This is a genomic window from Nostoc sp. (assembly GCF_036917615.1).
Lineage (GTDB): Bacteria > Cyanobacteriota > Cyanobacteriia > Cyanobacteriales > Nostocaceae > Nostoc.
Genome location: NZ_JBALCZ010000079.1, coordinates 1 through 57,671, shown reverse-complemented (window position 1 = coordinate 57,671; position 57,671 = coordinate 1). Strand labels below are relative to the sequence as shown.

The window sequence follows — 57,671 nt, the reverse complement described above, 5'->3', positions numbered from 1 at the left end:
AGAAGCAATTTCCTTTTCAAATAAGGTAAAATCTGTGTAACTTCGGCCATTGGGACGCGCCAACCGGGCTGAATCATTCACGCCTACGGATAAAATAATCAAGTCGGGAACACGATTTCGCAGTTCACCCCGGTGGCGAAATTCAACTTCTAGCCTTTGTGCTACTTGTTGCGTGCGATCGCCTCTTACCCCTAAATTATAAAGAACATGACCGGCACTATCCGGCAACATCCACCATCGCCGTAGTTGCTCTATCCAGCCTCCTTTTTCTGGGTCGCCGAATCCATAAATTAAGCTGTCCCCCAGTGCGACAATCTTCATTGGCTGAAAGTGATTTGGTGGTATAGACACCTGCATTGAGGAAGAAGCTAGAAATGTGTGCATTTAACAACTATATTTTATATCTTTACAAGATTCTATACATTTCTATACCATAGATGACTATCTTTAGTGTGCAAGCATCTATGGGGTTTCTACTTGTTGATATGGTTGCAAGATGTTAATATAGCGCTTCTCGGTTGAGTTCAATACAGACTTAACCCCCAGCCCCTTCCCTACAAGGGAAGGGGGGTAAGATTCAAAGCCTCTCTCCTTTTAGGAGAGAGGTTTGGAGAGAGGTCAAAGTGTATTGCATACAAACGAGAAACTATTGCCGCAGTTGAGCCTTTGAGGTCGAATGTTGAGCCTTTGAGGGTGAATGTTGAGCCTTTGAGGGTGAATGTTGAGCCTCTGAGGGTGAAACTTGCGGTTTAAAAGCTCAAGTTTGGGATTTGGTACTGAAAATGGCTATGCGATGTCTACGACGGGCTATGCCTACGCACCATGTTTCATTTTATTTTAGGTATGAGTGAGTGATGTCTCTTAGAGGATGTCTGAGAAGTTTCTGATAGGTGATTTGGATCACGCAAGTTGCTTGAGCATTAAACGAATCATGGCAATATAAATGAATGTTTCTGTCGTCTCAGGTAAGATTTCATAATCTTTACTTAATCGTCGGCACCAATTAAACCAACCAAAAGTTCTCTCAACAAGCCAACGTTTAGGTAAAACTACAAAACCTTTTTGTTCCTCATGGCGTGTCACAACACTCCAGAGCCAGCGATAAACATCAATGACCCAGTGCGTAAAATCCTTTCCACGATATCCCCCATCAACCCAAATTTTAATCAACCGATTCATGCGATGCCTACGGCGGGCTGCGCCTACGCGTACTTGATTAAGTTTAAATAAAACTTGTTTCGCGCCAGCTTGTTCACTTACATTTGCAGCAGTGATTACGACAACTATAAGCAAGCCCAAGGTATCAATAAGTATGTGCCGCTTACGTCCCTTGATCTTTTTCCCTGAGTCATAGCCGACTTCCTTGGACACCATTGTTGCCGTTTCGACCGATTGACTGTCCATAATTACTTCAGACGGTGATGCTTCTCGGTTTTGGCTAACACGTACCCATAAACGTAAGCGTTCATGAATTTGTTGCCATGTGCCGTCTTTGCGCCACTGCCGGAAATAATGGTAAACGGTTTTCCAGTTTGGGAAATCGTGGGGGAGCATACGCCACGCACAACCTGCACACAAGATGTAAAAGATTGCATTCACTACTGCTTCCATGTCAACACTGCGTTTTCTACCGCCTTTTTTCGATGCTGGAATTAGCCCTGATAGCAGTTTCCACTGCTCCGAAGTCAAGTTACTTGGGTACGATGGACTCATGGCTCTCGTAACGCTGTCATACTTAAGTATTTTTTCTAATGACAGGATACCGTTACGTGGGCTTTCTTACTTTTCAGACATCCTCTGAGAACATGACAGAGGGATAAGGGGAGAAATAATTTCATCTGCCAAAGATTTCGTTGACAGTAATATTAACATCAGGGAAGGCTTGAATTGATAAAGTTTGACCGCTAGTGAACTTTTGCATCAGCTGATATCCTGCGGCTGTTGGCTGTTGATAAACTTCGACAATTTGCTCGTTAATATCTACTAACCAAACTTCAATAATGTTTGCTTGTGCATATAAAGGAATTTTCTCTTCCCGGTCATACATCACAGTCGAATCAGATACTTCAATTAGTGAAAAAATATCCTGGGGTTGGGGGTGTGCAGTAGCATAGAAATCATCACGGGGTTTAAGTAATCCCACATCTGGCTGAGGTTCTGAGTTATTGTTCAACGCAACCGGATTTTGAGCAGCAAGTATAACGCGTTTACCCAACAGCTGCACCAACAAATTAACAAGTCGATTTACACAAGCAGCGTGTTTTGTCCCAATAGGCGACATTTCAATAATCTCTCCCCGAATCAATTCCACTCGGTCATCCTCTTTGAGAATCCCCGACTCAACCATTTTGTGATATTGCTCAACTGTGAATTTCCGTCTTAGCAATTGTACAGACATCACCACCTCCACTGTTGCCTTATCTTTTAATTATTCTTCAAAATCATGAATTCACCACCTAGACCACCCATTACCAATCATCTCAGAGGACATTCCACGGAGTTTGAGGAAATCCTTCAAGAAAAAAGCCACAACTTTGTCGGTCGTGAATTTGTCCTCACGGCTATTAACAACTTTCTTCACCGCCATAACCAGGGTTACTTCACCATCATCGGCGTACCCGGTAGCGGTAAAAGTGCCATCCTCGCCAAATATGTAGACAAACAATCCTCAAGTTATTTATTACAATGCCGAACTTGAGGGTAAAAATCGTGCTGACGAATTTCTCAGAAATATCTGCACGCAATTCATTAACTGGAGTAAACTCCAGCTACAAGTGACGGGGAAAAATCTCTCATCCCAGACACTTTAAGCGATTACGCAAAAGCTGAGGCGCTCTCAAAAAGCCTTGTCTGGTAAACAAAAAGAGTCAAACATCCTCCCCAGCCTAAAAGGCTGGGGAGGATGTCAACCAAAATCTTAAACTACCTAGTTGACACTGTACCGTCTGGACGGTATTATTATTTTATAAACCGTCCAGACGGTATACCAATAGTAAATACTTGAATCCAATCTATATCAATCTTGGATTGAGAAAGTTATGTTTACCATTGCAAATCCCTTTTTTCATCAAACTGCTTTGGGTTCCTATAGCAATTCGCTGCTGTCTCAAAATCCGCAGGTTCGACATGCTACGGATTTGTTGGATGAAACTTTACACTGTATGATTTCATCCCACCGATTTTCAAAGAGAGCAAGTTTACCCAATAAATCTAATCCTAGCCTTGCTGCCCCACAGACGAAGCAATGAGAAAAGATATTAACAATCTCGTTGCCAGATAAACTGTGTTAACCGAACAAATTATCTAGTTCCATCATTCAAGCTCTATGATTACTAGCAAAAAAACAAAATCTACGTCTGTCACCTATAATGCATTGCTAGAAGCAGCGGCGCGAGTGATGGTAGCTCATGGTTCAAAAGCATTGACGTTGGAGGCAGTTGCCCGCGAAGCAGGTGTCAGTAAAGGTGGGTTACTTTACCACTTTCCCAACAAAGAAGCCTTGATTGCTGGGATGTTGCAACAGCTAATCGATCAAAAGACAGCATCAGTAAAGCATGAATTAGAGCAAGATGATGCACCGAATACACCAGGACATTGGCTTAGAGCCTATATCCGGTCATTTGAAAATCATAATACTCACTTTAGTCCAATGCAATCCGCTTTACTAGCAGCGGTTGCTGAAAATCCAGAATTACTTAAGCCCTGGCAAGAAAAATTTGCTGATTGGCAACGGCTAATTGAAGCAAGTGGACTCGATCCGGCGATCGCGACTTTGATTCGTCTAGCACTCAATGGTCTATCTTTCACCTACCTCTTTGGTTTAGGAGTCCCGCAGGAATCTTTGCACAAGCAGGTAATTGAAACTCTGCTGAAACTAGCACGAGAGTAATTTTTAATTGAGACGGTCTTAAAAAGGCTTAATTTGGACGCTTTCCTAATTTGATGTCTGCGTCTAGAGATTTTGTCATACCTGTGTTGATACATCTGGATTCAGCGCGACTCCGTAATTCCACGACAGATTTCTCTCTCGTAGATGATATAGCAGTGGACAAAGCCGTTAGGACAAGTTGGCGGTAGATGCTTTCAACAAGCGTACATTGTGAATTGATTTTTGTCCTAAGCTTCCTGTCCGTTGCTATATGTCAGATAGTGCCAGCATCTGACTCAGTTTGACCTGCAATTTTTGACACAAGGAGATTTATCATGACTAGCGATTTACAATTTCTACCGACCGATCCACAATTCCTGCTCAATCCTTATCCCTGGCTGGCTAAAATGCGTCAAGAAGCGCCTGCTTTCTATGACGCAGAGCAACAAGCTTGGATGGTGTTTCGCTATGACGATGTGCAACGAGTATTAAGCGAATGGAAAACCTTTTCATCTAAATCGCCCCAACCCCTCAGCCGAGAAGATTTTACCCAGAGTTTGCCCCAGACCGATCCGCCGAAACATCAGTCACTACGCGCAATCGTACAAAAGGTGTTTACTCCGCATCGAGTCGAAACTATGGAATCTCGGATTACCGAACTGACTCACGAGTTGGTGGAGCAAATGAAGCAACACAAACAGGTCGATTTAATCCAAGCTTTCTCCTCACCTTTGCCGATCATCGTGATTGGAGAAATTCTCGGTGTACCCCTTGATGAGCGGGAAGACTTGAAGCGCTGGTCAGACGGGGTATTAGCTAGCGATCCAACAGCGATAAAAAACATGGCTGACTATTTCCGCCAATTACTGGAAAAGCGGCAATCCCATCCAGGCCAAGACCTGATCAGCGATTTAATTGCGGCTTATGAAGAGGGAGAAAAGTTGACCGGACAGGAAGTTGTGGATTTTTGCATCCTACTGTTGACAGCAGGGAATGAGACTACAACTAACTTAATTACTAATACGATTTGGTGTCTGCATGAGCATCCCGATGAAAACCAACGGTTACGGAATAATTTGTCTCTCTTACCGAGTGCAATTGAAGAAGTCCTGCGTTACTATTCCCCGATTACTTTTTTGAATCGATTCACGCAAGTCGAAACCCAAATTGGAGACCAGACAATTCCTCAAGGGCAACTTGTGCACCCGTGGCTAGCTTCTGCCAATCGAGATGGACTTCACTTTGAAAATGCCGATCGCTTCATCATTGATCGAGAACCGAATAAACATTTTGCCTTTGGTAATGGGATTCATTTCTGTTTGGGCGCACCTTTAACTCGACTAGAGGCCAAGATTGGGCTTAAAGCTTTACTCTCAGAATTTCCTAACCTCCGCGTTGACTCTACTGAGCCTCTCAAACTAATTCCCAACATCAGAGTACATGGACTCGAAAGCTTGAGTGTTTTGTTATAGAAAACGAATCAGCCCTGCTCTGAAAGTGGGGAGATCGTTTCAGTAGACCAACCCCCGATTTGTGCCGTTGGCGTTGAAACGCTAGAAAATTTGATGGTGCATTGGGGGTCACCGAAAAGGCAGAGGGGAAGGGGGCTCTTAGCTGGGGGAGCAAGCCCATCTCCTGAAGCGCAAAGCGATATGCGGAGCACGGGTACGTTCGCGGAGCGTCTCAAAGAGAAGCCCCGCCCATAAGAGAGCGCTTGGACGCTTGGCAAAGTTACAAGCTCTGTCTGGTGTCTTCCCCCTTGCTCCCTCCTCCCCTGCTTCTTTTGACATCGACCACATAACTTTGAAAGAAAAAAAGGAACATCAACATGTCTACACAGTACACAGTAAACTCGTATTTGTTGGATCGTCTCAAGGAATTGGGCCTTGGTCACATCTTCGGCGTGCCGGGAGATTTTGCTTTCCCGTTGCTGGATTGCATTGAGATGACTGAGGATATCTCGTGGGTTGGTACCTGTAATGAACTCAACGCAGCTTACGCTGCCGATGGTTACGCACGCATTCAGGGTATTGGTGCGTTTGTGGTGACTGCTGGAGTCGGAGAATTGAGTGCGGCTTGCGGTGTCGGGGGTGCATACGCCGAACGGATTCCGGTGGTGGCGATTGCTGGTCATCCTGCTACACAGGCATTGAAGAACGGACAGTCTACACACCACAGCCTGCACGGGGATTTTAGTGTCTTTCCCAGGATCTACAAAGAAATCACGGTGGCTCAGGCGCTCCTGACACCAGAGAATGCTTGTCAAGAAATTGATCGCGTCCTTGAGGCATGTTGGTCCGAGAAGCTGCCAGTTTATATTCAGCTGCCCAACGATGTCGGAGATCTGCCCGCAGAAGCGCCCACAGAAAAGCTAGCATTGTCTGAACTGAAGAGCGATCAAACGCAACTCGCGGCCTTGCTTTCGAGCTTGCTGCCATTGCTGAGTGCCGCACAGTGCCCCGCCATGCTAATTGATTCTCCAGTGGGTTCTTATCATTTGACAGAACTGGTTGAGTCCTTCGCCAACAAAAGTGGCATTCCTTTCGCGGCATGCTTTACAGGCAAGTCGGCTTTCCTGGACGAAACCCACCCGCAGTATCTTGGGACGTACCAGGCAGGGATCGAAGGTAGTGCTGTCAATCAACTGATCGAATCAGCCGATCTGCTGCTGCGCCTGGGTATTCAGCACGACGAAACGAATAAAGGATGTGCCGCCTTCGATTTGCAATCGCCTCACGTCGTGGATCTCCAGATCAACAGCGCTGCGATTGCAGGGTCTAACTATCCGAATGTGACCCTGCGTGACCTGCTAATGCAGTTAAGCGAGCAAGTTCCCCACCGCCAGTTCGCTTTTAGTTCCCAACAGGCTCGCACCAACTCTGTGCCCTTTGAGCCACAACACGATACCCCAATCAAGCAAGATCGCTTGTGGCAGCGCTTCGGTCATTTCCTTCAGTCAGATGATGTCCTCGTCGTCGATCTGGGTACGTGTAATGTGGCTACGATGATTCAGATGCCAGCACGCACCAGGGTCGTGACTCAGAGGACGTGGGAGGCGATTGGCTATTCTGTGCCAGCTGTCCTTGGGGCACAACTGGCAGACCAGAGCCGCCGCCACCTGCTTGTGGTTGGAGATGGCGCTTTTCAGATGACTGCACAGGAACTCTCGACCATCTTACGCCAAGGAATAGCCCCCATCATCTTTTTGCTCCATAATAACCACTATGAGGTTGAGAACGCGCTTCAAAAAGGTGGTTTCAGGGAGATGCACTATAACGAACTTCAGTCTTGGAACTATCATCAACTAGGGATGGTCTTCGCACAGATGCAGAAGCTATTGGGTCTGAGGGTTACTACTGAGTCAGAGTTAGAGACGGCCCTCACCGAGGCGGTCCAGGCTCAGACCGAAGGAAGATGTGTGCTGATTGAGGTGATGCTGGCTCCCAAGGATATTCCTTCCCAGATAACCAAGACCTTGAATCTGCTATAGCAGGCACAAAAGTAGAACTTGTAGCCTATACCATACTATAAGCCTTTTTAAGAGGATGGTCGGGGGCGATAGCTTCGCAGCAGCATAGCGGCTGATCGCGTATCCGGCGTATCCCGCAGATGGGACCGAACTGAGTCCCTCATTAGAGATAGGGAGGCGATCGGTGCGAGAACCAGCGAAAGTCAGTGCAGCGGATTGACCGAGATGCTTTCTGCTATCTGGTAATCTCCAACCACTGACTTTCGCTATTAGCGTTTAGATGAATCTAATTGAAACACAGGAGTATGACAATGACGGACACAAGCATGGACAAACCGACAGGGGTCAGGGTCGAGGCGCGGGTCGTGCCCTTCCCGCGCTCAATCAGCGCCGAGGCGCGTGCCGCCCTCGCCAAATTCGTCAAGCCAGACAGCACCCTGCGTCCTCTGCTGTCAAACCCAGCGCCGGACGACAAGGCGGGCTGGGCTACTGTGCGGGCGGAGAATGAGAAGATGATGATGGGGATGATGGCCGATCGCTTTGCCCACCTCACCGCAGGCGTGGAGACGGTCGAGATCGCCGGTGTGACCGTCCATGTCGGCACCCCCGCCACGCTGCCCGCTGATACCAGCAAACGCGCCTATATCGACATCCACGGCGGCGCGCTGGTTTTTGGCAATGGCGTGCCGTGCCGCGCGGGAGCGCAGGTCGCCGCGCAGCGTCATGGTGTCACCGTCTATGCGGTTGACTACCGGATGCCGCCCGAGCACCCCTATCCTGCCGCGCTCGACGACTGTTTAGCGGTGTACCAAGCAGTTCTCGAACACCACGCTGCCGCCGACGTGATCATTGGCGGCGCGTCGGCGGGCGGCAATCTCGCCGCAGCGCTGATGCTGCGTGCGCGAGACAAGGGGCTGCCGCTCCCTGCTGCGGTTGTACTCATAACACCCGAACTCGACCTGACTGAATCGGGTGACAGCTTCGAGGTGAACCGCACTGTAGACGTGGTGCTGCAGGGCAGCCTCGCAGACAGCAATGCGCTCTACGCTGCCGGATGCAACCTCGCCGACCCGTACCTGTCGCCCCTGTTCGGCGATTTCACGCGCGGCTTCCCAGCAACTTTTCTTCAGGCCGGCACGCGCGACCTGTTTCTCTCCAACGCCGTCCGGATGCACCGCGCGCTACGCAAGGCGAACGTGCCAGTGGAATTGCATATCTTCGAGGGCATGCCGCACGGCGGCTTCCAGGGAGCGCCCGAAGATGCCGAGTTAGCGGCCGAGGTAGACCGCTTCGTCGCGGCGCACTGGGGCTGCAAAACGGCATCTTGATGACGCTTTGAGAATGCCGATCGCTTGATGATTGATCGAGAACCGAATAAACATTTTGCCTTTGGGAATAGAATTCATTTCTGTTTGGGCGCACCTTTAACTCGACTAGAGGCCAAGATTGGGCTTAAAGCTTTATTCTCAGAATTTCCTAACCTCCACATTGACTCAACCCAACCTTTGAAACCACTTCCCAACCCCAGAGTACATGGACTCGAAAGCTTGAGTATTTTGTTATACAAAACGAATCAGCCCTGTTGGGAAAGTGGGTAGATCGTTTCAGTAGACCAACTCCGGGTTTGTGCCGTTGGTGTTGAAACGCTAGAAAATTTGATGGTGCATTAGGATCACATCGACCACATAACTGTAAGTAGAACCATAACTTTGCCGCCGCTGGAACCATAACTTTGCCGTTAGGAAAGCTGTGATTATTATTCTACCGTTAGGCGATCGCATTCATATTTTAGGTATTGGAAGCATAACTTTGCCGGAAGCCAAAATTGGAAGCATAAGCTTGCCGCAAGTCACACTCACTATAGAGGGTGGCATCACCAACAAGTAGTTTATACAAGACAATGGTTTCTAACATTTGGTTGTTTAGAGGGTGTTTATAAATAAAAAATAAAGAGCACCATAGTCATTCCCTAAGACAGGTATTTTAGAAGAGACAGTCATAGTATTTGAATTAGGTGCAATGAGTCGAAAAGCTTATTCCACACACGTTTCTGATGTCGAATGGGATTTGATAAAATCAATGATTCCAGCAGAACGTAAGCGAAAGCGTGGAAAAAAGCGTGAAGTAGATATGCGGGAAGTAGTAAATACAATCTTTTACATATTGCGTGCAGGTTGCTCGTGGCGAATGATGCCTCACGATTTACCTGCATGGCAAACTGTATACTCATATTTTCGACGTTGAGAGCGTAAAGGGGTATGGCAAAAAATTCATACCGTATTGCGATCGCAACTGCGTAAAATGGAAGGACCAGAGGTAGAACCATCTGCTGGAATTATAGACTCTCAAACGGTTAAAACAACTGAAAAAGGAGGGATTGATGGTTATGATGCCGGAAAAAAGATTAATGGTCGTAAACGCCATATTCTTGTTGATACGATGGGTTTACTTTTAATCGTTGTTGTACATGCTGCTTCAATTCAAGACCGTGACGGAGCAAAGCTTGTACTAAATAAAATTCGATATTCTTTCCCCAAGTTACATTTAATTTGGGCGGATGGTGGATATGCAGGAAAACTAGTCGATTGGGTCAGATATTTTATTGGTTGTGTAATCGAGATCGTCAAACGCTCTGATGACGCTTCAGGTTTTAAAGTATTGCCTCGACGTTGGGTTGTAGAGCGTACACTTGCATGGCTTGGTCGCTATCGTCGTCTAAGTAAAGATTACGAATATCATCCTCAAACAAGCGAAACCATGATATACGCCGCGATGACGCATCTAATGTTACGTCGATTAGCCCACAATCATCGTTGCTCAACTGCTTAAGATTTATTTTATAAACACCCTCTTAGAGGTCAGAAATTTAACAATTCCTTTAACCTCCCAAAATTTACATAAGTAAAAATGAATACATTACTTCTTCAGGCTCAAACTACACTCCTCCATTTATTTTTGTTATGCAGCGAAAGCGAAGTCAAAGAAATTGAACTCATTCCGCCACCAGCAGCCACAATGTCGGAAAAGCGAGGACTTGCATTACACAAAAAGTTCGGCGGTGGTAAAAATTTGACCTTAGCTGAAGCGATCGCAGAAGAAAAACCTCTGACCCTTGAAGATATTAATACAATGGGGGATTTTTTTGAGAGATTCAAACCAGATATGGACGACCCAGGCTGGTACAACCCTGAAAAACCGTCTTTAGCTTGGATTGGCTGGTCTCTCATGGGAGATCAGTGTGGTAAAAATTGGTCAATAGACACCAAAAAAATGGTTGAAGAAGGTTTGAAAGATAAATCTATAAAAATAAAGGCACTGGAATAAATATACAGCAGGAGAAATACTAAAGCTTCCAGTTTTTATAAGTAGCTCTATTTAGCGATCGCAGTTGCGAACACTAGTGCCACTACAGTTTTAATTCATCATTGAGCAGTTTTCGCAGCACTTCCAGCGCCAGGTTCTTTTGCGGAATACCTCGCACTTCTTCTAAGAACTCGTCGCAAAGGATAGAAAGTTCGGGTTTTTCGAGTCCGGCGGTACTGAAGATATCAATTACTTGATCGGAGGCAACTGCACGGGAGACAATTTGACGCATAGCAGTGTCGAGATCGGCTTTGCTCTTTCTTGCCACCTTCGACTTCAAGAGAAATTGAAATTCAAAATATACACCATTTGGGCATAGTAGCAGGGATTATAGACTCTGTAGGCTTGGTAGAAATTATTAATGAATTAATTGGGCAAGAGCCAGGAGAAAAAATCAGTCCAGGACATGTAGTCAAAGCAATGATCTTAAATGGATTGGGTTTTGTCAGCAGTCCGTTAGAGGATGTTTTCAGAGTTTTTTCCAGATAAACCTTGTGAGCATTTAATAGGAAAAGGAGTAAAAGCCAAATATTTAAATGATGATAAATTGGGGAGAGTCATGGATAAATTATTTATGAAAGGTTTAACGAAGATATTTTTAGCTATTAGCAGTCAGGTGATAAAAGAATTCAATATAAGTTTAAAATCTTCTCACTTAGATTCAACTTCATTGCACTTACATAGTGAATATAATACTAGCGGAATGTGGGCTAAAAGCAATACTAATGAGTAGCGAGTCTCCACCACCATCAATGGAAGAGGTGGCTAGGCGTCTCAATTACGACAGAAGGACGATTATACAAGCACTTTCGACATTTGTGTGCTGCTATTTCTGCCAGATACGTAAATTATAGGAAAACTTGCTATCTACAAACAATAGAGGAATGCTGCAAAGAAATACGAGAAATTACGGTTAGGCTTCATAATCAGGACGAATATCCGACTGAGGCTCGTGTTTCAGAACTGATGTCTAGACCAGGTTTATTCCGGTATAAAAAAGTGTGTACAGATCTAAGCCAAATAAGGCAAGAACTTGGTCTTTAGAATTAAGAGGTAGAATCTGAGCAAAATCCATTGTGTTTCTCTACCTATCTTCTGTTTCAACCGAGTCGGAAAGGAAGCAGAAAAACTGGAAGCATAACTTTGTCGAATTAAATTGGAAGCATAAATTTGCCGTTGCGGCAAATTTATGCTTCCACTATCAACCATTAACAGATAAGATTCGGGTGTTAAAAATGGAGCTAAGCGGATTCGAACCGCTGACCCCCTCAATGCCATTGAGGTGCGCTACCAACTGCGCTATAACCCCTTAAAATCCATTATACATAATCGCTTAATTATTACTACTTTGTCAAGCTTTTTGTGGAAACTAAATTTTAAATATCTCCTCAACCACTCAACACTCACAACGACACTCGCAACAAATAGGTCATACAGTGCCCCATTAAAAAATAAACTACTAACATGGCAGCAGCAGCCAGAGCAACCAATGTACCAGCCAACATTAGAGAAAATTCTTTACTCTCGTAGGCTCTTTCCATTAAGTGCAGCGACCACGCCACCAGTGCTACATCAAAAAGTAAAATAGGAAGCAACATATTTTTAATATTTGTTAATACTTGTAAAATAATATTAACACCCTTTTAAGGAACTGTGTCTAACCTAAGATAGATGTGATTGATTAAAAAATAAGCACTTAGCAAAACAAGCGGACTGGCACGTTGCGATCGCGCAAATAATTTTTGATTTCTGCGACGCTTAATTGACCGTAATGTAACAGGGATGCCAGTAATGCTGCTTCAGCTTTGCCTTCAGTTAGGGCAGTGTAGATATGTTCACAATTACCTGCACCACCAGAAGCAATGACTGGAATTTCTACAGCATCGGCAATTGCCCGTGTTATCTCAATATCATACCCGGTTTGGGTTCCATCAGCATCCATACTTGTGACTAGCAGTTCTCCGGCCCCCCGTTTTTCAACTTCTTGTGCCCAAAGTAGGGCATCTAAGCCTGTATTTTCCCTGCCACCCCGCACATACACATCCCAACCTGGATTCTCCGCGTTATTTCTGCGTCTGGCATCAATAGCAACAACTATACACTGATTACCAAAGCGATCGCTTGCCCGATTAATCAAGTCTGGATCACGCACCGCCGCAGAATTAATACTAACCTTATCTGCGCCGGCTCGTAACAAAGCTTTAACATTTTCTAAGGATTGAATGCCACCACCGACAGTCAATGGAATAAAGACCTGTTCAGCAGTCCGGTAGACCACATCTAAAATAGTAGCTCGGTCTTCATGAGTAGCTGTAATATCCAGAAATACTAACTCATCCGCACCGGCTTCGTTGTAAACCTTGGCTAGCTCTACCGGATCGCCTGCATCTTGGAGATTGACAAAGTTAACTCCTTTTACAACCCGTCCCGCCTTCACATCCAAGCACGGTAAGATTCTTTTAGATAACATAATAACTTTTGTACTTCTGGGTAATTGACCGGAATTTAAATTTTAAATTGGCGCGGGTATTTCCAAACGAAAATTTTCACACCCCTTGTTTTAAGCACGTATTGCAAAATGGGGCATTAAGCATTGGGGATGGGGCATGGGCCAAACAGGGCATTGGAGATTGGTTATTCTTTCTCCTCCTGCCTCCCCTGCTCCCCCTGCTCCCCCTGCTCTCCCTGCCTCCCCCACCACTCCCCACTCCCTAGTCCCTTAAAAGTAGATAGCTGAATTATGGCGATAATCTCCTCAAAAAAACAGCCTCCAGAACCTAACGGAGAACCAAAGCAGCGTCGAGAGTCGGCGAGGACACCTTCGGCAGACAATATTTTGCAACCTGAAGCTGCTATTGATGAACAAGAACAGCAAGAAGAAGGTATTCGGCCGCATCGATTTGCCGATTATATTGGGCAAAAAGACTTAAAGGATGTGCTAGATATTGCCATCAAAGCAGCCAAGTCTCGTGGTGAGGTGCTGGATCACTTGCTGCTGTATGGGCCGCCGGGATTGGGCAAAACCACAATGGCAATGATTTTAGCATCGGAAATGGGGGTAAATTACAAAATTACTAGTGCGCCAGCCCTAGAACGTCCACGGGATATTGTCGGGTTATTGGTGAACATGAAGCCAGGGGATATTTTATTTGTGGATGAAATTCATCGCCTCTCGCGGATGACAGAGGAAATTCTCTATCCGGCAATGGAAGATTATCGCTTAGATATTACTATTGGTAAGGGTTCCAGCGCTCGGATCAGAAGTTTGCCGCTGTCAAAGTTTACCCTAGTGGGAGCTACAACGCGTGTAGGTGCTTTAACTTCACCACTGCGCGATCGCTTCGGTTTAATTCAAAAACTCCGATTTTACGAAGTTGACGAACTGACTAAAATTGTACTGCGAACCGCTCAATTACTCAAAACCCCTGTTACAGAAGATGGTGCCACAGAAATTGCCCGTCGTTCACGTGGAACGCCACGGATTGCCAACAGGTTACTTAAACGGGTGCGTGATTATGCGGAGGTAAAGTTATCGGGTGAGATTAATGAAAGCGTTGCATCAGAAGCATTGCAACTATTTCAAGTAGATCCTTGCGGTTTAGATTGGACAGACCGCCAGATGCTGAGTGTGATAATTGAACAATTTAACGGTGGGCCAGTGGGGTTGGAAACAATGGCAGCAGCGACGGGTGAAGATACCCAAACAATTGAAGAGGTGTATGAACCTTACCTCATGCAGATTGGATATTTAACTCGGACTCATCGGGGGAGGATGGCGACAAAGGCAGCATATAAGCATTTGGGATTCACGCCGCCTAATGAACAGTTGTCATTATTGTAATTACGGGCATTGGGCATGGGGCATAGGGGATTGATTACTCGTAAATGAGTTTTTGAACTCCTTTAATGAGCCTTTGAACTCCTTTAATGAGCCTTTGAACTCCTTTAATGAGCCTTTGAACTCCTTTAATGAGTCTTTGAACTCCTTTAATGAGTCTTTGAACTCCTTTAATGAGTCTTTGAACTCCTTTAATGAGCCTTTGAACTCCTTTAATGAGCCTTTGAACTCCTTTAATGATAGGACTTACGCACACTCTACGAATTCTTGGCGCTCTTGGCGTCTTGGCGGTTCGATAAATTAAGCTTTTTGGCAATTTTTGCGTAAGTCCTAAATGAGTCTGCCCCATGCTCAATTACAAATGACAAAGCGCAAAGTCTGAACGGAGGTTTCCTCGGATCAGAACTTTGTAAGAGAGGACAAATGACAAATGACAAATTAAGTAGACCTAGATGATTAAGTTGATTAGTATTTTTCTCAGTCTGTTACTTGTGTTTGGCTGGGGTACTCCAGTCATGGCACAATCTCAACCGCCCATCACTCAAGAACAGTTAAAACAAGGCGATGAGTGGGCAAATCAAGCGTTTACAGCAACGAATCAAGGTGATTTTGCCACAGCTGAAACTTACTGGACAAAGATTATTGAGCAATTTCCTACCAATGCAGGGGCGTGGAGTAACCGAGGAAATTCGCGGGTGAGTCAGAATAAATTACAAGAAGCGATCGCAGATTATAACAAAGCCATAGAACTAGCGCCGAATGTCACCGATCCATATTTGAATCGGGGGGCGGCTTTAGAAGGGATGGGAAAATGGGATTCGGCGATCGCAGATTATAATCATGTTCTAGAACTCGATCCTAAAGATGCGATGGCATATAACAATCGCGGAAATGCCAAAACAGGTTTGGGTAAGTGGGAAGATGCGATCGCAGACTACAAAAAATCTAATGAGATAGCTCCAAATTTTGCCTTCGCCCGTGCTAACTACGCCCTCGCTCTTTATGAAACTGGTCAAAAAGACCAAGCAATCCGTGAAATGCGGAATATTGTCCGTAAATATCCTAAGTTTGCTGATGTGCGTGCCGCCCTCACAGCTGCCTACTGGGTAAATGGAGAACAAGGCGAAGCCGAAAGTAACTGGGTAGCAGCTTATGGACTGGATAGCCGTTATAAGGACATCAACTGGGTAACAAATATCCGCCGTTGGCCGCCCAGTATGATATCAGCTTTAGATAAGTTCTTGAAACTTCAGTAGGCAAGTTCAACTCAACAAAAATTATTTTCTTTGTTCCTATGTACCTGTTTTCTGGTATACATCATTGTAAATAAATAGAAGCAAGAACTATGACTCATTTTGGGCTGATTTGTCCGGCAGCAACTGGTCATCTCAACACTATGCTTCCCTTAGGAAAAGAACTGCAAAATCGGGGTCATCAAGTTACCCTATTCGGCTTTTCCGATGCTCAACCGAAGACACTAGCCGCAGGATTAGAATTTAGGGCGATTGGCGAATTTCAGTTTCCTTCTGGGGTGACGGCAGAATCCTTGGCTAAGTTGGGGAAGTTGAGTGGACTTGCTGCATTGCAATATACCATCAATCTACTCAAGGAAGGGGCTGATATTATGCTCAGGGATGCACCACCAGCAATCAAAGAAGCAGGTGTGGATGCACTTTTAGTAGATCAGGTGATGCCAGAGGGCGGAACTGTTGCAGAATTTTTAGGACTTCCCTTTATTACCGTTTGCAGTGCTGTAGTACTTAATCGAGAAGAGAGTGTTCCCCCAGTTATCACAAACTGGGACTATAACCTAGCTTGGTGGGCACAACTGCGTAACAGAGTGGGTTATGGGTTGTTGGATCGCATCGCCAAACCAATTAGAGAGGTAATAGCTGACTATCGCCGAGAGTGGAAGTTACCCCCACACTTCAGTGCCAATGAAGACTATTCCCTACTAGCTCAAATTAGTCAACAGCCTGCCCAATTGGAATTTCCCAGGCAATATTTGCCCCAGTGGTTCCATTTCACGGGCCCTTATCATAGTCCAATTGGTCGGGAAATTCCTGATTTCCCGTTAGAAAAGTTAACTGGGCAACCCTTAATTTACGCTTCAATGGGGACTGTCCAAAATCGCCTATTGGGAGTTTTCAAATCTATTGCTGAAGCTTGTAATGATTTGGATGCCCAATTAGTGATTTCGTTAGGTGGTTCCGCAGATCCAGAGTCTCTGGGGAGTTTGCCGGGAAATCCGCTGGTTGTTGGTTATGCACCCCAATTGGAATTGCTGCAAAAAGCGACTCTCACCATTACCCACGCGGGTATGAATACCACTTTAGAATCACTTAATAATGGTGTGCCAATGGTTGCCATTCCCGTTGCTAATGATCAACCAGGAATAGCAGCGCGTGTAGCTTGGGCTGGTGCTGCTGAAGCTGTACCCCTGAGTCGTGTGAATGTTCCAAAGCTACGATCCGCTATCCAAAAGGTGTTGACAGAAGATTCTTATAAACAGAATGCTTTGAAACTACAAGAGGCGATTCAGAAAGCAGGGGGTGTAAGTCGAGCCATTGATATTGTGGAACAGGTTGTATCTACAGGGAAGCCTGTATTGGCTTAAACAAAGTAATCAACTGTACTAATAGTGAACAAATCAAATAATATGGACTGGGACAATAACTCGATTGTATTTTATTCCAATTTTCCCTTTCATGTGGAAGATTGGGCACCTCCTTCTATAAAAAATGGTATTGGGGGCAGCGAAGAAGCTATCATTTACTTAAGTCAAGAACTAGTGAAATTAGGTTATCAAGTCACAGTATTTAATAGATGCGGTGACATGGAGGGGGAATATAATGGTGTAGTTTATCAGTCTGTTGATAAATTTAATCCTCAAGACAACTTTAATGCCTTAATCTTTCATCGCGCTTGGACGCAACCGATGATGATGAAAGTAAAGTCAAAAAAAACTGCTATTTGGATGCAGGATAACCCTAAATTATTTCCTCCACTAGAAGATTCTCAGCAATCAGAATTTTTAGCAAGTTTTGACAAGCTGTTTATGCTGTCAAACTTCCATAAATCTATGCTACCAAACTGGATTCCTGAAGAAAAAATATTTCTAACAACTAATGGTATTAATCTAGAAGATTTTCATTTAACAGGAATTTCTAGAAATCCTAAAAGATTAATTTCCATTAGTGACTATACAAGAGGCATTGAAAATTTACTTACTCAATGGGGCAAGATTATCCAAGAAGTACATGATGTTGAATTGCATATTTTCTATGGCTGGCAAGGAATTGATGCGCTGATTAATTCACCTTACATTACTAAATTTCCACAATTACCAGATAAAAAGAAGCAAATTTTGCAACTTTTTGATCAAAAAAACGTTTATGAATATGGCAGAATTGGGTACAAGCAGTTAATTGAAGAATTATTTAAATCTGGAATCTGGGTTTATCCTTGCCATACTGACGTTGAGACTTTCTGTATTAGTGCTTGGAAAGCTCAAGCGGCTGGTTGTGTTCCTGTAGTAACAACTTATGCCGGCTTAGATGAGAGTGTTAAATCTGGTGTCAGAATTAAGGGGCCTGCTGGAGATGAACAGACAAATAATGCTTTTATTGAAGCTGTAATTGACTTGTTGAAAAATCCAGAGAAACAAGAAAGCTTGAGAAAGGAAGCATTATCTCTAAAAGATTCCTTTGGTTGGGATAAAGTTGCTAAACAGTGGCACGAGGAATTTTTCTCAGTTTAAATAAAATCCAGGGTTATGCGTCATCGAACAGCCCGTCGTAGACATCGCTCCCACCTTATCCCATCGCATTCAAAAACGATTCACAATAAACTAGAGCTAGTCTCCCGAACTGCCTGATTTTGCTCACGCTTTCCCTTCACCACCATCTGCACACCACCTGCGGGGCTAAGTAGGAAACCCTTACGTGCTGGCTGCACTGGTTGACTCTGGGCCAATTCCATTTGCCAGCGAGATAGCACTGTAGCCAAAACTACCTTCATCTCAAGTAGGGCAAATGCCATCCCGATACAGCGACGATTCCCGCCACCAAAGGGCAAATACTCAGATGGGGTAAACTGCCGTTCCAGAAAACGCTCTGGTTTAAATTGCTTCGGCTGGGGATATAAATCTTCTCGATGATGGGTCAGATAAATGCAAGGAATCACCAAATTACCAGCATTTAACTGATAACCCATGATTTCTAGGGGGGATTTTACCAAACGATTTAATGCCAACATTACCACTGGATAGAGGCGCAGAGTTTCTGAACAAACAGCACTCAAATAGGGCGATCGCAAAATAGCATTTGGATCAGGGTTTTCACCCAGGCTATCTAGTTCTTGCAGTAGTTTTTCACGCACCTGTGGCAAATGGTGAATCCAGTAGAAAGCCCATGCTAACGAATTCGCCGTAGTCTCGTGACCTGCCGCCAACAGGGTAATTAACTCATCGCGTAACTCTACATCAGTCATCGACTGCCCCTGTTCATCACGAGCTGCCATCATCAAAGATAGGATATCAGTCCGAGATGGGTCAGGTTGCTCTTTGCGTTCCTGAATTTCAGCATAGATGAGTTCATCAACTTGCTGCCGTAAACGCAGGAATATTCCCCAAGGACTCCAAGAACCTAAATCTCGTTGCAGTGATGGGAAAAGAAGCATCATTCCTGTAACAAAAGGTTGGTTTGGATTCAGAATTTTCAGCAGCATTTCCTTGAGTTTTTCATAACGTGGCCCATCTACTAGACCAAATACAGCTTTCAAAATCACCTCTAAGGAGATTGCTTGCATAGATGGCAACACTGAAAAGGATTCCCCAACTGTCCATTGACTAATCACTTGCTCTGTGATGTCACGGGTTAACTGACCATAAGCCAGCATTCTTTCTCCATGAAAAGGGGGTGTCAACAACTTTCGTTGGCGCTGGTGAGGCTTACCTTCTAGAGCTAGTAATGATTGCCGTCCTAATAAAGGCGATTTAATACCCGCCGACTCACCAGAATCCAACTGTTTTGGATCTGTGATAAAAATCTGCTGAATCGCCTGAGGATTACTAATGAATACTTGAGGAGTAAAAACTGGGCCAATCCGGAGAGTAAAGATATCACCATAGCGTTTAGCACAATCTTCCATGTATTCTAAGGGATTAGTAAGCCACTGATACGTCTGTACCCAAGGGTGAGTTTGAGGACCGTTAGGCAGTTTAAGTGCAGACATTTTTATTAATCTCCCAATTATTCGAGCAAGGTTGTTATCAGCCAGTCATTCATACACCCATAGCTTGATTTATCTTAGTACAACATTTTATTAATTCGTAGCAAATTAAATTTGGCAATATTTTGCAATGCCAATGCGTCGGCTACATTGTTAATGCGTCCCGATACAATGCTAATGTGTCGGTCGCAATGTTAATGCGTCCCGATACAATGCCAATGCGTCGGTCGCAATGTTAATGCGTCCCGACACAATGCCAATGCATCGGTCGCAGTGTTAATGCGTCCCGATACAATGCCAATGCGTCGGTCGCAATGTTAATGCGTCTCGATACAATGCCAATGCATCGGTCGCAGTGTTAATGCGTTTCTCTGGATTATAAAACGCCACGATTTTACGCAAAGCTGTATTTAGAACGCAGATCAGGCAAATGAACTTACCAATTCCTGAATCTGCTTTGGAGTTAATTCTTGCACATTACTTAAAACTACCACTGCTCCTGCTGCTAGCAGTGTCTCAGCATAGGCATTACTACGCGCTGATGTTTCCTGGACATGGGCCGGTAAAACCCCTACACCAATCCAAGTGCGAGAAGAATCTAAAGCCTGTGCTTTCTCGATAGTATACATATCTGCTACCGTATCTCCCACATACACGATCACTGATGTTTGCTCAATTCCATTCTCTAGTAAGCGAACTGTGGCGAAAAGTCCAGTGGGGTCAGGTTTACCTGGTGCATCTTCCATCGCAATCAACACAGGAGATTGTAAGCCCAGGCGTTTTTCTAAGACATAGTTAGCGGAAGTACGAGTCGCACCGCTAAAAAATCCCCAAGCAATCCCCGCTTGGGTAAGTTGCTCTAAATAGCTAGGTTGCAATAATAAAGGTTCATTACAGATATACCCCGTTAAATTGTTGGGGTCTGGACCTCGGTAACGCGATTGAAAAAAAGCAACGATCGCATTGTAATCTAGTTGCAGTTGCTCGCGGGTCTGTTCTTGGGTTTCAAAGTAGCGGTAAATTAATTCCTCCGATGCTTCCCAATCGTTATTCCATACGCCTTCGGACTTTAGTTGGTCAATATCGAGTGGGGTTGGACGATATGCTTGGGTAGTAAAATATTCTACAGTATCTGCGATCGCTCGCCGATAAGAACCGCTAACATCGCGCACAACGCCATCAATATCGAAAACAACAATTGCTTTTGCAGAAGTTTGTTGAGTCATGGGTAGGGAGCAAAAGAGTTTTATATCTGATTCTAGTCAAAATTTAAAGCCTCTCCCCGTTGGCGTCAGCCTGCCGTTAGGCAAGCAAAGAGAGGTTTAAAGAGGGGTCAAAGGGATATTTTCGGATAAACACATCTTCTAAGAGCGATCGCATCCCCATTGCTCTCAAGCAGTTAAGTAGGGGCATCTCCCTGAGACTTGACGACTGTTACTTGAGCCTTTCCATTACAAAGAGGCTAAATCCCTAGATGGAGTAGATTCAGACGATTGGGGTGGCTTGGGAGGTTTACCTTTAAAGGCAAACTCTGTGAGGTTTTTGACCACCACATAAAGGACGGGTACCAGTAGCAGGCTCATGATGACGGAGACCAATAAGCCGCCAAACACCGCCGTACCGAGCGACACCCGGCTGGCTGCACCAGCCCCGGATGACAGTACTAGAGGAAGGAAGCCGACGAGGGAAGCGATCGTGGTCATTAAAATGGGGCGGAGTCGCTGTTGAACTGCATGGAGTGCAGCTTGGGCGATCGTCATTCCTTGCTCCCGCGATTGGTTGGCAAATTCTACAATCAAAATCGCGTTCTTACTTGCCAAACCAATCAACATCACCAATGCCACTTGACAGTATAAATCGTTGACCAACCCGCGCACTGAGACGAATAACAGAGCGCCTAAAATTGCAAACGGTACCGTCAGTAGGATAATGATTGGGTCGATGTAATTTTCGTACTGCGCCGCCAAGATTAGAAACACAGTCAGAAGACCAAGACCAAAGAGCAGAATCGTTTGTCCACCAGACTTGGTTTCTTCTCTGGAAAGCCCTGTCCAGTCGTAACCCAAACCGGGTTGCTCAATCTCCTTAAACGTCTGCTGCATCGCCGCAATTGCTTGCCCAGAACTGTAACCTGGGGCAGCACTGCCTTGAATCTTGATCGAGCGGAATAAGTTGAAGTGGCTGATTGTTTGCGGGCCTGTAATCGGAGTCACTTTTGCGACTTCATTTAATAGCACCAGATTACCACCTCTGGAACGGACATTAATTTGACCAATATTGTCTGGAGAGTTGCGAAACTGTTCATCTGCTTGGATGTATACCCGGTAGCTGCGCTGGGAGAAGGTAAAATCGTTGACATACTGCCCACCCATGTAAGCACCCAGAGTATTCATTGCCTGACTAAAATCGACATCGAGGGCTTCTAAGCGATCGCGGTCAATGTTAATCTCGTACTGAGGAGTGCTGGCGGTAAATTGAGTGTACACTTGGCGTAAGGCGGGGTTATGATTAGCTTTTGCAATCAACTGTTGCGCGATCGCCAAAAATTGATCGATACTCAGTTGTCCGTTGGTGCGGTCTTGAAGCTGAAATTCAAAGCCGCCTGTCACGCCATAGCCAGAGACGGCGGGCAAGTTGGAGGCGAAGATCATCGCATCCTGATTTTGGCTGAAAATACCATTCAGCCGTTGTACGATCGCCTTAACCGAATGTTCTTCACCCTGGCGCTCTTTCCACTCTTTCAGGTTAAAGAAAAACGTCCCCTGATTCGGTCCATTGCCGTTTAGACCAAAGCCGCCAATGACGAGAGACGCTTCCATCTCAGGCACTTCTTTTTGCAGGGTTTGATACACAGTGTTAACCACTTTTTCGGTGGAGGCGAGGGAGACACCATCAGGAGCCTGAATCAGACCGACGATGATGCCTTGATCCTCATCTGGCACAAATCCACTGGGGACGGAAATATAGATAAACACCGTTACCGCAAGTCCGAGGATAAATAGCCCCACTACGAACATGCGGATGCGGAGCAGGAACTTGGTCAGACGCTCGTATTGCTCCAGCACCCAGCTAAAGCCCCGGTTAAACTGATGAAAGAACCAGCCTAGTGGCCCTCGCCCTTCCCCCTCGGCATGATGCAGGAAGATTGCAGACATACTGGGTGTGAAACTCAGGGCATTGAATAAAGAAATCCCGATGGAAAAGATAATGATTAGTGCGAACTGCCGATACATGATGCCGATCGCGCCCGGAAAAAAGGACACCGGGATAAATACTGCTATCAACACCAAGGAGGTGGCAATCACCGCGCCTGAAAGCTCCCCCATCGCCTCAAAAGCAGCTTGCCGTCGGTCTAAGCCTTGTTCCATCTTGGCAGCAATCCCCTCTACGACGATGATCGCATCGTCTACCACCAGACCCGTTGCCAGTACCAATCCAAACATGGTCAACGTGTTGAGTGAGAAGCCCAGGACATAGGCAAAGGCCAATGCACCAATCAAGGATACAGGAACAGCGATCGCCGGAATGATCGTAGCCCGCCAATCTTGCAAAAAGATGAAAATCACCAGCACCACTAGGGCGATCGCTTCTATCAGCGTCTTGACTACTTCTTCAATTGAGACTTCCACAAACTTGGTGGTGTCGTAGCAAATGACGGCTTTCAAACCGGGGGGAAAGTTTTTCTCTAACTCTGCAATCTGGGCTTCTACAGCTTTGGCAGTATCCAGCGCATTGCTGCCCGGAAGTTGATAGATCAATATGGCAGCGCCGGGTTTGCCTTGTACCAGTGCCGAAGTTGTATAGTCCTGTGCTCCTAACTCGGCTCGTCCCACATCCTTGAGTTTAACCAGCGTCCCGTCGGTTTGGGACTTAATCACCAGGTTCTCGAATTCCTTGACATCTTTTAATCTACTATTGATGCGTAGCGGGAAATTCGAGTTCTGATTTGCCTGCGTGGGCGCTTGACCGATCGACCCTGCCCCCACCTGAACATTCTGAGAAGTTAGCGCACTGCTAACATCCGTTGCCGTCAAGCCCCGACTGGCTAAAGCGTTTGGGTCAAGCCACAGCCGCATTGCATATTGGCGTTCCCCAACCAGTCTGGTATCTCCCACACCAGGAACGCGCTTGATGGCATCAGTGATGTACAGGTCAACATAGTTACTCAAAAAGATGTTGTCGTACTCGCTATTTTCAGCATAGAAGCCATAGACTAGGAGAATGCTGTTAGAACGTGCTACGGTGGTCAGTCCAGTTTGCCGTACAGACTCAGGTAAGGTCGGTTGGGCGATCGCAGCTCGATTCTGCACGTTAACTTGGTTAATGTTACGGTTACTCGTTGGGTCAAACAGAGTTGAAATCGTGCCGGAGCCGTCGTTACCACTGGTTGAAGTCATGTACTGCATCCCCTCAACCCCGTTCACTTGCCGCTCAATCACGGTTGATACGGTATCTTCAACAGTTTGGGCATCTGCGCCAATATAGACGCTGGAGGTTTGCACCTGAATCGGCGCAATTTCTGGTAGGTTGTTAATCGGCAGCAAGGGAATACAGATGCCACCAATCAGCAAGATTAGCAGGGTGCAAACTGTTGATAAGACAGGTCGCTTGATAAAATTGTCTGCGATCGACATGATAATTATACTATTTTGGATTTTAGATTGAGAAAGTCCTACCCAGAATGACTTTCACCTAACTATGTGTCACATTCTTTTTGAAAATTGGTATTAACTTCTAAGGTTGTGGTTGGATGGGTGCGCCATCACGCAGTTTGAGAATGTTAGACACCGCTACGCGATCGCCTGGTTTAATTCCCTCTAAAATGGGATAGCGATCGCTTTGCACCTCACCTAACTTCACAGGTTTTTGATGCACGACGAATTGCGGCTTTTTCTTTGACTTGTCTTCTCCCACCACAAAAACAAAACTCTGTCCACCAATGCGAGTCACTACTTGAGTCGGAATCAAAATTCCCGGCTGCTGGTTCCAGATAATCCGGGCGCGAACATATTGCCCATCCCGCAATTTGCCATTTAAATTAGTAAATCGAGCTTTCACTAAGATAGATTGGGCAGATGTATTCACTTGCGGCGAAATAAAGTTAATACTGCCGGTGGTTAAACGCTTACCTGTGTTGGCATCCAGTAGCTCTACAGATAATCCCCGACGCAATTGGGCAGCATTGTTGGACGGTATCAAAATTCGCATATCCAAGAGATCGTTTTTGGTAATTGTGGTCAAGTTGCCGCCAATATTCACATAATCGCCCACTTTCACGGAGAAATCGCCAACGATACCATCAAACGGTGCAACTATCTGCTTCTGGTTCTGATTCACTTGACTTGAGGCAACTTGAGCCTGGGCTTGCTGCACGTTCGATAGTGCCTGATTGACACTTGCTTGCCCTGCATTTACCTGCTTTTGGGCAGCCGCTAGGGTGGCGATCGCTGCATCTAGTTTGTTTTTAGCAATATCGAGTTCTTGTCGCGCCTGTGCGCCTTCAGTTACAAGCACCTTGGTTCGCTGGAACTGCACTTGCTGTAATTTCACATCTGCCGCTGCTTTAACTTGATCGGCTCGTTTCCCTTCCAGCTGTTCCTGGGCGGTTGTTACAGCCGCACGATTCGAGTTAACCGTAGCAATGGCGCTCTTAACGTTGGCTGTAGTCTGATCCAAACTTAGAGACAGAATCGGCGTTCCTTGGGTGACGCGATCGCCACTGGATACAAATATGCGTTCGATTCGCCCCTGAATTTGCGGCTGAAGCGAAACGCGCTGCTGGGCTTCTAGGATGCCGACAAACTCAGAGGTCGATTGAACTTGACTCGATTCAACAGTCTGCACCTTAACCGGGAGAGGCGGTGGCGCTTGTGATGGCGGGGCTTCTCGCTTGCCTAATAATTGCCAAGCCACAAAGCCCCCGCCCCCAAGCACAAGAATAACAAGTATTGCCGAAAGCCATCCTTTCCGTTTTCCAGGAGGTATAGTAGAGGTTTCTTCAGTCGGACGCGGTGTAGACACTGAAGCTACGACCGAACCAAAGCCGTTGGTAGCACTGTTCTTCAAATCATCAGTTTGATCGAAAGATCCAGATGTAATTGGGCGATCAAATGACATAAAATACTTAACTCCGTCAAGAGATTTTGGATTTTAAATTTGGGATTTTGATTCACCTCACCGATAAACGGATGAAGCTCGAAGATTTTAAATTTGGGTTTATTTTGGTCTCGCCTGAGTTGGGTAATAAAAAGACGAAACTGTTTCGTGTTGCCTAAAATCAGATTAAACAAAACAGTTTCGTCTTGTCAAGAGGTATGATGGAAATCAGTCAATAGTATTAGTGGATGCCCAGCAAACCGGGAAAATTGAGTGATGAGTAACGTTAAGAGTGTTGAACGGGATTTATCCCCCGAAAAAACTGAAGCGATTTTGCAAGGAGCGATGCAGGAGTTTCTGGAGCATGGCTATGCAGGTGCCAGGATCGATAAAATTGTCGCTAGAGCAGGAGTCTCTAAAGCCACGGTCTACCGCCATTTTGCCGATAAGGAGGCATTGTTTACTGCCCTGATTCAACGAATGGCAGTGAGAACAAACTTTTTTCAGCAACAAGACTTTCCACCATTACAAGAGGAACCGATTGTATTTTTGAGACGTTATGCCACTCAAATGCTTGACAAGATTGCTCAAAACTCTCAAGAGCTAAGGTTTTTCAGAATCATCATTAGTGAGTCAGGACGGTTTCCAGAACTGGGACAGGCGTTTGTCCAAAATATTGAAAAGCCGAATTTTGACTTTCTAGCGCAATACTTTGCTACTCATCCTAAACTTCAGCTTGCTGACCCGGAAGTTGCAGCCCGAACGTTTATCGGAACGCTGCTGCATTTTGTGATTATGCGAGATTTGCTGCATGGTAGAAATATTGTGCCAATAGAGTGCGATCGCCTCATAGATAGCTTGGTCGATCTGATCCTTAACAAAAACGAAGCTAACCCCTGATTTTCCTTTTTAAAAACTTAAGAGTCAGTCTGGCAGTAGGGGAGTTGGGTAAAAATAATATCCCAATGATCGTAAATGCTAGTCATAAGCATCTCTATATAACCCCGACTAGATTTTATGTTAGTCCATTCTCAATCACTGTTTGGTCATTTGATCGGGTATTGCGTTAAAATAAGCGATCGCTATCCTAGTTAAGTAATGCCCGGAAATTCCCGGAGGTGTGATTGACCAAGTTTATTTTGAAAATTCTGTGGTTAGACGAAAACGTCGCTCTAGCGGTCGATCAAGTTGTAGGCAAAGGCACAAGTCCTTTAACTAAGTACTTTTTTTGGCCCAGAAATGATGCCTGGGAAGAGTTAAAAAAGGAACTAGAGTCCAAACATTGGATTACTGACCTGGATCGTGTCGAGTTGCTTAATAAAGCGACAGAAGTGATTAACTACTGGCAAGAGGAAGGCAGAAACCGTCCAATGGCAGAAGCTCAGTTGAAATTTCCAGAAGTTGCCTTCACAGGTAGCGCCTGATATTACAATATTAGCGATTGTGCTGTTCTACAAGCTGCCACAGTTTGATAGTTTTGTCCCTGCTGCCACTTGCAATTAATTGTGTAACTTTGCTTACAGCAACAGCAGATACTGAGTCTACATGACCAGAGAGAGTAACAATCTCTTCTGCTGTGCTTAACCTCCAAAGTTTAACTGTTTTGTCGCAACTTGCACTTAGGAGCGTTTCGCCATCGGCAGTAAAAGCCACAGCCACCACAGACCAGGAATGGCCTACAAGTGTGCAAATTAGCTGACCAGTGTTTACCTCCCACAATTTAATAGTGTTATCATCACTACCCGTCGCCAAAATTTGACCATCAGGACTAAAAGCGACTGTCAAAACCGCCCATGCATGACCCGAAAGGGTGCCTAACAAGCGATAGCATGGGCGGTTTTGAAATTTTTCCTCAAACCCTCCAAATGCTCTCAATTGCCACAGGCGAATTGTTCTGTCATAACTAGCGCTGGCTAAAATTTGTCCTTGGGGACTAAACGCCACTGAATTTACCTGTAATTTGTGTCCAGTTAGGGTGCAAATTTCTGTACCAGTATTTACATCCCAGAGTTTGATTGTCTTATCCCAGCTACCACTAGCAAGAATCTGTCCATCTGGACTGAAAGCAACTGATTTTACAGCGTGTGAGTGTCCCAATAGGGTGCAGATTTCCTCTAATGTCTCAACCTGCCACAATTTGATAGTTTTATCGTCGCTAGCAGTTGCCAGAATTTTCCCATCAGGACTGAAGGTGACTGATTTTACAGCTTGGGAATGTCCTGATAAACTAGCCAGGATTTTTTTGGTATTTAAATCCCACAATTTGACGATTTTATCATCACTACCACTGGCTAAAGTGTTACTGTCAGGGCTGATGGCAAGGGCATTCACACTACTCAATGTCCCAGAATGCCCAGTTAGAGTATGCAAGCAGCGCCAAGGAGGATTTTGAATTTGGGATTTGGGATTTTGAGTTTTAGATTCCATACCCATTGCTTGCATAACTTCATCAGCTGATTGAAAACGGCGGTTAACAGCATTTTGCAGCAGCTTGTCGAGGATTTGCGCCAAGCGCTCGCTTACCTTAGTAGTAAGATATTGTTGCCAAACCCAGCAATCATTAGCAATATCAAATAAATCAAAGGGAGAAATCTGGGTAAGTAAGTAAATGCAAGTTACACCTAAGCTATATAAATCACTAGCAAAAACCGCTTTTCCCCTCGCTTGTTCTGATGCAGCATATTCTGGACTGCCGATACTGGTTTGTGATGTTAACCGCTCAATTTCGGTAACGATTTTCGCAGTGCTAAAATCGACTATGACGAAATCCCCCTTTTTTGTAATTGGGGATTTACGGATGATATTGTGGGGTTTAATATCACGGTGGATGATGTTGCGATCGCTAATCAACTGTAAAACTGGCAACACATCTTCTAACAGTTGCCAAATCTGAGTTTCATTAAAAGCGCCTTCCTCCTCAACCACCTGAGCTAAATTAGTGCCTGCAATAAACTCTTGCACTAAATAAAAATGCCCGTTCTGCTGAAAATAAGTTAATAAAGCGGGAATTTGGGGATGTTTTCCTAATTCCTCTAGCCGTTGCATTTTTTGCTCAAAGGCTAATGGTGTTTCGGATTCCAGCAATAATTCTTGAACGACGCAAGGAACTGGAGGAAACTGACCTTCATCTACAGCGAGGAAGGTTTTGCAGAATCCCCCTTCACCAATCCGCTTGAGTAAACGATAACGTTCTTGTAAAAGCAAAATTTCTTTGCCTACAGGGCATCCACAATAAAATATAGCTGTTTTTAGCTGGATAAGACAGAAGCCTCACGTCCATAATCTCTGATTTGGCGTGAGATGAATGGCGCATTAATTGCGGTGCTCCTTTGTGAACTATGTTTGACGCGAGAATCTACCAGTACCGCAATTAACAATCTCTCAGGCATCAAGACGGAGAATCTTGGTTTTCGATGTACCGCTTCAAGGCTGAAACTGTAACTCCTCCACACGACGCAATGAAGTAAGAGCCGTTCCATAAAACATCTTTGTGACTATAACTGAGGCTGGATGGGGTCAATTCCTGCAAATTCTTTCAATCAAGGCTGAAAGAGCCGGATTGCTTGCAATTGCTGTGAATCCAAACGGCACATCTCAAGACTGCTCAAATTGCGGTCACAAGGTCAAGAAGCAACTTTCCGACCGCTGGCACTCATGCCCATCCTGCGGATGTTCTCTAGACCGTGACCACAATGCAGCAATCAAGTGCGATTCGTTTAGTCGAAACCTAATTAGGCGGTTACTACACGAGCCGTAGAATCTTACATCGTATAAAATCCCTACAAAAAATAATGGAGTACAAACCGTGAAAGGTTCATACTCCATTACAGAGGAGAGAGCAGGACATAAGCCGGGTTCTGTTCTCTTGCGAGGGCAGTTATCTATCTGGGATGGCTGTTACCAGACACCTCTAGCGGCTCTCGTTGAGCGGAACTGGTAAAAGACCAACCGTAGTTCCTATCGCCTTGCTCCCAACCGGGGTTTACCGAGCCAGCACCTCTCGATACTGCTGGTGCGCTCTTACCGCACCTTTGCACCCTTACCAAACAATTTTGGATTTTGGATTTTGGATTTTAGATTCAATCCAAAATTTAAAATCTAAAATCTAAAATTGATTGGCGGTATCTTTCTGTGGCACTATCCTCACGATCGCTCGCACTGGACGTTATCCAGCAAGTTTGGTCTTTCGGGAGTCCGGACTTTCCTCAAACCAGTGACTATGACTGATCTGCAACTGCCTGCGCCTACTCTCTCCTTAGATCCAGTGTAATCTTGGATGGCATAGTCTGTCTGGTTGGTATTACTTTTTTTTATTCCAAGGTAGAGCGTAAGTCCAAGGTAGTTTCCTGACTGTGAAAGGACAATTGATAATACTAATGGCAGGAAAATCACGACCTGGGGCTAGACCTAAACGCACCTCAGATACTCTGAGCACCAGTTGCAGAGAAAAGTCCAACTCCTTTCTTCTGTTAATAAAGTCGTTATACAACTTTTTTTGTCCTTTTTGCAGCCCATTAATATCAATTAGTGGTTTTTTCGCTAAATAGGTTCCAGCTACTTGATCGCGCTCAAATACATCTTCTGCTGTCACCGTTTCAGAAAGTGTTTTCTTAGGGGCAATCAGGCTAGGACTTTGGGGGACTGCTAAGTCGCGGGTTAAGTCTGGTGATTTCCGAATCACGCGCCGCGATTGCTTGCTATGTTCAACTACTAAAGAACTATTGTCCCAGTCAACGTATATGGCAATATTGTCAGATTTATTTTCAATGCTAAGTGATAAATCTTTCAAATCGTCAATTGGATATGAGGATTTGAGTTTAAAAGAAATCCCAACTTTATCGTCGAGATTTTGTTCTTTGAGTTGCTCGTCAACAATTCCTTTCTTAAACTCAAATTTAACTTGGTCATCGATTGATTCAACCATGCGGTTAAAAACATAGGAAACACCGATAATATAAATCGTCAAAACTACTAAATTCTGGTCGCTACTCCTCATAACTCAAAAATCTTAACTCCCGGTGCTAATGAATGTATATCGATTCGTCGCCCATCTGCAATTATTAATTACGCTTCATTGTCACAGAATTTTGCAACCAGCCCCGTTGCCAAAAAAAGAATAGCAAACCAAATGCGATCGCAGCCATTACTGCCAAGCAAAGTGGATAGCCCCAATACCAATTCAATTCAGGCATATTATATGGCGATTTTTCAGTACTGAAATTCATACCATATATTCCGGCAATAAAAGTCAGTGGAATAAAAATTGTTGAAACTATCGTTAGTACCTTCATGATTTCATTCATTTTGTTACTTACTGCTGAGAGGTACACATCCATCAACCCGGATGCTAGTTCTCGGTAAGTTTCCACCATATCCATTACTTGCACGGCATGGTCATAACAATCTCGCAGGTAGATTCGCACCTCCTCACCAATCAGTTCACTACCATCTCGAATCAAAGAATTAATTGCATCCCGCTGTGGCCAGATAGCACGACGTAGTTGCAGTAATTCTCGCCTAATTTGATAAATATTTTGTAGTGTTTGTGGGGTAGGTTTGACTATTACTTCTTCTTCTAAATCTTCGATTCGTTCCCCATAAACCTCTAGCACCGGGAAAAAGCCATCAATAATTGCATCTAACACCGCATAAGCTAAATAATCGGCTCCCTGTTTACGGATGATACCTTTGTTTTTTTCAATTCGCGATCGCACCCCTTCAAAGCAATCATGCTCTGGTTCTTCTTGTACTGTGAGCAAATAATTTTTCCCCAATATCAAACTCACTTGCTCACTGTAAAAACCACATATTCTTTCCTTTGGTACTACCATCCGGGCAATAAACAGTAATTGGTCTTCATAATCCTCTGTTTTGGGACGCTCCGGTACATTGACTACATCTTCTAAAACTAGAGGATGTAATTCAAAAACCTTACCTAATCGTTGTAAGATGTCTTGACTGCCTAAACCTTGTACGTCCACCCAAGAAATGGATTCCTTTTCCAGATATGGGACACACTCCTCTGGGGTTACTATTTGATCACGGATGAAATTGGTTTCGTTATAATCAATCAAGAAAATTATTGGTGGTGGAGCATCTGGATCAATAATAATGGTTCCTGGTAGAGTCCCTGGTTGGTGATAGAACTCATCTTCATGTGGCTTAGTTACTACTTTGGAAAAACGACGCAGTTTTCGTGCCATCCAATATTACCTAATAGTTATTGGTCAGTTGTCAGTTATCAATGGTAAAAACAACTGACAACTTACACGTAATTTTACAAAAATTAATCCAAAGACGGTGATTTCTAGATTAAGCAATTATTTAGATCGCTAATTTGGTGATCAGCATTTTGTTGGTAATCAGTTGTACTCACAACTAACCACTGAAAAGTTTTATAATTACAGCTATTTTCAGATAAATAAGGTTGCGCGGTAGGGGCACAGGAATGTTCATTGGTGTCAACTTAACGTAAAAACCAGTCTAGACAGAGCTTTGAGAGATTGCCTAGAAGAGAAGTCTTTGGCTCTTAATGCCTCCTAGTACCGCAAGGCGGAAGTCAAAAGTCAAAAGTCAAAAGTCAAAAGTATTATGGAATGGGCTTTTTAAGGATTTTAAATGGTTGCTCGATTTACGCCGTGGCGTACTAGTAGGCTCCGCCTTCCTTACTCGCGGCACCGCAATGAGGTGCATTTCCAACCAGAGGCTGGAAACGAGGTTTTAAGAGGGTTTTGGCTTAATTTGACACCAATGAGCTTTTTCTGTGCCCCTACACAGGTGTGGTTCAAATACATCAAAGCTGCTGTAAGTTTATTTACGTCCAGCTACTTCCCAGCAATACAGATAACATATTGCTTCTCAATCAGCAATGCTATAAAAAACAGTTTGTCTTGGTAAGACAAACTGCTTAAAAAATATTTATCTGGGTGAGCAGAAGTTAGAACATACCCATGCCGCCCATGCCACCCATACCGCCCATACCGCCCATACCGCCCATGCCGCCCATGCCGCCCATGCCGCCCATATCAGGCGCAGGAGCAGCGGATTTCTTCTCCGGCTTTTCAACAACGATCGCTTCGGTGGTTAAGACCAAACCAGCAATGGAACCAGCGTTTTGCAAAGCTGAACGCACGACTTTGGCAGGGTCGATAATGCCAGCAGCGATCAAGTCTTCAAATTCCCCGGTAGCGGCGTTGTAGCCAATGTTGAAGTCGCTATCCCGGACTTTAGAGACGATAACAGAACCTTCAGCACCAGCGTTCTCTGCTATTTGGCGCAAGGGAGCTTCTAGCGCTCGTCCGACTATATCAGCCCCAATCTTTTCTTCCTCGTCTTGTAGACTGTTTTTAATCGTTTCTACCGTCTTGGCTAAGTGAATTAGGGTCGTTCCACCACCAGGAACAATACCTTCTTCCACGGCGGCTTTAGTAGCGTTCAGCGCGTCTTCAATCCGCAGTTTGCGGTCTTTGAGTTCGGTTTCGGTTGCCGCACCCACTTTAATCACTGCCACACCGCCAGCGAGCTTGGCGATGCGTTCTTGCAGTTTTTCTTGATCGTAGTCAGAATCGGTTTGTTCCAACTGCTTACGAATTTGAGCGATCCGCTTTTGCACCTCTGGTTTGGTGACACTGCCAGCTACAATTGTGGTGCTTTCTTTGTCAATGGTGATTTTGCGGGCAGCTCCTAGCGCTTCTAGAGAAGCGGTATCCAAGCTCAAGCCGATTTCTTCAGAAATCAACTGTCCATCGGTGAGAATAGCAATATCTTCTAACAAAGCTTTGCGGCGATCGCCAAACCCAGGTGCTTTAATCCCAGCTACGGCAAGTACACCCCGCGCTTTGTTCACCACCAAAGTTGCCAAAGCATCACCTTCGACATCTTCAGCAATGATCAGCAAGGGCTGACCAGAACGAGCAACTTTTTCCAAAATCGGCACTAAATCTTGGATGCTGCTGATTTTTTTATCTGTCACCAAAATCCGGGCGTTTTCAAATTCGACGATTTGCCGTTCGTTGTTGGTGACGAAGTAGGGAGAAATATAACCCCTGTCAATCTGCATCCCCTCAACTACTTCTAGTTCAGTCGTCAGGGATTTAGATTCTTCAACGGTAATTACACCATCTTTGGTGACTTTTTCCATTGCTTGGGCTAGCATATCGCCAACTTCTTCATCGTTACCAGCAGAGACAGTGGCAACTTGAGCGATCGCACTTCCTTCTACTGGCTTGGCTATCCTGGCAATTTCTTGTACAAGTGCCTCAATAGTTTTGTCGATCCCGCGCTTCAAACTAACTGGGTTACTACCCGCCGCGACGTTCTTCAAACCTTCCCGAATCAAGGCTTGTGCTAAAACTGTGGCGGTGGTGGTGCCATCCCCAGCGACATCTTTAGTTTTTGAGGCTACTTCCTGGATGAGTCTTGCACCTGTATTCTCCAGAGGATCTTCTAATTCAATTTCCTTGGCAACAGTGATACCATCGTTGACAATTTGAGGTGCGCCAAATTTTTTCTCTAAAAGGACATTGCGACCTTTGGGCCCCAAGGTGATTTTTACGGCATCGGCAAGGGCGTTAACACCCCTTTCTAGAGCTCGCCGAGATTCCTCGTCAAATGCAATAATTTTCGCCATGTTTTATTTCTCCAGCGCTTCCATTAGACAATTTAGCACTCACAGAGCAAGAGTGCTAATCTCTCAAGCGGCTCAAGTTACAAATGGAAATAAAAAAATTGATTAATATACAGGTGATGCTCATATTAGATACTGGCAGTAATGCTTGAATTGGGAGATGAATCTAGACAACTCCCTTAAGTCCCTTGGTATTGCCGACCCTAGCGGCTCCGGCTGGTTGGCGGTAGTATTTACGTTCCTCTTGGCTTGGGTTGTAACTTGGCGTTTAATTCCGACAGTCCGCAAATTCGCCTTGCGGGTAGGTTGGGCTGATCAACCCAACGCACGGCGACTCAACCGAGAACCTTTACCCAATGCAGGGGGGCTGGCTATCTACGCGGGTGTGATTGCCGCGCTGGTATTAGCTAGCCTTTTACGACCGATCGAACTCCAAAACGTATTGGCTCAGGTACTCACTATTCTGTTGGGGGGTTCGATATTAGTCCTTGTGGGCTTTATCGATGATCAATTCGGCTTACCGCCCTCTGTTCGATTGTGGGCGCAAATTGTCACGGCACTGTTGCTGGTAGCAAATGGTATTAGTGTCAAAGTCCTATTTGGTACCCCCATCGACTCGCTCCTGTCTATGTTGCTAACGGTACTGTGGGTAGTAGGAATTACCAACGCCATCAACTTGATGGATGGTATGGATGGCTTGGCAGGAGGAATCAGCTTTATTACCGCCATGAGTTTGTTGGGCGTTGCAGCCCAATTTAACAATCGGGCGGCGGCAATCTTGGTACTTGCAGCCTTGGGAGGTGCAGCACTAGGCTTTTTGCGCCATAATTTCCATCCGTCACGAATTATTATGGGTGATGCCGGAGCATACTTTTTCGGCTATGTGCTGGCAGCAACTAGTATTTTAGGCAAACTGCAACAAAACACAGTTTATGCACTAATTCCTACGGTTTTATTTCTGTTGTTACCAGTGCTAGACACTACTCAAGTATTTGTGCGGCGGCTACTAGCAGGAAATAATCCTCTAAGTACTCCTGGCAAAGACCACCTGCACCACAGCTTACTTGCTTGGGGACTCTCCCAGCGCCATGCTGCGTTCACGCTTTGGTCAATTACCTTAGTTTTCAACTTGCTGGCGATGAGAATACAAGGTATGAGTTTAGCTGTGATCCTAACTACCGCCAGTAGTATTATCATTCTTTTGGGCTTTACTGTCTGGCAAAGGATACGCCAACAGCCTTAGTTGCTTGTAGGGTGGGCATTGCAATGCTAGCCCTACTCTGGTTTATTCTCAGCATGGTCAAGATATTTTACCAATGGAAAGCTTTCAGTGTTCTGTCATGATGATAGTAAAACTGAAGATTGGCTCGAATCATTGATAGCGATTAAATCAGTCTAAATCAGCGCTCGCCATCTAAAATTGATGCCTTATACCATTTTGGATTTTGGATTTTATATTTTGGATTGGAAATCGCCCTCTGTAACCAGGTTTTCAGAATCTATATTTAGAAGTTGAAAACTTGATTTACGAGAGTGAATTATTCAAATAAAATCGGTGCGTTACGCCGAAGGCTAACGCACCCTACGAAAATGACTAACTCCTAACTCTTAACTTCTAACTCTTAACTCTTAACTCTTAACTCTTAACTCCTAACTCAACACTATTCACGCCATAACCATACCGCCATCGACATTAAAAACTTGTCCAGTGACGTAGGCGGCGGCGGCATCGGCGGCGAGAAAGCGCACCATACCAGCGACTTCTTCGGGCTGACCGAAGCGACCGAGTGGGATGTATTTGAGAATATCTTCGGTGTTGTTGAGATCGCTGGTCATGTCGGTGGCGATGAATCCAGGAGCGACGGCGTTAACGGTGATGCCGCGAGAAGCAAGTTCTTTAGCAACGCTTTTGGTGAAACCGATTACACCTGCTTTGGCGGCGCTGTAGTTTGATTGACCTGGGTTGCCTATTTGCCCAGCTACGGAGGTAATATTGATAATCCGCCCCGATCGCTGTTTGAGCATGATTTTACTGACGGTACGTGTACATAAGAAAACACCAGTTAGATTAAGGTCTATCACAGCTTGCCAATCTTCTGGCTTCAAACGTAAAAGCAGTGTGTCGCGGGTAATACCTGCGTTGTTGACCAAAATATCCACACGGCTGAACTTTTCGATGACGGCGTTAACTAATGCGTCTACTTGATCGCTTTTAGAAACGTCAGCTTGGATAGCGATCGCCTGACCTCCTGCTGCTGTAATTTCTGCAACAACAGCCTCAGCAGCTGCACTAGAACTGGCATAATTGACAACTGCGATCGCTCCCTGTGTAGCTAATTCAATTGCGATCGCTCGCCCAATTCCTCGTGATCCACCTGTGACAATTGCAACTTTATCTTGTAATAGTGTCATTTAATGTTCCTCAATTTTAGAAATACCGCGCTAATTATCTTATGGTGATTTAGGGAACATCTGAATATTGTCTGGATAAAATCTAACTCTTACGGGGTGACAATCTTGCTAGCATGATGCAAATTAAATAGCGAATAGATAATAAATAGATAAAGTTTTACGTCGTTTTTAGCTAGATATAACTCGATTAACACGAATTAACGTTTTACAATAATTAAATATCTATAGTTATTTCTCTGTTAATGGATGAATAACTTGCTTGAAGCAATATATTGTTGATTTATTTATAGCTGCGTCATCGATAGCGTACCCTTACAGGGAAGCAAGCGACGCGCAGCGTCTCGTAGAGAACCTAAGCCCAGTCTTCTCCCAATGCGAAGGAGCGTCTCCAACAGTTGGAGAGACGCCAAGGGCGAATGAGCGTCACAGCCCGTCGTAGACATCGCCTGATTGGATAGACTAGGAAGTGTTGCAGCTACATCGGTTGTAGACATCACTCTCGTGAACGCCTGTATTATTATTTGGTTAGTTAGGATAGGTTTAAATACATATCTAATGCATATGCACAAGTGAAGATAATATACGTATTTTATTATAATTATTTAAGGTTTTTGGCTGGCAATTTATTCTATATTGACTAATCTAATCTTTTCCCAACGAAAACCCATGAACTTATACCGATTTTATTTTCTAAGAATTACTATTGAAACAAACAATTGAAAATCGGTGTGTGTCACATGACAACTAAAAAGCAATTTAACAGCTTTGAAGAGATGCTGTCTGCCTCTGATGTACCTGTATTAGTAGATTTTTACGCTGAATGGTGTGGCCCCTGTCAGATGATGGTACCAATTTTAGAGCAAGTCAATGCCCAACTTAAGGATCGTCTGCGGATTGTCAAAATCGATACAGAAAAATACACAGATTTGGCCAGTCAGTATGAAATTTTTGCTCTACCAACCTTAGTACTATTTAAGCAGGGTAAGCCTGTGGAGCGGATAGAGGGAGTGATGCAAGCACCGCAGTTAGTACAATATCTACAAACAAAGATTTAAGCTAACACTTAGGATTTGGATTTTGGTTCTTAGAGGCGCGAAATCTTGCGTCTCTTTCAGTAGATAGTAATAACGCCGTCGGGTAGCACAGCTAGCTGTGCTACCAATCACTGTTTGATTGAACTGCTAGCAGATAAAACCTTAAGCAAACATTAAGCATATTTACTTATACGTCTAAAGAAAGTTGTTTAGAAATTGAGACGTCCATATTATATAGATATAAAAAAATATCTTTACAAGCGAAGCAATCTATGGATAATAAGCAGGAAAAACCTAACAAAGCCTATATTTGGGAAAATGTTGATTTTGATAAGGTTAAACACAGAATAAATGCGGTGACTTGCCAGATTGAACGAGTTATACAAAAGTACCAACTTTCAAATCAAACTAGTAACCCAGGCAAAAGAACCAATTAGGTTATCTCTAGGGCGATGTCTACGATGAGCTACACCTATGCATTTTATTTTTAGCTCTTTAAAAGATAATAATTCAGTTTCGTTTTAGGCAAAGATGGGTTTAAACTGTATTTCTGTTCCGTTACTACCAAACCTCTTTTGCAACCAAATCTTATATGGCACTTAGTCTAACCACATTTGATTTTTAGCTCGTACTATACTTCTGTAAACTTGTTGTGCAATCTGCCAAAACTCTGAGAGAAATGTGTTTACCCCGCTCCTTGATTAATGAATCAGCCATTGACGTCACCTCTATCACTATTTTGTGTCCTGTCCCTACCATCTCAGTCAATAATCGCAGTGTTCTGGTATAGGTAACACCGTATGCCTTGCAGGTTTCCACAACTAGCCCATCATCACTAGCACAAATCAGCAATTGATGACGGGCGATCGCAATTGTAGATCGATTCGCTACACTCAAAAGGGGCGCTCTAACGTTAAATTCTAGAAAACTGGCAAACATCTCTTCTGTGGAAAGAGCCAGAGGTGTTAAGTATTGGTTAGCAGCTTGCCGAGTTGGGGGTTCCAGTTGATCTGAGTCTAAAAGTTCCTGGGCAATGTACAACGGGCTGTAGTGCTGTTGTAGCCACCCCCACTCGTTCAGGCAGCGAAAATCAATGACTGCTGTTGCGTCAAGAATTGTTCCGTTAAGCGACTGCATAAACCTCATTTTCTTGACGACGCACCCGCAGTTTTTCAACAGTTAAGTTGAGAAGTTCTGCTGCTTTCATCTCTGAAATCTTGCCCAATTTTAAGGACTGCCAAATTAGAAATTCATAACGTTCATTTTCTGGATAATCATCCGCAACCAGTGCTGGTGGTAATTCCATTGAGTTTTGCAAAGATGCACCATCATGTTGCTTTTTATAAATTGCACATATTTTGGCTTTCTCTTTAGTAAAATCAATGATTCCCATTTCTGCTAACCGATTCAAGATAACTAAGTAACTTACCCGAAAATGCCGTTTGAGTTTGACAATATCTTGGGTAAGTGCGTACATCCGCTCAAATTCAGCTTGGGGCACAAGTAGATGACTAGCAAAGTAATCAGCCACCTTTTCTCGTGCTTTTTCTTCTTCTTTGGTTCCTTCTTCAATCAGGGTGTCTTGGTACTCTACACGGTGAAAGATTAGATGTCCAATTTCATGTGCAAGGGTAAATAATTGACGTTCAATGGTGATGTTATGGGAATTTACCAAAACAAAAGCACCTTCAATATCACTACAAGCACTAAGACCAAAGAAATCTTTAATAGGAATGGGCTGGCGTAAAACTTTTAAACCGATTTCTTCTACAGACTGAAACAGGTTGGCAATGGGAGCATCTCCCAAGCCCAGGCGATGACGAAACAAAGCAGCTATTGTCTGAATATGCTTTTCATTGCCTTCTACTTGATGGCAAGGTGTACTTTCTGGTGTGTAGCTTGGTAAGCCAACGGCTTGTTCTAGGGCGTTATAAGTTTGCAGCATTCGTAGCACTTGGGCTGCAAACTGGGCATTTTTGTCGAATGTTACATAAGCGCGGAACCGGAAGTTGGGTAGTCCTTCACCTTGCGAACGTAGCAAGTCATCAAGTGTAATGCTCAAAGCACTCGCCAGAGCAGAGAGGATTTTACTGTCTGGTAAAGTTTTGGCGTTCTCGTAGTTATTGATGCTCTGGCGAGTTACCCCGGTAGTTGCAGCAAGTTGCTCTTGAGACAAACCTAGACTTTTACGGTAGCGGATCAGGTTCGCAGCAATCATCTCTTTCATGGCTAATTCTTTCCTGCGTTAGCGTAGCGGCTCCTAACGGAGCATCGCTAGAGGTGTCAAATTTGTTTATCCTATTTTCTTTAATTATAATAAAAAATGTCAAAGCAGTTTTACATTAATCTTAAGGAGGTGATAAAGATATGGCAAAGAATACAGGTAACGGTTATCGCCGTGGTGCTGTGGACAAACGCAGCCAAACTTACAACCCTGTGACCGAACAATGGGTAAAGCGTAATGCTGAAACCGGACAGTTTATGGACGTAAAGCAGAATAGTGAACCTTTTAAGGATGTTCGTAAGGAAGACTAATACTAAATTGCGTCCAGTGTGGAGACTGAACACAACTCGGTAATGGTATTAGTTCAGGACTTACGCACAGGTAACGGAAAATCGTAGACGCAAAGCGGCTTGCCGCAGGCTACCACAGAGGACGCAGAGAAGCCAGTGCGTTGGGCGGGTTAAGAGACTTGTACCCCTCCGGGGAAGCAAGCTACGCGCAGCGTCTCCGACAGGAGAAGCAACTGGCGCGACACGGAGAGAAGTCGGAGCGGCGGCTTCCGCCGATCTGAACTTCGGTGGGAATAAGAGTTTGAGAGGTTTTTTGCGTAAGTCCTATAGTTTTGGAATTTCTCTTATTGAGATATTTTAAGAAGACTTCTGTTTTCATCTGGTGCAAAGATTGGTTTTGTGAACAGGAAGCTTGCCCATAAATTCCTGTGGTTGGAAAGGTCAGTAATCACTTGTTCGCCATCAAACTCATTGAACCGACGCTGGCAAACCAAAGCAGCAAACAGTTCTTAAGGAGAATAGGATTGAGCAATCGATTGGATTTTGGCTAAGTCAAGCATCGCATTTAGGGGAAGTAGTATTTTTAACAATACATTTGTAACTACCCTTGCAGTTTATTTACTCAGCGGCTGTTATTCTTATAGTTACTTCGGTCTGTCATAGCAGATAGATTATCCTCGATAATGTTTTTTATTTATTAGCGCTCATATACCATCGTGGTAATATGAGTGCTTTTACTTTATCTCAGGTATGTCTGGTGTTTCGTACACTAAGCTGACAGTGAAGCTTTAAGTTTACCAAAACGGCGATCGCGTTCTTGGTAGCTTAACAAAGCCTGATAAAATGCTTCTCTATTAAAATCTGGCCAAAGGATATCGGTGAAATACATTTCTGTATACGCCATTTGCCACAGGAGAAAATTACTCAACCGCATCTCACCGCTAGTACGAATCAGCAAGTCGGGTTCGGGAGTATTTGCTGTGTAAAGGTGTTGTTCTACAAGACTTTCATTCACTTCTTCGGCATTGAGTTCGCCCTGTTGTACAAGTTTAGCTACTTGACGACAAACTCTGGTAATTTCGTTGCGGCTACCGTAGTTGACTGCAACAGTAAAGTGTATTGCTTGATTGTTCAACGTCTCTGTCATTGAACGTTCCATTTCTGTCTGTAGAGACTTGGGTAAAGCCGATAAATCTCCAATAAACGAGATTCGCACTCCTTCTTGATGCATCTGAGCCAACTCGCGGCGTAGTAATCGCTCAAATAACAGCATTAGAAAATTTACTTCTTCAACGGGACGCTGCCAATTTTCTGTTGAGAAAGCGTAGGCTGTCAACGCTTTAATTCCCCAATCCTTGCAGCAACGCAATAGTTCTTTGAGTGTTTTTGCTCCTTGTCGATGTCCAGCAATGCGTGGTAATCCTCGACTGGTTGCCCATCGACCGTTACCATCCATGATGACGGCGATATGTTGAGGTATGTTTTGGGGATTTAAATCGGTGCGTAATTTTGATTTGTCATTTGTCATTTGTCATTTGTCATTTGTCCTTAGTTTCAAATAAATTTTGCAGATAGTCTGGTGTAAGGCTATTGTTCCAACTCCACAAGCGATGCATTGTGTAGGTGAAGGTGAAGAAGAGAGTTATTTTGTTGGTTAATGACCAAGCATTCCAGTTGAGAGTACCCATCATCCGGCAAAGAGTACGCATGAGGTTGTTGCGTTGATAATTTTGCGATCGCGTTTTGATCAGCGTGCGTCCAATTCGCATCAGCCCAGTATCAGGGAAAGTCCAGACTCCAAACCCCCAGAATTTGGTCATGTGGTTGATTTCATCCTGTGCTAGTTCCTCTAGAACATCCTGGAGGGCGCCAGTGGTGTGAGCCATCAGCCAAATATAAAGACAGGTAGCACCGTATTCTGTGGCAATGCGGTGTAAGCCGTGGCGATATAAGTCTTCGTGAGCGTTATTTGTGGGGAGATAGCTTCTAACAGTACGAAGTTTTGGGGTAATTTTCTCGCCTGTTAATTGGGTGTAGACTTTGATTAATGCTGGTGTGTGCTGACGTTCTTCCTTTTCCCACAAACCAAGTTCCAGCAATTCGCCATCTTCACGGACAGTTCCACCAACAAACCGAGCCATCTGAAGATGCAATTTTTCCAAATACTGCCGACTTGTTTGGGTATAGCCGCGAATCGGGGCTTCTGTATCCATTGCACCGATCAATATAGATAAAAATACCTCTGCGTCTAAACCGATAATTTGATTACGGTTAATTGTTTGCCAGTCGATGAGTTTCCAGGGACGCGGTTGAGGATTGGCAAATTGTATCGGTAAATCTTGCAAGCGATCGTGTAGTTGTTCGACTGCAATATATTTGTCTATAAGGGAACGAATGCGATGTTGTGTTTGCAGGTAGTGAAGACTGGGATAGCTTTGATCTGCTAAATCTTCTGCAATTGGGTTGAGAGTATTAAGCATTTTTTTATACTTTTACTTTTATCTCTATGCCCAATAGCCTAAGCGATCGCACTTCGTTTTGTCAGTCGGCTGAAGTCGGCAGTTTTATGTGATAGGGTTGCAAAAGTCGGAGAAAAAGTCTTAAGTGTAGTATATATGTATTCTATATAGGTTTATCAAGTATGAAAGTCTACGATATATACTTTTTTTACTATTCATGTAATAATACTAAACCCGGTTTTCTGTTCCAATGGTTCTCGTACTCCGAATAGTATGTTACACCCTAATAAGCAAAATACCCCAAGGATATTTACCTTGGGGGGATAAGCATAATTGTTTAAGAATAAAGTTAATATTCTTTTCGTAATTATTCACTCCTCCCCTGCAAAATCGACGAAAACCTTAATTTATCGCTGAGAGGTGGGGAGGAGTGTGAACGGTTACATCTTTTCAGGCAATAGAGTTTACTGCGAAAGTATAATTGGTATTGTTAGTACCGTTGTAGGATAAAACCCTTGCATAGTAGGTATCTGGATTTAAGTAACTACTAATGGCATCCGATGTGGTGCCACTATTACTGGAAGAACCAAGTGAAACTTGATTGCCACTATACAGTACCAGATCTGCATCTGCTGTTAGATTGTCAATTCCTACTTTATAATTTCCGCCTTCGCTGATACTAAATTTGTAGTAATCGTATTCATCGCTGCCGCCTACAAAATCATTGTGGGATATGTTAATGTTACTACCAATCTCACCAAGGTCAAAAGCGGTATCAAAGGTGCTTCCTGGATCAATACCAACACCTGACCCTGTAAAACTTATATTGTAGTTGGTGTCAGAACTTTTATACGGATAAACCAGTGCATAGTAAGTGCCAGCACTTAAGTTGCGACTAATTGAATCAGTATTAGTGCCACTATTGGAGGAACGTTGAATGAGGGTTCCAAAGCTATCAAGTAATTGTAAGTCGGCATCTGCGCTTAACGCGGATATACTGATACTAAAGTTACTATCATTAGACAAAGTAAAAACATAGTAGTCATTGGGATCACTAGAGCCTACGAATTGATTGTTGTACGCAAGGTTAATGTCGCCACTTACATTACCAAGACTATATGCAAAAGGCAAGCTGTTACCGGGATCTCGCATATTGAATAATCTCCTTGTCATGATTAAATAAAATCCACTTAGTAAAATAAATCATTTATTTTTATTTACAACCAAAAAAAATAAAAGTTTATTTTTTATTGTTTATCTGTATTTTTTGTGATTAGATACGATGAATAATTTTGATATTCAGCTAGATGAAGAATATGCTTAAAAGCTTGCCTATATTCAACAGGAGGCTGACCAAAATACAGTAGAGGCAATTAAGTCTTCGATTGAACTGCGCTATCAACAACTTCAGCAACAAAAAACAGATCCGTTAGCTAAACTCAAGCAAAGTAAATTTATCGGCTGTTTCAAAGGAGAAGCTGACTTGGCTGCTAATTCCGAAGCCATTGTGTGTAAGCGTCCCTTGCGCGTCTGGTAGAGAAGCTTGTCGTAGACATCGCTAATGCAAGAAAACTATGATCATCGTTGATACTGGCTTTTTCGTGGTACTTGGGAACAAAAATGAGCAATACCATCAATTAGCACTACAAGTTTTAATACCTACCGTTGGAATAACAGCAATCCCTTCAAGAACTTGCTGCTGAATTTTGAATAAAGTTTGCAAAAGTCGGGAAAAAAGTCGGATTTACAAAATCTTATCCGAAAAGTCCAGCAACATAACTGTAGAGTGATCTATAGTTGTCCTGAAAATCTGAACTACCCTTGTCGTTACACAATGGACGCCCAAGCAGCATTAGCATGGTTAGACGCCATAATTCCCCCTCAGACTGGGAAACGGTTGAGCGATTTGCAAAAAGTGATTCTTGTGCAAGTTTGGTTGGGTAGAAAATACTTGGATATCGCTCATTCTTACGGTTGTACGGAAGGACACGCCAAGGATGCTGGTTCTCAGTTATGGAAGCTGCTTTCTAAAGTATTGCGAGAAAAGATTACCAAAAGTAATTGTCGCGCTACTTTGGAACGGGTTCTAAAAAAAACTACTGCGATATCAAGTCTGATTGATTACTCGCGATCGCCCCACCATACCCCAAAATTAGAGGATACCAATTTTATTGGACGAACAGAAGCGATCGCTCACCTGAATACTTTGGTAAATCAGGGATCAAAAGTAATTGTTATCCAAGGTGAGGGAGGCTTAGGCAAAACTACTTTAGCGCAGCAATATCTCCATCAAGAGTTTGAGTTGGTTTTGGAACTGCTGATGGCGAAGGAAACGCAGAATATCACCCCCGCCGAACGGGTAGTAGAGGAATGGCTAAAACAAGATTTTGATCAAGAACCTGGGGTAGAATTTGGGGTAACTTTGGGACGACTCAAGCGCCAACTCCACAATCGGCGGATTGGGGTGTTAATTGACAATCTAGAACCTGCATTGAATCAACAAGGTGGGTTGATTGCTTCTCACCGCAACTATGTGGAACTATTGCGGGTTTTGGCCGATGCTAGGGTGCAGTCTGTTACCTTGATTACTAGTCGCGATCGCCTTTGTGAACCTGGGTTGAATGTGAATCACTATCGGCTTCCTGGTTTAGATCAAAGTGCATGGCAACAGTTTTTTAGCAACCGTGCATTAGCTATCAACTTGCCAACCTTGCAAATCATGCATCGCACTTATGGCGGTAATGCTAAAGCGATGGGAATTCTCTGCGGTTCGATTCAGGAGGATTTTGACGGTGACATGGTTCTTTATTGGCAAGAAAATCATGCCGATCCGTTAGCAGCAACCGACTTAAAAAATTTAGCGGTTAGTCAAATCAATCGTCTGCAAGCCCTTGACCCCCAAGCCTATCGCTTGCTTTGCCGTTTAGGATGTTATCGTTACCAAGATATACCCACCATTCCATCACAAGGGTTGTTTTGTTTACTTTGGGATGTTCCACCTAACCAACATCGCCAAATCATCGCCTCCTTGAAAAATCGCTCTTTGGTGGAGTGCGATAAAGGTGAATATTGGTTGCATCCGGTGATTCGCGCCGAGGCGATCGCGCGTTTACGCCCCAGCGAGGAATGGGAATCTACCAACTATCAAGCCGCAGAATTTTGGACAACTAGCGTTAAACAGATTGAAACCTTTAAGGATGCTTTGCAAGCACTCGAAGCATATTATCACTACATAGAAATTCATGATTTTGAGTTGGCCGGTAAGGTGATTCTCAAAAGTAGAAATAATCAATGGCAGCAGTTTTTGCCACTCGGTAGCACGCTGTATCGCATGGGTTTAATTCAACCGATCCTTACGGCAATTAATCAAGTTGTTAACAATTTGGAAAAAAACCAAAATCTCAGTGAACTTTACAATATATTGGGTGATTTATATTGGATAATAGGTAAAATTAGTCAAGCGATCGCCTGTCAGGAAAAGACTATTACTCTGTCAACGCAAGCACTTAAATCACTTGTGCTTCAGCCAGAAAATAAACATCCAGTTTACTATCTGAGGATGCTAGAGGTAGATTCTTTATTAAGTATTGGTCTTTACAAAAAAGATTTATGGGAACTAGAGGCAGCCGCAAAGTTATTTCAACAAGTAATTTTTCTGGCTCAAAATACCGAGCATGATCGCTGGGCAGAGAAAGCTTCTGTCTGTTTAGCTTTGGTATATTCTTATTTAGGTTTGTGTGATGCCTCCTATGCATTAGCAGATGTAGCTTATCAAAATATTAAAAACGAAAAACTGGTGAAACAGACTGGGAGATTTGTCTATTTCATGCAAATTCTGGGTCAAACCTACGTTAATTTAGGAGAATTTTTCCAGGCAAATCAAATATTACACCAAGCTTTGACCTTTGCTGAAGAAAGTCACTATATGCAGGTAAAAGCCAAAACACTGAATGGTTTAGCAGAAATCTCTCGACAACAAGGAGATTTTGCATTAGCCCTGGCTAATCATACAGAAGCAATCGAACTTTTGGATAAAATAGGTGCTAAATGTGACCTAGCTGAAGCTTATTTTCAATTGGGTTTAACTTATCAAAAGATGGTAAAGCCTGATGAAAGTCAAATGAATTTTAATCAAGCGATTCAGCTATTTACTGAAATAAAAGCTCCGAAGCAAGTTGAAAAAATTTCCAACTGCGCTGGTCAAAGCTATGTTAACCATTCCTACCATTGTTGAGTGGATATACCTGCTTTGTGATGCTGAACTATGCGTAGACGCCCAGCCCGGATTTCTGACCACAATTCTCAAAGCCTTATAAAATCTAGATTCTGGTTTTTCACACTACATCAAAAAATAACGTGTCAAAAGTGCCCGAAATATATTCTGGGTAAGGATTATGAGCAATACATAGGCATAGTCCGTCGCAGACATCGCAGGACTTGTGAGAAATGCGGGTCAGGAGCTTGTCGTCCATCATTGCTTATATCACTCCTGCTTCATTTATAGCTAAACCAAGGCATATTGATAACACACATCATACAATTATGTCTAGTGGCGTTCGCTATCGATTTAAGTGGAAATATATTTTGTAATGCGATCGCACATCCTCGACAAAGAGCAATATCTGACGACAAGCCGAGGAAGGGTCTACACTTTTGCAATTCTTTAGACAGATGCGATCGCTCATCTCACCTTCTTATATCAACTAACTATAGGGTTATCTGATTGCCAAATTCTTTCAAACACTAAATTTAAAATTTGTCAATATCTACTGGTTACAACTAAAGTTTGATTTTAGAATCAAATCCTCAGCTAAACTAAAAACTATACAAACCATTGCTGATTACTAGTTGCTATGTCTTTCGCTCTCCAAGGAAATATGGTCAAATGGTAAAGATAATTCACGATACTGCGTCTCCCAAGTCAACTAATACCGCATAAAATAGCCAAGTAGCCCACACCTGTAACTTGACACCATTAATATCTTCTCTTGCTAATAAGCGAGTTAACTCTTCTACCCCAGGAACTTGTCTTCATAACAGCGTTAATACCACATTTTTAACTATGACTACGCAAACACTACCTCTACCAGAAGTTTATCAAGGTCAGTTTGGGGAATTTACAATTACTCAGAGCGATCGCACTGGCGTAATTATCTACCGCGCTGGGTTAATGGTAGCAGCACTGAGCTTTGCCATAGGCAGCGCTTTGGTTTTGCTCAACAATAATCCGACTGTTTTTACCGCACTTACACCTCTATATGCTTGTTTTAGTCTCGCTCTCGGTGTAAGTTTATTTACCATTCATATTTATATGGCATCACTGCACCGAATGTTGCAAATTTTTTGGGCAATCGGTAGTATAACATCAGTGATTCTGGCAATCTCTAGTAGTGAACCTTTGGCTTTGACTATTTACAATCACCCTATTACCTTATTTGGAGTTGGTTTTATCTTCGTTGCTTTGACAGGTATTTATTTTAAAGAGGCTTTTTGCTTCAATCGCCTAGAAACCAAAGTATTAACCCTAACAGTACCGCTACTGTTGTTAGGACATTTGGTAGGAATTTTACCAACTCAGGGGGAAAATGTTTTATTAGGAATTTGGGCGACGTTGTTTTTGGTGTTTGCGCTGCGAAAGACAGTGCAAGCAATTCCTGCTGATATTGGAGATAAATCTGTCTTTACCTACTTGAAAGAGCAACGTTTAGCTAAGATTTAATGCAGACCAAAAATCGTCGGCGTCAAAATTTTCCAAAAATAAAACTAATAAAACGCCAACAAATGTGGACACTTACGGCTCAGGGGTGGGCGATTGCGATCGCTTTGATTGCTTATTTAATATTTTTCACTATTAGTCATGTACACTCATTTCTGGCCGTGACTTGCCCGATCAAATCAGCAGAAGTATTGGTTGTTGAAGGATGGCTACCAGATTATGCCATACAACAAGCTTTGACTGAATTTCAAAACGGTTCTTATCGTCTAGTAATTACCACGGGAGGCACAATAGAAAAAGGAAATTATCTTAGCGAATACAATAACTTTGCAGAAGTGTCAGCTGCCACCTTCAAGAAACTCGGTTTAGAATCAGAGAAGGTGGTAGCTGTTCCAACACCTGTGGTAATTAAGGATCGTAGTTATGCATCTGCTGCCGAATTTGATCGCTGGCTATCTAATTCAAATTTACAGCTACAATCAATTAATCTTTTTTCCTTAGACGTTCATACCCGTAGGAGTTGGTTGCTGTTCAAAAAACTACTTACCCCGAACATCAAAGTTGGTGCGATCGCTGGCAAAACACGAGATTATGATCCAACCAAATGGTGGGATTCTAGCCAAGGCGTGCGGACAATTCTTGATGAAGGTATCGCTTATATTTATGCGCGGTTTTTGAATTGGAAAGCCTAAAATTAATAATTCATAGTTCCTAATTTGGCAGCATTATTAGCGAAAAATCGATAAAGTTGAGCTATTCTCCCAGGAATTACATTTACAATTTTTCAACAATAGCCTCTTCGGCTATTTATAAAGTAAAAATAAAATTATTGCAGGATGTGTTAAATGCATATTTTCGATATGATTTGTCACCAAAAATATGACTCGTGCGCTTAATGCACCGCTACATAACACGGTACGTTAGGCTAAAGCCGTAACACACCCTAACTTTTGATTTACTTTACAATTTTTCAACAATACCCTAACAAAATAGGTTCAATGATGATTTGGTTTACTGCGGATACTCATTTCGGGCATAAAAAAATTTTAGAGTACACAGAAAGACCGTTTTCTTCTATTGAGGAGATGGATGAAGCATTAATTGAGAACTGGAACAGCAAAGTCTCTGGTGAAGATGAAGTGTATCATCTAGGAGATGTTGGACTTTGTTCTCCTCAGAAATTACAGAAAATTCTTGAACGGCTTAACGGTAAAATCTATCTGATTCGTGGCAATCATGATAAAGCAGCCGAAGCTTGTAAAGACCGTTTTGAGTGGACCAAAGATTATTACGAGTTGACAATGCAAGATTCTGAGGCATATCAAGGCAGACAGTTAATTGTTCTGTTGCACTATGCTATGAGAGTTTGGCAAGCTTCTCACTATGGTACTTGTCATCTTTACGGACACTCACATGGTCAACTGCCTGACGATTCCACGTCTTTATCTTTTGATGTGGGGGTAGATTGCCATAATTATGTACCCATCAATTACGATGATGTTAAACGTATTTTGAAGACAAAAAACTGGACAGCTCCTCAACTCAGGGGAGATTAACTAAAGCTGAGATAGTTTGTTTTCCCGCCCTGCAATAAATTGATGGCTCTTAGCTAAAGTGAGTTGAAACGCACTGAAATTAAAGAAATTTAAGATGGATTGGGGCGAATGGGTTAGACCTCCTCTTAATTCGCCAACAGCTCATTCTATTCGCCCAATCATCTCTAAAATGCTCACGAATTATTTAGGATAGCTATATTACTTACCCAGAATTTGTAATAATGCTTGTCGATAAATTTTTAGACCCTCTGCATTTAAATGGTCACCATCACTCGTCAAATTCTGTTTAAGAACATTATTTTCATACAAAGGTGCTAATCCTGCTGCTGCAACTGGCACTTTTTCTGTTTCAGCAACTTGATTAATCAGAGCATTAATTTGTTCAACTCTAGAAAGTGGGGCTGCTACAGTTGGATCTAAGCTTGCTGCAACTGTTGAATAAAAAGCCGGAATTAGAAAAATCTCTTTAGTTCCGATTGTGCGGACAAGTGTGATCGCCTCTTGGAGATTTTTGGTAAATAACTCATCACTAATTTTATACCAAGCATCGTTTCCACCTATGGCAATAATCGCTTTTTCGCATTTTACCTTGGTTGGAATTAAATTTTTAAGTTGTTCCACTAATGAGATTGTACTCAGACCATTTAACCCAAAATTAAAAGTACCATTCCCAAGAGTATTACCAAGTTCAGCCGAAATAGAATCGCCAAATAAGCAACCTGAGAATTGTTTATCTTGGGCGGCGAATATCTGATATTGCAGTGCAATTTTTCCTAAAGGTGAAGAACTTACGTCGTCTTTCGGCGGCGCATTAGTAGAACCAGAAGAGAAATTGGCCATGCTGGCTAGCTTGGAAATTTTTGATACGTCAAAGACTAGTTGATTACTGGGATAGGCTTCTAGAAAGCTGGTTATTCCTAGACCTTCTGGTGATTTTGCTCCTAAGATAATGGCAGCTCGTAGGGCTTGTATACTGCCTTGATCACGACGGGCGATCGCTCGTCGTGTCGGAAAGACAGTCGCTTGGGAAGCAAAAGATAAAATTTGCTTGCCTATTCCTGTATTTATCAGCTTATCTAAAGCCGCAATATCAAGAGACATTTTCACCTGAAGAGCATCTTGGAACTTCTGTTTATCCTTAGCGCTGAGATAACCTAAGAAAGATTGCAAATCGCCAGAAACCTTTTGTGTCTCGGCATAGTTGCGTATATCTGCCACCGGGAGCGATTTCTCAAACAATCCATACCTGACAACAATCTTTTCGGCGGCCAAACTTGGCAACAAACCAAAGCCACTATGCAGCAGTAAAAATATTAAGCACCCAGATAGGCATATTAAAAGACGGTAGAAATATTGCATTGCAGAAGTATAGATAAAAAGATAGTCAATAGTTAATAGTCAAGAGTCAAGAGTCAAAAGTCAAGGGGAATTGGGAATTTATCTTGAGGGTATTTTGTCTCCCTGGAAGGAAACTAAGTTTCTTTCTGGTGAATTATGTCTCGTAGCTAAAAGTTGTGCAACCATTTCTGCACGCGATGAAACCTCAAGCTTACGGAACATTCGCTTTAAGGCTTGCTTCACAGAATTTTCAGTAATCCAAAGTTCAGTCCCAATTTCTGCATTAGTTCGCCCCAAAGCAACCAACTCTGCAATCTCTAATTCACGAAGCGTTAAGCGATTGTTTTTAGAGGGGGGATGTTGCGACTTTCCTATATCCGTTGAATAGGATTCGCCAACGGAAACACTTTGTGAAGGCACTGTCGCCGCCCAAACAGATAAGTGCAAGCAGATGGCACTCAAATCGACTAAATTTTCGGTATCAAAGGCAGGCATTGACTTTTCTCGCGTACAGCCTACTACACCCACTAATTGACCGCGATTGATGATTGGCCCCGCCATCACATGCCAATGATCCGCACGGGGACAGATTAATTTCCAAGCTTTAGGTGATGTTACTAATGCTTCGTGGACAGGGGCATGACGCTCCACTAAATAACGCGCTACAGGATTATGTTCGATTGAGAGTGCAATTTTCCGGATTTTCTGAAGATTTGGAGATCCAAAGGACAGTTGAGCGAAGAAAAAAATTCCCCATCGTTTTGCTGCAAAATACTCACCAATTTTTGGCACAATTTGCGATCGCATATCACGTTCGCTATCGGCTTGGTTGATGGCTTCAAACAGAAGCTCCAAAGAACTTGTCATAGGTTAAGTGGTCTGAAGTGTACCCGATCGAGGTCTAGAAGCATTAAAGTACTCAGCCTAATATTAGCATCAGCAAAATCAGCAAGTTTAAGAGGTAAAAATGACACAAGATCGAGTCTTTGGCCCCTTCTTCGCAACAATTTTTTTGACACTCCTTGTCTGGGTGTATATGTATATCCGCCGGATCGGGTTCATTACAAGTCGAAAGATCAGCCCACAAGACCTTGCTGCACCTGGGCCACTCGTGCATATATGGCCACCTGGCGTATCCAATCCATCAGATAACCTAAAGAACTTATTCGAGATTCCGGTACTTTTCTATGCACTTGTGCTATACCTGTTCATCACGAAGCAGGTGGATGCAATCTATGTGAACGCCGCATGGGTTTTTGTTGGATTTCGAGCATTGCATAGCATCGTCCATTGTACATTTAATCTGATCATGCTTCGCTTCTACCTCTACCTATTCGCCACCCTCGCAGTGTGGTTTATTGCGATCCGCGCAGCTTTTATCTACTTCAGCGTGTAAGTATGCCTATAGGACTTAGGGAACTCCAAAAAATAAATTATTTGGAAGTCCCTTATTATTCCTCCTTTGCTCATCCTCCAGATCAACAGCCAAACCTAATTTGGGAATACTCAATCCAATAGGTATGAGGATGGTACTGTGGTAAAAGAAGGTGCATATTGGCTAGCTTGGACACAAATTTCTGGGATTGGCCCGGTATTACTGCGACGACTGCAACAGCATTTTGGTACGCTGGCAACTGCTTGGAACGCTACTAAGGTACAGTTGGCAGAAGTAGAGGGTTTTGGTTTTCAGACATTAGAAAAAGTAGTACAACAGCGATCGCGTTTGCACCCAGAACAACTATTCACTAAGCACCAGCAGGAAAATTCCCATTTTTGGACACCAGCAGATGCAGATTATCCCCGCTTACTGCTGGAAACTCCAAGTCCGCCGCCGATTTTATACTATCGCGGTGAAGTCGAACTCCAAGAAAATCTCGGACAAAAACCGATGGTTGGGATTGTCGGAACACGCCAACCCTCAGAATACGGTATCCGTTGGACTCGCCAAATTAGTACCGCTTTGGCTAAAAATGGCTTTACAGTTGTTTCTGGAATGGCAGAGGGAATTGACACAGAAAGCCACATTGCTGCGATGAAAGCAGGTGGACGCACGATCGCAGTTTTGGGGACTGGTGTAGATGTCATCTATCCACATAAAAATCGAGATCTGTACAAGCAAATTTTGACGGCTGGGTTAGTCGTGAGTGAGTACCCCACAAAAACCCCACCCGATCGCACTCACTTTCCCCGCCGCAACCGAATTATTGCAGGTTTAAGCCGCGCCATCCTAGTAATGGAAGCGCCGTTAAAATCCGGTGCTTTAATAACAGCTACCTACGCAAATGAATTTGGTAGAGATGTATATGCATTACCTGGAAGACTGGACGATCATCCATCCCAAGGGTGCTTAAAGTTACTGAGTCAGGGAGCAACTTTCATTCTTAAGGAACTAGATGAACTGTTAACAATGCTGGGAGCAATACCACAAATTGATGGAGTTGAGGCTTCCACAGCACTAGAACAGTTAATGCCAACTTTGTCGCCAGAATTGCAAACGGTAATGAATGCGTTCGCCGCAGGCGGTTGTGATGCTTTACCCTTTGATTTTATTGTCCAACAAACCGGCATGGCTGCTGGCTCAGTTTCCGGTGCCTTGTTAGAGTTAGAACTTATGGGTTTAGTTTCGCAACTGCCAGGAATGCGGTATCAAAAAAGTTAAGAGTTAAAAGAGAACAGCAGAATTGAGCTTTTTAACTCTGTTTTTAGCGATTTAACCCTGAGATTTCTGTGAATATAAAAAATGTATTTTTATATAAAACAAACTGCTTAAAATCATAAATCAATGAGCTTTTGAATCCAAAGTAGAAAACATAGGTAAATATTTTTTTGTGAAGCTAGCACCAACAACCTTGATAAAACAAAAAAGCTTTGGCTGAATACCTTGAACAGGGTGGATATTTGTAGGTTGGGTTGAACGTTCGCGAACAGCGTCCCGTAGAGAAGTGAAACCCAACAAACTCTTGATAATGTTGGGTTTCGTTCCTCAACCCAACCTACGCTGGTTTTGGCTTTAACCCAAGCGGATTGCGTTATAATATGGATTTTTTACTAAGTTAGAGCAGTATTTAGGAATATTTGAAATCATGAATTCTCCAACCAGACTGCTAAAGTTGGCTGGCATCAACATTACCTCAAGACGTTCTATTTCCTTACTGTAAAGCTGTTGATTGATAAAGCCTAAAAACTCTACAAAATTATTCATTGCTAATAGAATGTGTTCAATTGTACAGTTGTATGGCAGAGTCGCGTTAGGATTAAAACCGTTACTCTCAATCGGGTGAGGTTGGCAGGCAATCAGCTCTAGTTCGCCGCTGATTTATCAGGGAGGGGTGGATGTCATGAACAGTGCAAAATTCAAAAATCCCAAATTATCTTTGGGGATAATACTGGGGATTCATAACTGGAGATTGATAACCATTTGCCGGCACAGTACCTCCCATACTGTTGGGTACAGGATTCACAACAGGAGGCTGATAAACGCTCATGGGTACAGTGCCTGTCGTACCGTTGGGTAAAGCAGGATTCACAACAGGGGGCTGATAACCATTTGCGGGTATAGTGCTTGTGGTACTGTTGGGTGTAACAGCATTTTGGCTAAACTCTTGGTAGGCAGCACGAGAAATTGAGCTAATCAGTTTTTCGGCGCGAGGATCGTTATTAGGACGTTGTACCATGACAGCAGCTATGTAGCGCTTGCCAGTTGGCAAAGCAATCAAACCTGTATCTGCCAACATTGTGCCAATATCGCCTGTTTTGTGATATATTCTTGCGCCTGTTCCCAAACCCGACGGTAGCAGAGTGTCTTTCTGAGTACGACGCAAGATATCAAGCATGAGATCGCGTGATGGCATACTCACCAAACTTCCCTGACTCATAATCGCCATCAAATTTGCCAATTCCCTTGGACTAGTGGTGTTTGTCCCTTGCAAATCTGGGAGTTGATTACGAATTATTGTGTTTGTCAATCCCCAGTTCCGGAAACGCTGGTTTAAAGCGTCTATGCCTCCCAGTCGGGCAATTAGCATATTTGTCGCTGTGTTGTCGCTGATTGTAATCATTTTAGTGGCGACTTCCAGAGCGGCGTACTGGGTTCCGGCTGGTTTGTATTGCAGAGTTCCAGAACCGCCAGCTACCACATCCTGTTGCATGGTCAGCATTTCATCTAGGCGAATTTTCCCTGCATCCACATCCTGGAAAAAGGCAATTAAAATTGGCAGTTTAATTGTGCTAGCCGCCGGAAAACTGTTTGAGCCATTGACATCTACATAATTACCAGTATCTAAATCTACGAAGAAAACTCCGGGTGTAAGATTTGGGTTAGTCGCCGCCAAATTTTGCACGGCATTTTTCAAGGGGAGAATTTCTTGGGATAGGTATAGGCTCGAAGATGCATCTGGGGGAGTTTGAGTAGGTTGTGGCTGCGATCGCGCCACATTACTATTAGACTGCGGCGCAGAAGTTGTGCTGATCCGATTAGCCGGGTCTAATACTGACAATACCGTGCCCACAATTGCACCCATCCCCACACCCACAATCAACAACCGCACAACATACAATATGGTTTTGGCCATTGGCTTTAACTGCGTCTTCCGCGATGATCGCCGGCCTCTTTTTGGCTTTTCCATCCGCACTGTTTTAACCATCACAGCACCTGGTCGAAAGGGAGGAATTTTTCCCTTCACATTAGGTATTGGTTTTACTGCCCCTGGCATGACTAATCCCGATTTTACCTTGCGTGTAGCACCAGGGACTGGGGGAGGACTGATCTGATTTTTTTGGCGTGTTAGCACCGCTTCTCGTCCATTCGCAGCTTGCTGCTGACTCTTAGCTTTAACTTTCTTCTGTGCCACTTTTTGAACTTTTTGTGGCCGCTGGCGGTCATTTAAGGGTTGACGCCGCGAGAAAGCTGTTAGTTCGTCACTTGACTCTGACACCGTTACTCCTTGTGACCCACTTGGCTTTTTTATTGCAGACTCCTGACCCAAAACTTAATCTTTAAGCAATATTAATCTCAAATTCCACTTTGCCACTAAGTAGCATTTTTGTGTTTAGTTTAAGTCATATTAATTATTTTGGGGGGATGATTGCGTACATATTAAACGAATAATTAGAAGTTTTCACCATCCCTGTGGTTTTTAAGTCCCCATTCTACCTGCTGCAAAATCCCTCGCAGCATGGCTACTTCCCCGGTTTTCAGATTAGCACGATTATACAGTTGGCGAAACTTTTCCATGCGACTAGCTGCCGTATGCGGATACACATAACCAATTTTCAGTAATAGTGATTCTAATTGCTGGTAGTATGCTTCCACAACATCTATTGGTGCAAGTTCAGTTTGGGGTAAGGTAGGAGTTTCAGGTTGCTCTGCACATTGTGACAGTTCATAACAGCAGATTGCTACGGCAGTAGCCAAATTCAAGGCTACATAATCTTGACTTGTGGGAATGCCAACAAACCGCTGTGCATAATTTAATTCTTCATTGCTTAATCCCCGGTCTTCTCTGCCAAAAATCAATGCTGCGGGTTTTTCTGGTTCCTCCAGTAACCAGGGTAGTGCAATGCGGGGTTTTTCTAAGGGTGTTTCCCAACTTCGAACGCGACCAGTGGTAGCGATCGCCCGTACACATCCATGCAATGCTTCTGGTAATGTCGCTACTAATACCGCAGATTCTAAAATTTCCTGAGCATGAACAGCCATCATCAAAGCTTCCGTCGATAGCGGATCGCATTGGGGATTTACTAATACTAAATGATATAGCCCAAAATTTTTCATCACCCTGGCGATCGCCCCGACATTTATCGGCCCAACTGGCTCTACCAACACAATTCTTAATCCAGCCAGTCCCATTTTTTGCCTCCTGCGATCGTACCAGATAATACTTATAGGCTAATTCTCAGCGTTGTGATTCTGCTGAAGAGTTTCCTTAAAATCATTTTAGCTGTGTAAGTGAATGCCTGCGTCAGGTCTGAACAGTTCAGCGCAATTTGTGCCGTTCAACTAGTGGTTCGTCGCTATTTATTTGTAGCAATCTAATTGTTGTACGTTCTGAAGGCGTTAGAGCTGATTCGTAAAGAAAATCTAAAGAGAATTAAGTCTCGCTTTACTCAGGTTATAGGCTAAACCGAGAGCAGTTATGTTATTGTCGATGA

General features: G+C 43.7%; 49 protein-coding genes, 1 tRNA gene, 1 other RNA gene and 4 pseudogenes (1 of these 55 running past the window's edge). 26 read left to right on the top strand and 29 right to left on the bottom strand.

The features are described 5' to 3' along the window. The 3 genes from V7K85_RS29010 to V7K85_RS29000 all read right to left on the bottom strand — a co-directional run. Positions 1 to 384, bottom strand: partial view of a GDSL-type esterase/lipase family protein gene (locus tag V7K85_RS29010; RefSeq protein ID WP_334818993.1) — the 5' portion only. It extends 342 nt beyond the left edge of the window; 384 of the gene's 726 nt are visible here — the first part of the coding sequence; it begins with the start codon at positions 382 to 384; the stop codon falls past the left edge of the window. A gap of 516 nt (positions 385 to 900) precedes the next feature. Further along, complete coding sequence (locus V7K85_RS29005) at positions 901 to 1,713, bottom strand: IS5 family transposase (protein ID WP_334818991.1); 813 nt, start codon at positions 1,711 to 1,713, stop codon at positions 901 to 903. A 121-nt stretch (positions 1,714 to 1,834) separates the two neighbouring features. Next, a complete protein-coding gene (locus tag V7K85_RS29000) occupies positions 1,835 to 2,398 on the bottom strand; it encodes a Uma2 family endonuclease (protein ID WP_334818989.1) in 564 nt (187 codons plus the stop codon). Between the two features lie 45 nt (positions 2,399 to 2,443). On the opposite strand from V7K85_RS29000, the gene V7K85_RS28995 reads away from it, so the two are divergent. From V7K85_RS28995 to V7K85_RS28960, 8 genes and pseudogenes are all read left to right on the top strand, one after another. Then, positions 2,444 to 2,698, top strand: coding sequence for an ATP-binding protein (locus V7K85_RS28995; protein ID WP_334818987.1), 255 nt, complete (start codon positions 2,444 to 2,446; stop codon positions 2,696 to 2,698). Between the two features lie 627 nt (positions 2,699 to 3,325). Further along, positions 3,326 to 3,889 carry a TetR/AcrR family transcriptional regulator gene (locus tag V7K85_RS28990; protein ID WP_334818985.1) on the top strand — a complete coding sequence of 188 codons (564 nt, stop codon included), beginning with the start codon at positions 3,326 to 3,328 and terminating at the stop codon, positions 3,887 to 3,889. Between the two features lie 314 nt (positions 3,890 to 4,203). After that, complete coding sequence (locus tag V7K85_RS28985) at positions 4,204 to 5,340, top strand: cytochrome P450 (RefSeq protein WP_334818983.1); 1,137 nt, start codon at positions 4,204 to 4,206, stop codon at positions 5,338 to 5,340. Between the two features lie 356 nt (positions 5,341 to 5,696). Continuing rightward, positions 5,697 to 7,358: an alpha-keto acid decarboxylase family protein gene (locus tag V7K85_RS28980; protein ID WP_334818981.1), complete on the top strand. Its 1,662-nt coding sequence runs from the start codon at positions 5,697 to 5,699 to the stop codon at positions 7,356 to 7,358. A 290-nt stretch (positions 7,359 to 7,648) separates the two neighbouring features. Continuing rightward, on the top strand, positions 7,649 to 8,665 hold the full coding sequence (locus tag V7K85_RS28975) for an alpha/beta hydrolase (protein ID WP_334818979.1): 1,017 nt from the start codon (positions 7,649 to 7,651) through the stop codon (positions 8,663 to 8,665). A gap of 421 nt (positions 8,666 to 9,086) precedes the next feature. Further along, positions 9,087 to 9,224 (top strand): hypothetical protein, encoded by a 138-nt coding sequence (locus V7K85_RS28970; protein WP_334818977.1) that lies wholly within the window; start codon positions 9,087 to 9,089, stop codon positions 9,222 to 9,224. 132 nt (positions 9,225 to 9,356) lie between these two features. Then, positions 9,357 to 10,166 (top strand): annotated as a pseudogene (locus V7K85_RS28965) (IS5 family transposase). 78 nt (positions 10,167 to 10,244) lie between these two features. Then, complete coding sequence (locus V7K85_RS28960; protein ID WP_334818975.1) at positions 10,245 to 10,661, top strand: hypothetical protein; 417 nt, start codon at positions 10,245 to 10,247, stop codon at positions 10,659 to 10,661. An 82-nt stretch (positions 10,662 to 10,743) separates the two neighbouring features. On the opposite strand, the gene V7K85_RS28955 is transcribed toward V7K85_RS28960, so the two are convergent. Then, positions 10,744 to 10,968 carry a type I restriction enzyme endonuclease domain-containing protein gene (locus V7K85_RS28955; protein WP_334818973.1) on the bottom strand — a complete coding sequence of 75 codons (225 nt, stop codon included), beginning with the start codon at positions 10,966 to 10,968 and terminating at the stop codon, positions 10,744 to 10,746. Between V7K85_RS28955 and V7K85_RS36700 the strand changes: the two are divergent. Then, a pseudogene (locus tag V7K85_RS36700) lies at positions 10,962 to 11,400 on the top strand (IS1634 family transposase); the annotation flags it as partial. The gene V7K85_RS28955 and the pseudogene V7K85_RS36700 sit on opposite strands and share 7 nt — an antisense overlap. 536 nt (positions 11,401 to 11,936) lie before the next feature. On the opposite strand, the gene V7K85_RS28940 reads toward V7K85_RS36700, so the two are convergent. The 3 genes from V7K85_RS28940 to hisF all read right to left on the bottom strand — a co-directional run bounded on the left by V7K85_RS28940 (position 11,937) and on the right by hisF (position 13,170). After that, a tRNA-Ala gene (locus V7K85_RS28940) sits at positions 11,937 to 12,009 on the bottom strand. 94 nt (positions 12,010 to 12,103) lie between these two features. After that, positions 12,104 to 12,298, bottom strand: coding sequence for a hypothetical protein (locus V7K85_RS28935; RefSeq protein WP_334818967.1), 195 nt, complete (start codon positions 12,296 to 12,298; stop codon positions 12,104 to 12,106). A 98-nt stretch (positions 12,299 to 12,396) separates the two neighbouring features. Further along, entirely contained in the window at positions 12,397 to 13,170 is a 774-nt protein-coding gene (hisF, locus tag V7K85_RS28930; RefSeq protein ID WP_334818965.1) for an imidazole glycerol phosphate synthase subunit HisF, read from the bottom strand. A 270-nt stretch (positions 13,171 to 13,440) separates the two neighbouring features. Between hisF and ruvB the strand changes: the two genes are divergently transcribed. The 4 genes from ruvB to V7K85_RS28910 all read left to right on the top strand — a co-directional run bounded on the left by ruvB (position 13,441) and on the right by V7K85_RS28910 (position 18,298). Next, complete coding sequence (ruvB, locus tag V7K85_RS28925) at positions 13,441 to 14,541, top strand: Holliday junction branch migration DNA helicase RuvB (RefSeq protein ID WP_334818963.1); 1,101 nt, start codon at positions 13,441 to 13,443, stop codon at positions 14,539 to 14,541. Positions 14,542 to 14,990: 449 nt separating this feature from the next. Then, positions 14,991 to 15,794: a tetratricopeptide repeat protein gene (locus V7K85_RS28920; RefSeq protein ID WP_334818961.1), complete on the top strand. Its 804-nt coding sequence runs from the start codon at positions 14,991 to 14,993 to the stop codon at positions 15,792 to 15,794. A gap of 89 nt (positions 15,795 to 15,883) precedes the next feature. Beyond that, entirely contained in the window at positions 15,884 to 17,155 is a 1,272-nt protein-coding gene (locus V7K85_RS28915) for a glycosyltransferase (protein ID WP_334818959.1), read from the top strand. 321 nt (positions 17,156 to 17,476) lie between these two features. Further along, positions 17,477 to 18,298, top strand: coding sequence for a glycosyltransferase (locus tag V7K85_RS28910; protein WP_334818957.1), 822 nt, complete (start codon positions 17,477 to 17,479; stop codon positions 18,296 to 18,298). Positions 18,299 to 18,378: 80 nt separating this feature from the next. Here V7K85_RS28910 and V7K85_RS28905 read toward each other — a convergent pair whose 3' ends face one another. From V7K85_RS28905 to V7K85_RS28890, 4 genes are all read right to left on the bottom strand, one after another. Next, a complete protein-coding gene (locus V7K85_RS28905) occupies positions 18,379 to 19,773 on the bottom strand; it encodes a cytochrome P450 (RefSeq protein ID WP_334818955.1) in 1,395 nt (464 codons plus the stop codon). Between the two features lie 419 nt (positions 19,774 to 20,192). Further along, positions 20,193 to 20,996 carry a TIGR01548 family HAD-type hydrolase gene (locus tag V7K85_RS28900; protein WP_334818953.1) on the bottom strand — a complete coding sequence of 268 codons (804 nt, stop codon included), beginning with the start codon at positions 20,994 to 20,996 and terminating at the stop codon, positions 20,193 to 20,195. A gap of 225 nt (positions 20,997 to 21,221) precedes the next feature. Continuing rightward, entirely contained in the window at positions 21,222 to 24,404 is a 3,183-nt protein-coding gene (locus V7K85_RS28895) for an efflux RND transporter permease subunit (protein WP_334818951.1), read from the bottom strand. A 100-nt stretch (positions 24,405 to 24,504) separates the two neighbouring features. Further along, on the bottom strand, positions 24,505 to 25,887 hold the full coding sequence (locus V7K85_RS28890; RefSeq protein ID WP_334818948.1) for an efflux RND transporter periplasmic adaptor subunit: 1,383 nt from the start codon (positions 25,885 to 25,887) through the stop codon (positions 24,505 to 24,507). Between the two features lie 255 nt (positions 25,888 to 26,142). On the opposite strand from V7K85_RS28890, the gene V7K85_RS28885 reads away from it, so the two are divergent. Continuing rightward, complete coding sequence (locus tag V7K85_RS28885) at positions 26,143 to 26,766, top strand: TetR/AcrR family transcriptional regulator (RefSeq protein ID WP_334818946.1); 624 nt, start codon at positions 26,143 to 26,145, stop codon at positions 26,764 to 26,766. Between the two features lie 224 nt (positions 26,767 to 26,990). Then, positions 26,991 to 27,290 (top strand): 30S ribosomal protein PSRP-3, encoded by a 300-nt coding sequence (locus V7K85_RS28880; RefSeq protein ID WP_094333099.1) that lies wholly within the window; start codon positions 26,991 to 26,993, stop codon positions 27,288 to 27,290. A gap of 10 nt (positions 27,291 to 27,300) precedes the next feature. Here V7K85_RS28880 and V7K85_RS28875 read toward each other — a convergent pair whose 3' ends face one another. Beyond that, positions 27,301 to 29,070: a serine/threonine-protein kinase gene (locus tag V7K85_RS28875; RefSeq protein WP_334818944.1), complete on the bottom strand. Its 1,770-nt coding sequence runs from the start codon at positions 29,068 to 29,070 to the stop codon at positions 27,301 to 27,303. A gap of 184 nt (positions 29,071 to 29,254) precedes the next feature. Continuing rightward, positions 29,255 to 29,356: pseudogene (locus tag V7K85_RS28870) on the bottom strand (transposase); the annotation flags it as partial. Between the two features lie 3 nt (positions 29,357 to 29,359). Between V7K85_RS28870 and V7K85_RS28865 the strand changes: the two are divergent. Then, a pseudogene (locus V7K85_RS28865) lies at positions 29,360 to 29,623 on the top strand (zinc ribbon domain-containing protein); the annotation flags it as partial. A gap of 74 nt (positions 29,624 to 29,697) precedes the next feature. Here the strand turns inward: V7K85_RS28865 and rnpB are convergent. From rnpB to groL, 4 genes are all read right to left on the bottom strand, one after another. Next, positions 29,698 to 30,117: RNase P RNA component class A (rnpB, locus tag V7K85_RS28860), an RNA gene on the bottom strand. A 49-nt stretch (positions 30,118 to 30,166) separates the two neighbouring features. Further along, on the bottom strand, positions 30,167 to 30,862 hold the full coding sequence (locus V7K85_RS28855; protein ID WP_334818942.1) for a hypothetical protein: 696 nt from the start codon (positions 30,860 to 30,862) through the stop codon (positions 30,167 to 30,169). A 64-nt stretch (positions 30,863 to 30,926) separates the two neighbouring features. Then, entirely contained in the window at positions 30,927 to 32,069 is a 1,143-nt protein-coding gene (corA, locus tag V7K85_RS28850) for a magnesium/cobalt transporter CorA (protein WP_334818940.1), read from the bottom strand. Between the two features lie 734 nt (positions 32,070 to 32,803). Continuing rightward, positions 32,804 to 34,495, bottom strand: coding sequence for a chaperonin GroEL (gene groL, locus V7K85_RS28845; RefSeq protein ID WP_334818938.1), 1,692 nt, complete (start codon positions 34,493 to 34,495; stop codon positions 32,804 to 32,806). A 157-nt stretch (positions 34,496 to 34,652) separates the two neighbouring features. Between groL and V7K85_RS28840 the strand changes: the two genes are divergently transcribed. Next, positions 34,653 to 35,735: an MraY family glycosyltransferase gene (locus V7K85_RS28840; protein ID WP_334818936.1), complete on the top strand. Its 1,083-nt coding sequence runs from the start codon at positions 34,653 to 34,655 to the stop codon at positions 35,733 to 35,735. 422 nt (positions 35,736 to 36,157) lie between these two features. Here the strand turns inward: V7K85_RS28840 and fabG are convergent, their stop codons facing one another. Together fabG and V7K85_RS28830 are read right to left on the bottom strand one after the other, a co-directional pair. Then, on the bottom strand, positions 36,158 to 36,904 hold the full coding sequence (gene fabG, locus V7K85_RS28835; protein ID WP_334818934.1) for a 3-oxoacyl-[acyl-carrier-protein] reductase: 747 nt from the start codon (positions 36,902 to 36,904) through the stop codon (positions 36,158 to 36,160). A gap of 284 nt (positions 36,905 to 37,188) precedes the next feature. Further along, positions 37,189 to 37,398: a hypothetical protein gene (locus V7K85_RS28830; RefSeq protein WP_334818932.1), complete on the bottom strand. Its 210-nt coding sequence runs from the start codon at positions 37,396 to 37,398 to the stop codon at positions 37,189 to 37,191. Between the two features lie 243 nt (positions 37,399 to 37,641). Between V7K85_RS28830 and trxA the strand changes: the two genes are divergently transcribed. Both trxA and V7K85_RS28820 read left to right on the top strand, forming a co-directional pair. Further along, positions 37,642 to 37,959 carry a thioredoxin gene (gene trxA / locus V7K85_RS28825; protein ID WP_334818930.1) on the top strand — a complete coding sequence of 106 codons (318 nt, stop codon included), beginning with the start codon at positions 37,642 to 37,644 and terminating at the stop codon, positions 37,957 to 37,959. A 251-nt stretch (positions 37,960 to 38,210) separates the two neighbouring features. Next, positions 38,211 to 38,375: a hypothetical protein gene (locus V7K85_RS28820; RefSeq protein ID WP_334818928.1), complete on the top strand. Its 165-nt coding sequence runs from the start codon at positions 38,211 to 38,213 to the stop codon at positions 38,373 to 38,375. Positions 38,376 to 38,559: 184 nt separating this feature from the next. Here V7K85_RS28820 and V7K85_RS28815 read toward each other — a convergent pair whose 3' ends face one another. Then, complete coding sequence (locus V7K85_RS28815; RefSeq protein WP_334818926.1) at positions 38,560 to 39,075, bottom strand: hypothetical protein; 516 nt, start codon at positions 39,073 to 39,075, stop codon at positions 38,560 to 38,562. Next, complete coding sequence (locus V7K85_RS28810; RefSeq protein WP_334818924.1) at positions 39,062 to 40,165, bottom strand: XRE family transcriptional regulator; 1,104 nt, start codon at positions 40,163 to 40,165, stop codon at positions 39,062 to 39,064. The genes V7K85_RS28815 and V7K85_RS28810 overlap by 14 nt, the downstream gene beginning before the upstream one ends. A 140-nt stretch (positions 40,166 to 40,305) precedes the next feature. On the opposite strand from V7K85_RS28810, the gene V7K85_RS28805 reads away from it, so the two are divergent. Next, complete coding sequence (locus V7K85_RS28805) at positions 40,306 to 40,473, top strand: hypothetical protein (protein WP_334818922.1); 168 nt, start codon at positions 40,306 to 40,308, stop codon at positions 40,471 to 40,473. Positions 40,474 to 41,221: 748 nt separating this feature from the next. Here the strand turns inward: V7K85_RS28805 and V7K85_RS28800 are convergent. The 3 genes from V7K85_RS28800 to V7K85_RS28790 all read right to left on the bottom strand — a co-directional run bounded on the left by V7K85_RS28800 (position 41,222) and on the right by V7K85_RS28790 (position 44,063). Then, positions 41,222 to 41,980, bottom strand: coding sequence for an isoprenyl transferase (locus V7K85_RS28800; RefSeq protein ID WP_334818920.1), 759 nt, complete (start codon positions 41,978 to 41,980; stop codon positions 41,222 to 41,224). 10 nt (positions 41,981 to 41,990) lie between these two features. Further along, positions 41,991 to 42,932, bottom strand: coding sequence for a ferritin-like domain-containing protein (locus V7K85_RS28795; protein WP_334818918.1), 942 nt, complete (start codon positions 42,930 to 42,932; stop codon positions 41,991 to 41,993). Positions 42,933 to 43,361: 429 nt separating this feature from the next. Continuing rightward, positions 43,362 to 44,063: a PPC domain-containing protein gene (locus V7K85_RS28790; protein WP_334818916.1), complete on the bottom strand. Its 702-nt coding sequence runs from the start codon at positions 44,061 to 44,063 to the stop codon at positions 43,362 to 43,364. Positions 44,064 to 44,745: 682 nt separating this feature from the next. On the opposite strand from V7K85_RS28790, the gene V7K85_RS28785 reads away from it, so the two are divergent. From V7K85_RS28785 to V7K85_RS28770, 4 genes are all read left to right on the top strand, one after another. Further along, complete coding sequence (locus V7K85_RS28785; RefSeq protein WP_334818914.1) at positions 44,746 to 47,145, top strand: tetratricopeptide repeat protein; 2,400 nt, start codon at positions 44,746 to 44,748, stop codon at positions 47,143 to 47,145. Between the two features lie 828 nt (positions 47,146 to 47,973). Beyond that, on the top strand, positions 47,974 to 48,630 hold the full coding sequence (locus V7K85_RS28780) for a DUF2301 domain-containing membrane protein (protein WP_334818912.1): 657 nt from the start codon (positions 47,974 to 47,976) through the stop codon (positions 48,628 to 48,630). After that, entirely contained in the window at positions 48,630 to 49,319 is a 690-nt protein-coding gene (locus V7K85_RS28775) for a YdcF family protein (RefSeq protein WP_334818911.1), read from the top strand. The genes V7K85_RS28780 and V7K85_RS28775 overlap by 1 nt, the downstream gene beginning before the upstream one ends. A gap of 306 nt (positions 49,320 to 49,625) precedes the next feature. Beyond that, positions 49,626 to 50,183 (top strand): metallophosphoesterase family protein, encoded by a 558-nt coding sequence (locus V7K85_RS28770; protein WP_334818910.1) that lies wholly within the window; start codon positions 49,626 to 49,628, stop codon positions 50,181 to 50,183. Between the two features lie 198 nt (positions 50,184 to 50,381). Here the strand turns inward: V7K85_RS28770 and V7K85_RS28765 are convergent, their stop codons facing one another. Together V7K85_RS28765 and V7K85_RS28760 are read right to left on the bottom strand one after the other, a co-directional pair. Then, positions 50,382 to 51,542 carry an alpha/beta hydrolase gene (locus V7K85_RS28765; protein ID WP_334818908.1) on the bottom strand — a complete coding sequence of 387 codons (1,161 nt, stop codon included), beginning with the start codon at positions 51,540 to 51,542 and terminating at the stop codon, positions 50,382 to 50,384. Positions 51,543 to 51,620: 78 nt separating this feature from the next. After that, on the bottom strand, positions 51,621 to 52,388 hold the full coding sequence (locus V7K85_RS28760) for a LuxR C-terminal-related transcriptional regulator (RefSeq protein ID WP_334818906.1): 768 nt from the start codon (positions 52,386 to 52,388) through the stop codon (positions 51,621 to 51,623). A gap of 100 nt (positions 52,389 to 52,488) precedes the next feature. On the opposite strand from V7K85_RS28760, the gene V7K85_RS28755 reads away from it, so the two are divergent. Together V7K85_RS28755 and dprA are read left to right on the top strand one after the other, a co-directional pair. Continuing rightward, the gene (locus V7K85_RS28755) at positions 52,489 to 52,917 is read left to right on the top strand and encodes an MAPEG family protein (protein ID WP_334818904.1); all 429 of its coding nucleotides are present in this window, start codon (positions 52,489 to 52,491) and stop codon (positions 52,915 to 52,917) included. Between the two features lie 138 nt (positions 52,918 to 53,055). Then, positions 53,056 to 54,180, top strand: a complete 1,125-nt coding sequence (gene dprA, locus V7K85_RS28750) for a DNA-processing protein DprA (RefSeq protein WP_334818902.1) — start codon at positions 53,056 to 53,058, stop codon at positions 54,178 to 54,180. A gap of 351 nt (positions 54,181 to 54,531) precedes the next feature. Here the strand turns inward: dprA and V7K85_RS28745 are convergent, their stop codons facing one another. From V7K85_RS28745 to V7K85_RS28735, 3 genes are all read right to left on the bottom strand, one after another. Further along, positions 54,532 to 54,723, bottom strand: coding sequence for a hypothetical protein (locus tag V7K85_RS28745; protein WP_334818900.1), 192 nt, complete (start codon positions 54,721 to 54,723; stop codon positions 54,532 to 54,534). A 166-nt stretch (positions 54,724 to 54,889) separates the two neighbouring features. Continuing rightward, positions 54,890 to 56,455, bottom strand: coding sequence for a serine hydrolase (locus tag V7K85_RS28740; RefSeq protein ID WP_334818898.1), 1,566 nt, complete (start codon positions 56,453 to 56,455; stop codon positions 54,890 to 54,892). 173 nt (positions 56,456 to 56,628) lie between these two features. Next, positions 56,629 to 57,369, bottom strand: coding sequence for an RNA methyltransferase (locus V7K85_RS28735; RefSeq protein ID WP_334818896.1), 741 nt, complete (start codon positions 57,367 to 57,369; stop codon positions 56,629 to 56,631). Positions 57,370 to 57,671: the final 302 nt, after the last annotated feature.

Coding starts and splice junctions, on each gene's coding strand:
- V7K85_RS28960 (WP_334818975.1), top strand. CDS start 10,245: ATGAATACATTACTTCTTCAGGCTCAAACTACACTCCTCCATTTATTT.
- V7K85_RS28735 (WP_334818896.1), bottom strand. CDS start 57,369: ATGGGACTGGCTGGATTAAGAATTGTGTTGGTAGAGCCAGTTGGGCCG.
- V7K85_RS28840 (WP_334818936.1), top strand. CDS start 34,653: ATGAATCTAGACAACTCCCTTAAGTCCCTTGGTATTGCCGACCCTAGC.
- V7K85_RS28765 (WP_334818908.1), bottom strand. CDS start 51,542: ATGCAATATTTCTACCGTCTTTTAATATGCCTATCTGGGTGCTTAATA.
- V7K85_RS28780 (WP_334818912.1), top strand. CDS start 47,974: ATGACTACGCAAACACTACCTCTACCAGAAGTTTATCAAGGTCAGTTT.
- V7K85_RS28770 (WP_334818910.1), top strand. CDS start 49,626: ATGATGATTTGGTTTACTGCGGATACTCATTTCGGGCATAAAAAAATT.
- V7K85_RS28790 (WP_334818916.1), bottom strand. CDS start 44,063: ATGCGAGATCCCGGTAACAGCTTGCCTTTTGCATATAGTCTTGGTAAT.
- V7K85_RS28985 (WP_334818983.1), top strand. CDS start 4,204: ATGACTAGCGATTTACAATTTCTACCGACCGATCCACAATTCCTGCTC.
- V7K85_RS28755 (WP_334818904.1), top strand. CDS start 52,489: ATGACACAAGATCGAGTCTTTGGCCCCTTCTTCGCAACAATTTTTTTG.
- ruvB (WP_334818963.1), top strand. CDS start 13,441: ATGGCGATAATCTCCTCAAAAAAACAGCCTCCAGAACCTAACGGAGAA.
- corA (WP_334818940.1), bottom strand. CDS start 32,069: ATGGCACGAAAACTGCGTCGTTTTTCCAAAGTAGTAACTAAGCCACAT.
- V7K85_RS28885 (WP_334818946.1), top strand. CDS start 26,143: ATGAGTAACGTTAAGAGTGTTGAACGGGATTTATCCCCCGAAAAAACT.
- V7K85_RS28890 (WP_334818948.1), bottom strand. CDS start 25,887: ATGTCATTTGATCGCCCAATTACATCTGGATCTTTCGATCAAACTGAT.
- groL (WP_334818938.1), bottom strand. CDS start 34,495: ATGGCGAAAATTATTGCATTTGACGAGGAATCTCGGCGAGCTCTAGAA.
- V7K85_RS28810 (WP_334818924.1), bottom strand. CDS start 40,165: ATGAAAGAGATGATTGCTGCGAACCTGATCCGCTACCGTAAAAGTCTA.
- V7K85_RS28935 (WP_334818967.1), bottom strand. CDS start 12,298: ATGTTGCTTCCTATTTTACTTTTTGATGTAGCACTGGTGGCGTGGTCG.
- V7K85_RS28760 (WP_334818906.1), bottom strand. CDS start 52,388: ATGACAAGTTCTTTGGAGCTTCTGTTTGAAGCCATCAACCAAGCCGAT.
- V7K85_RS28915 (WP_334818959.1), top strand. CDS start 15,884: ATGACTCATTTTGGGCTGATTTGTCCGGCAGCAACTGGTCATCTCAAC.
- trxA (WP_334818930.1), top strand. CDS start 37,642: ATGACAACTAAAAAGCAATTTAACAGCTTTGAAGAGATGCTGTCTGCC.
- V7K85_RS28830 (WP_334818932.1), bottom strand. CDS start 37,398: ATGTCTACAACCGATGTAGCTGCAACACTTCCTAGTCTATCCAATCAG.
- V7K85_RS28820 (WP_334818928.1), top strand. CDS start 38,211: ATGGATAATAAGCAGGAAAAACCTAACAAAGCCTATATTTGGGAAAAT.
- V7K85_RS28975 (WP_334818979.1), top strand. CDS start 7,649: ATGACGGACACAAGCATGGACAAACCGACAGGGGTCAGGGTCGAGGCG.
- V7K85_RS29005 (WP_334818991.1), bottom strand. CDS start 1,713: ATGAGTCCATCGTACCCAAGTAACTTGACTTCGGAGCAGTGGAAACTG.
- V7K85_RS28800 (WP_334818920.1), bottom strand. CDS start 41,980: ATGACAAATGACAAATCAAAATTACGCACCGATTTAAATCCCCAAAAC.
- V7K85_RS28905 (WP_334818955.1), bottom strand. CDS start 19,773: ATGTCTGCACTTAAACTGCCTAACGGTCCTCAAACTCACCCTTGGGTA.
- V7K85_RS28855 (WP_334818942.1), bottom strand. CDS start 30,862: ATGAGGAGTAGCGACCAGAATTTAGTAGTTTTGACGATTTATATTATC.
- V7K85_RS29000 (WP_334818989.1), bottom strand. CDS start 2,398: ATGTCTGTACAATTGCTAAGACGGAAATTCACAGTTGAGCAATATCAC.
- V7K85_RS28900 (WP_334818953.1), bottom strand. CDS start 20,996: ATGACTCAACAAACTTCTGCAAAAGCAATTGTTGTTTTCGATATTGAT.
- V7K85_RS28815 (WP_334818926.1), bottom strand. CDS start 39,075: ATGCAGTCGCTTAACGGAACAATTCTTGACGCAACAGCAGTCATTGAT.
- V7K85_RS28745 (WP_334818900.1), bottom strand. CDS start 54,723: ATGAATAATTTTGTAGAGTTTTTAGGCTTTATCAATCAACAGCTTTAC.
- V7K85_RS28990 (WP_334818985.1), top strand. CDS start 3,326: ATGATTACTAGCAAAAAAACAAAATCTACGTCTGTCACCTATAATGCA.
- V7K85_RS28785 (WP_334818914.1), top strand. CDS start 44,746: ATGGACGCCCAAGCAGCATTAGCATGGTTAGACGCCATAATTCCCCCT.
- fabG (WP_334818934.1), bottom strand. CDS start 36,904: ATGACACTATTACAAGATAAAGTTGCAATTGTCACAGGTGGATCACGA.
- V7K85_RS28895 (WP_334818951.1), bottom strand. CDS start 24,404: ATGTCGATCGCAGACAATTTTATCAAGCGACCTGTCTTATCAACAGTT.
- V7K85_RS28795 (WP_334818918.1), bottom strand. CDS start 42,932: ATGCTTAATACTCTCAACCCAATTGCAGAAGATTTAGCAGATCAAAGC.
- V7K85_RS28805 (WP_334818922.1), top strand. CDS start 40,306: ATGGCAAAGAATACAGGTAACGGTTATCGCCGTGGTGCTGTGGACAAA.
- V7K85_RS28980 (WP_334818981.1), top strand. CDS start 5,697: ATGTCTACACAGTACACAGTAAACTCGTATTTGTTGGATCGTCTCAAG.
- hisF (WP_334818965.1), bottom strand. CDS start 13,170: ATGTTATCTAAAAGAATCTTACCGTGCTTGGATGTGAAGGCGGGACGG.
- V7K85_RS28910 (WP_334818957.1), top strand. CDS start 17,477: ATGATGATGAAAGTAAAGTCAAAAAAAACTGCTATTTGGATGCAGGAT.
- V7K85_RS28920 (WP_334818961.1), top strand. CDS start 14,991: ATGATTAAGTTGATTAGTATTTTTCTCAGTCTGTTACTTGTGTTTGGC.
- V7K85_RS28775 (WP_334818911.1), top strand. CDS start 48,630: ATGCAGACCAAAAATCGTCGGCGTCAAAATTTTCCAAAAATAAAACTA.
- V7K85_RS28995 (WP_334818987.1), top strand. CDS start 2,444: ATGAATTCACCACCTAGACCACCCATTACCAATCATCTCAGAGGACAT.